51 protein-coding genes (1 of these 51 running past the window's edge) are annotated in these 57,671 nt (G+C 48.3%); 24 read left to right on the plus strand and 27 right to left on the minus strand.

What is annotated here, in order from left to right; genetic code table 11:
* Positions 1-175 precede the first annotated feature (175 nt).
* Positions 176-715 carry an RNA polymerase sigma-70 factor gene (locus tag Q0110_RS06485; RefSeq protein ID WP_366139655.1) on the minus strand — a complete coding sequence of 180 codons (540 nt, stop codon included), beginning with the start codon at positions 713-715 and terminating at the stop codon, positions 176-178.
* 257 nt (positions 716-972) lie between these two features.
* On the opposite strand from Q0110_RS06485, the gene Q0110_RS06490 reads away from it, so the two are divergent.
* Positions 973-3,228, plus strand: a complete 2,256-nt coding sequence (locus tag Q0110_RS06490) for an inorganic phosphate transporter (protein ID WP_297904503.1) — start codon at positions 973-975, stop codon at positions 3,226-3,228.
* A gap of 56 nt (positions 3,229-3,284) precedes the next feature.
* On the opposite strand, the gene Q0110_RS06495 is transcribed toward Q0110_RS06490, so the two are convergent.
* Positions 3,285-4,157, minus strand: a complete 873-nt coding sequence (locus tag Q0110_RS06495) for a hypothetical protein (protein ID WP_297904506.1) — start codon at positions 4,155-4,157, stop codon at positions 3,285-3,287.
* A gap of 197 nt (positions 4,158-4,354) precedes the next feature.
* Between Q0110_RS06495 and Q0110_RS06500 the strand changes: the two genes are divergently transcribed.
* The 3 genes from Q0110_RS06500 to phnW are packed head-to-tail and all read left to right on the plus strand — an operon-like array spanning position 4,355 to position 7,643.
* Positions 4,355-5,698 carry a DUF5690 family protein gene (locus Q0110_RS06500; RefSeq protein ID WP_297904508.1) on the plus strand — a complete coding sequence of 448 codons (1,344 nt, stop codon included), beginning with the start codon at positions 4,355-4,357 and terminating at the stop codon, positions 5,696-5,698.
* A gap of 35 nt (positions 5,699-5,733) precedes the next feature.
* Positions 5,734-6,528 (plus strand): phosphonoacetaldehyde hydrolase, encoded by a 795-nt coding sequence (phnX, locus tag Q0110_RS06505; protein WP_297904510.1) that lies wholly within the window; start codon positions 5,734-5,736, stop codon positions 6,526-6,528.
* A 29-nt stretch (positions 6,529-6,557) separates the two neighbouring features.
* Positions 6,558-7,643: a 2-aminoethylphosphonate--pyruvate transaminase gene (phnW, locus tag Q0110_RS06510; protein ID WP_297904511.1), complete on the plus strand. Its 1,086-nt coding sequence runs from the start codon at positions 6,558-6,560 to the stop codon at positions 7,641-7,643.
* Here the strand turns inward: phnW and Q0110_RS06515 are convergent.
* The 4 genes from Q0110_RS06515 to dapB are packed head-to-tail and all read right to left on the minus strand — an operon-like array spanning position 7,627 to position 11,274.
* Complete coding sequence (locus tag Q0110_RS06515) at positions 7,627-8,256, minus strand: WbqC family protein (RefSeq protein WP_297904512.1); 630 nt, start codon at positions 8,254-8,256, stop codon at positions 7,627-7,629. The two genes, phnW and Q0110_RS06515, sit on opposite strands and share 17 nt — an antisense overlap.
* 2 nt (positions 8,257-8,258) lie before the next feature.
* Complete coding sequence (gene lepB, locus Q0110_RS06520; RefSeq protein ID WP_297904514.1) at positions 8,259-9,119, minus strand: signal peptidase I; 861 nt, start codon at positions 9,117-9,119, stop codon at positions 8,259-8,261.
* 24 nt (positions 9,120-9,143) lie between these two features.
* Positions 9,144-10,541 carry a S26 family signal peptidase gene (locus tag Q0110_RS06525; RefSeq protein ID WP_297904516.1) on the minus strand — a complete coding sequence of 466 codons (1,398 nt, stop codon included), beginning with the start codon at positions 10,539-10,541 and terminating at the stop codon, positions 9,144-9,146.
* Between the two features lie 16 nt (positions 10,542-10,557).
* Complete coding sequence (gene dapB / locus Q0110_RS06530; RefSeq protein WP_297904518.1) at positions 10,558-11,274, minus strand: 4-hydroxy-tetrahydrodipicolinate reductase; 717 nt, start codon at positions 11,272-11,274, stop codon at positions 10,558-10,560.
* Between the two features lie 153 nt (positions 11,275-11,427).
* Between dapB and Q0110_RS06535 the strand changes: the two genes are divergently transcribed.
* Positions 11,428-12,708 (plus strand): DUF2851 family protein, encoded by a 1,281-nt coding sequence (locus tag Q0110_RS06535; RefSeq protein ID WP_297904520.1) that lies wholly within the window; start codon positions 11,428-11,430, stop codon positions 12,706-12,708.
* Here Q0110_RS06535 and Q0110_RS06540 read toward each other — a convergent pair.
* Both Q0110_RS06540 and Q0110_RS06545 read right to left on the minus strand, forming a co-directional pair.
* On the minus strand, positions 12,692-13,066 hold the full coding sequence (locus tag Q0110_RS06540) for a hypothetical protein (RefSeq protein WP_297904522.1): 375 nt from the start codon (positions 13,064-13,066) through the stop codon (positions 12,692-12,694). The genes Q0110_RS06535 and Q0110_RS06540 overlap by 17 nt on opposite strands.
* Entirely contained in the window at positions 13,050-13,301 is a 252-nt protein-coding gene (locus tag Q0110_RS06545) for a hypothetical protein (protein ID WP_297904524.1), read from the minus strand. Before Q0110_RS06545 ends, Q0110_RS06540 begins: the two co-directional genes overlap by 17 nt.
* 126 nt (positions 13,302-13,427) lie before the next feature.
* On the opposite strand from Q0110_RS06545, the gene Q0110_RS06550 reads away from it, so the two are divergent.
* Together Q0110_RS06550 and Q0110_RS06555 are read left to right on the plus strand one after the other, a co-directional pair.
* Positions 13,428-15,341, plus strand: coding sequence for an Ig-like domain-containing protein (locus Q0110_RS06550; RefSeq protein ID WP_297904526.1), 1,914 nt, complete (start codon positions 13,428-13,430; stop codon positions 15,339-15,341).
* On the plus strand, positions 15,283-16,149 hold the full coding sequence (locus Q0110_RS06555; RefSeq protein ID WP_297904528.1) for a DUF3108 domain-containing protein: 867 nt from the start codon (positions 15,283-15,285) through the stop codon (positions 16,147-16,149). The genes Q0110_RS06550 and Q0110_RS06555 overlap by 59 nt, the downstream gene beginning before the upstream one ends.
* A gap of 14 nt (positions 16,150-16,163) precedes the next feature.
* Here the strand turns inward: Q0110_RS06555 and Q0110_RS06560 are convergent, their stop codons facing one another.
* Genes Q0110_RS06560 through Q0110_RS06575 form a run of 4 tightly spaced genes read right to left on the minus strand, consistent with a single transcriptional unit; the run spans position 16,164 to position 21,184 of the window.
* Complete coding sequence (locus Q0110_RS06560) at positions 16,164-16,571, minus strand: PaaI family thioesterase (protein WP_297904843.1); 408 nt, start codon at positions 16,569-16,571, stop codon at positions 16,164-16,166.
* Between the two features lie 5 nt (positions 16,572-16,576).
* Positions 16,577-18,052: a cysteine--tRNA ligase gene (gene cysS / locus Q0110_RS06565; RefSeq protein WP_297904530.1), complete on the minus strand. Its 1,476-nt coding sequence runs from the start codon at positions 18,050-18,052 to the stop codon at positions 16,577-16,579.
* 27 nt (positions 18,053-18,079) lie between these two features.
* The gene (locus Q0110_RS06570) at positions 18,080-18,793 is read right to left on the minus strand and encodes an ABC transporter ATP-binding protein (RefSeq protein WP_297904532.1); all 714 of its coding nucleotides are present in this window, start codon (positions 18,791-18,793) and stop codon (positions 18,080-18,082) included.
* Positions 18,794-18,817: 24 nt separating this feature from the next.
* Entirely contained in the window at positions 18,818-21,184 is a 2,367-nt protein-coding gene (locus Q0110_RS06575; protein ID WP_297904534.1) for an ABC transporter permease, read from the minus strand.
* 207 nt (positions 21,185-21,391) lie between these two features.
* Here Q0110_RS06575 and Q0110_RS06580 point away from each other — a divergent pair, with 207 nt between their 5' ends.
* The 3 genes from Q0110_RS06580 to pdxB all read left to right on the plus strand — a co-directional run bounded on the left by Q0110_RS06580 (position 21,392) and on the right by pdxB (position 25,325).
* Positions 21,392-22,759: a sigma-54 dependent transcriptional regulator gene (locus Q0110_RS06580; RefSeq protein WP_297904536.1), complete on the plus strand. Its 1,368-nt coding sequence runs from the start codon at positions 21,392-21,394 to the stop codon at positions 22,757-22,759.
* Positions 22,756-24,021, plus strand: coding sequence for an ATP-binding protein (locus tag Q0110_RS06585; protein WP_297904538.1), 1,266 nt, complete (start codon positions 22,756-22,758; stop codon positions 24,019-24,021). The genes Q0110_RS06580 and Q0110_RS06585 overlap by 4 nt, the downstream gene beginning before the upstream one ends.
* Positions 24,022-24,200: 179 nt before the next feature.
* Entirely contained in the window at positions 24,201-25,325 is a 1,125-nt protein-coding gene (pdxB, locus tag Q0110_RS06590; RefSeq protein WP_297904540.1) for a 4-phosphoerythronate dehydrogenase PdxB, read from the plus strand.
* Here pdxB and purN read toward each other — a convergent pair.
* The gene (gene purN, locus Q0110_RS06595) at positions 25,297-25,866 is read right to left on the minus strand and encodes a phosphoribosylglycinamide formyltransferase (protein ID WP_297904541.1); all 570 of its coding nucleotides are present in this window, start codon (positions 25,864-25,866) and stop codon (positions 25,297-25,299) included. The genes pdxB and purN overlap by 29 nt on opposite strands.
* 155 nt (positions 25,867-26,021) lie before the next feature.
* Here purN and Q0110_RS06600 point away from each other — a divergent pair, with 155 nt between their 5' ends.
* The 4 genes from Q0110_RS06600 to Q0110_RS06615 all read left to right on the plus strand — a co-directional run bounded on the left by Q0110_RS06600 (position 26,022) and on the right by Q0110_RS06615 (position 30,976).
* The gene (locus Q0110_RS06600; RefSeq protein ID WP_005639879.1) at positions 26,022-26,258 is read left to right on the plus strand and encodes an acyl carrier protein; all 237 of its coding nucleotides are present in this window, start codon (positions 26,022-26,024) and stop codon (positions 26,256-26,258) included.
* Between the two features lie 21 nt (positions 26,259-26,279).
* Positions 26,280-27,545, plus strand: coding sequence for a beta-ketoacyl-ACP synthase II (gene fabF, locus Q0110_RS06605; RefSeq protein WP_297904567.1), 1,266 nt, complete (start codon positions 26,280-26,282; stop codon positions 27,543-27,545).
* A 61-nt stretch (positions 27,546-27,606) separates the two neighbouring features.
* Entirely contained in the window at positions 27,607-28,413 is an 807-nt protein-coding gene (gene rnc, locus Q0110_RS06610; RefSeq protein ID WP_297904571.1) for a ribonuclease III, read from the plus strand.
* Positions 28,397-30,976: a T9SS type A sorting domain-containing protein gene (locus Q0110_RS06615; RefSeq protein ID WP_297904575.1), complete on the plus strand. Its 2,580-nt coding sequence runs from the start codon at positions 28,397-28,399 to the stop codon at positions 30,974-30,976. Before rnc ends, Q0110_RS06615 begins: the two co-directional genes overlap by 17 nt.
* Positions 30,977-31,174: 198 nt before the next feature.
* On the opposite strand, the gene Q0110_RS06620 is transcribed toward Q0110_RS06615, so the two are convergent.
* Positions 31,175-32,188, minus strand: a complete 1,014-nt coding sequence (locus tag Q0110_RS06620) for an ATP-dependent 6-phosphofructokinase (RefSeq protein WP_297904578.1) — start codon at positions 32,186-32,188, stop codon at positions 31,175-31,177.
* Positions 32,189-32,269: 81 nt separating this feature from the next.
* Between Q0110_RS06620 and Q0110_RS06625 the strand changes: the two genes are divergently transcribed.
* Positions 32,270-33,787 carry a GH3 auxin-responsive promoter family protein gene (locus tag Q0110_RS06625; RefSeq protein ID WP_297904580.1) on the plus strand — a complete coding sequence of 506 codons (1,518 nt, stop codon included), beginning with the start codon at positions 32,270-32,272 and terminating at the stop codon, positions 33,785-33,787.
* A gap of 30 nt (positions 33,788-33,817) precedes the next feature.
* Here the strand turns inward: Q0110_RS06625 and Q0110_RS06630 are convergent, their stop codons facing one another.
* The 5 genes from Q0110_RS06630 to Q0110_RS06650 form a co-directional block, all read right to left on the minus strand.
* Positions 33,818-34,603, minus strand: coding sequence for a phosphatase PAP2 family protein (locus tag Q0110_RS06630; RefSeq protein WP_297904583.1), 786 nt, complete (start codon positions 34,601-34,603; stop codon positions 33,818-33,820).
* Between the two features lie 5 nt (positions 34,604-34,608).
* Positions 34,609-36,432, minus strand: coding sequence for a right-handed parallel beta-helix repeat-containing protein (locus tag Q0110_RS06635; RefSeq protein ID WP_297904586.1), 1,824 nt, complete (start codon positions 36,430-36,432; stop codon positions 34,609-34,611).
* A 186-nt stretch (positions 36,433-36,618) separates the two neighbouring features.
* Complete coding sequence (locus Q0110_RS06640) at positions 36,619-37,818, minus strand: MFS transporter (protein WP_297904589.1); 1,200 nt, start codon at positions 37,816-37,818, stop codon at positions 36,619-36,621.
* Positions 37,819-37,949: 131 nt separating this feature from the next.
* Positions 37,950-40,481, minus strand: coding sequence for a carboxypeptidase regulatory-like domain-containing protein (locus Q0110_RS06645; protein ID WP_297904592.1), 2,532 nt, complete (start codon positions 40,479-40,481; stop codon positions 37,950-37,952).
* Between the two features lie 4 nt (positions 40,482-40,485).
* Positions 40,486-41,355, minus strand: a complete 870-nt coding sequence (locus Q0110_RS06650) for a GLPGLI family protein (RefSeq protein WP_297904595.1) — start codon at positions 41,353-41,355, stop codon at positions 40,486-40,488.
* Between the two features lie 159 nt (positions 41,356-41,514).
* On the opposite strand from Q0110_RS06650, the gene Q0110_RS06655 reads away from it, so the two are divergent.
* The 6 genes from Q0110_RS06655 (at position 41,515) to Q0110_RS06680 (ending at position 47,593) form a co-directional block, all read left to right on the plus strand.
* Positions 41,515-42,918 carry a HAMP domain-containing sensor histidine kinase gene (locus Q0110_RS06655; RefSeq protein WP_297904598.1) on the plus strand — a complete coding sequence of 468 codons (1,404 nt, stop codon included), beginning with the start codon at positions 41,515-41,517 and terminating at the stop codon, positions 42,916-42,918.
* On the plus strand, positions 42,915-43,598 hold the full coding sequence (locus Q0110_RS06660) for a response regulator transcription factor (protein WP_297904601.1): 684 nt from the start codon (positions 42,915-42,917) through the stop codon (positions 43,596-43,598). Before Q0110_RS06655 ends, Q0110_RS06660 begins: the two co-directional genes overlap by 4 nt.
* 143 nt (positions 43,599-43,741) lie before the next feature.
* On the plus strand, positions 43,742-44,347 hold the full coding sequence (locus Q0110_RS06665) for a DUF4254 domain-containing protein (RefSeq protein WP_297904604.1): 606 nt from the start codon (positions 43,742-43,744) through the stop codon (positions 44,345-44,347).
* The gene (locus Q0110_RS06670; protein ID WP_297904607.1) at positions 44,347-45,399 is read left to right on the plus strand and encodes a glycosyltransferase family 9 protein; all 1,053 of its coding nucleotides are present in this window, start codon (positions 44,347-44,349) and stop codon (positions 45,397-45,399) included. Before Q0110_RS06665 ends, Q0110_RS06670 begins: the two co-directional genes overlap by 1 nt.
* An 11-nt stretch (positions 45,400-45,410) precedes the next feature.
* Positions 45,411-46,274 (plus strand): hypothetical protein, encoded by an 864-nt coding sequence (locus Q0110_RS06675; protein ID WP_297904611.1) that lies wholly within the window; start codon positions 45,411-45,413, stop codon positions 46,272-46,274.
* Between the two features lie 611 nt (positions 46,275-46,885).
* Positions 46,886-47,593 carry a tyrosine protein kinase gene (locus tag Q0110_RS06680; protein ID WP_297904614.1) on the plus strand — a complete coding sequence of 236 codons (708 nt, stop codon included), beginning with the start codon at positions 46,886-46,888 and terminating at the stop codon, positions 47,591-47,593.
* Between the two features lie 3 nt (positions 47,594-47,596).
* Here Q0110_RS06680 and Q0110_RS06685 read toward each other — a convergent pair whose 3' ends face one another.
* The 8 genes from Q0110_RS06685 to Q0110_RS06720 all read right to left on the minus strand — a co-directional run bounded on the left by Q0110_RS06685 (position 47,597) and on the right by Q0110_RS06720 (position 55,222).
* On the minus strand, positions 47,597-48,370 hold the full coding sequence (locus Q0110_RS06685; protein WP_297904617.1) for a glycosyltransferase family 2 protein: 774 nt from the start codon (positions 48,368-48,370) through the stop codon (positions 47,597-47,599).
* 140 nt (positions 48,371-48,510) lie between these two features.
* Complete coding sequence (locus tag Q0110_RS06690; RefSeq protein ID WP_297904621.1) at positions 48,511-49,644, minus strand: glycosyltransferase family 1 protein; 1,134 nt, start codon at positions 49,642-49,644, stop codon at positions 48,511-48,513.
* A 53-nt stretch (positions 49,645-49,697) separates the two neighbouring features.
* A complete protein-coding gene (locus Q0110_RS06695) occupies positions 49,698-50,585 on the minus strand; it encodes a Bpu10I family restriction endonuclease (protein ID WP_297904624.1) in 888 nt (295 codons plus the stop codon).
* Positions 50,586-50,587: 2 nt separating this feature from the next.
* Positions 50,588-51,808 (minus strand): DNA methyltransferase, encoded by a 1,221-nt coding sequence (locus tag Q0110_RS06700; RefSeq protein WP_297904627.1) that lies wholly within the window; start codon positions 51,806-51,808, stop codon positions 50,588-50,590.
* Positions 51,809-51,871: 63 nt separating this feature from the next.
* On the minus strand, positions 51,872-52,507 hold the full coding sequence (locus Q0110_RS06705; protein ID WP_297904630.1) for a viroplasmin family protein: 636 nt from the start codon (positions 52,505-52,507) through the stop codon (positions 51,872-51,874).
* Positions 52,494-53,291 (minus strand): polysaccharide deacetylase family protein, encoded by a 798-nt coding sequence (locus Q0110_RS06710; RefSeq protein WP_297904633.1) that lies wholly within the window; start codon positions 53,289-53,291, stop codon positions 52,494-52,496. The genes Q0110_RS06705 and Q0110_RS06710 overlap by 14 nt, the downstream gene beginning before the upstream one ends.
* Before the next feature lie 9 nt (positions 53,292-53,300).
* Positions 53,301-54,017 (minus strand): glycosyltransferase family 2 protein, encoded by a 717-nt coding sequence (locus Q0110_RS06715; RefSeq protein ID WP_297904637.1) that lies wholly within the window; start codon positions 54,015-54,017, stop codon positions 53,301-53,303.
* Positions 54,018-54,022: 5 nt separating this feature from the next.
* Positions 54,023-55,222 carry a glycosyltransferase family 87 protein gene (locus Q0110_RS06720; protein ID WP_297904640.1) on the minus strand — a complete coding sequence of 400 codons (1,200 nt, stop codon included), beginning with the start codon at positions 55,220-55,222 and terminating at the stop codon, positions 54,023-54,025.
* Positions 55,223-55,471: 249 nt separating this feature from the next.
* On the opposite strand from Q0110_RS06720, the gene Q0110_RS06725 reads away from it, so the two are divergent.
* The 3 genes from Q0110_RS06725 to Q0110_RS06735 all read left to right on the plus strand — a co-directional run.
* Positions 55,472-55,993, plus strand: coding sequence for a shikimate kinase (locus Q0110_RS06725; protein WP_297904643.1), 522 nt, complete (start codon positions 55,472-55,474; stop codon positions 55,991-55,993).
* Between the two features lie 3 nt (positions 55,994-55,996).
* Positions 55,997-57,208, plus strand: coding sequence for an alanine dehydrogenase (locus Q0110_RS06730; protein ID WP_297904647.1), 1,212 nt, complete (start codon positions 55,997-55,999; stop codon positions 57,206-57,208).
* A gap of 89 nt (positions 57,209-57,297) precedes the next feature.
* Positions 57,298-57,671: the beginning of a 2-oxoacid:acceptor oxidoreductase subunit alpha gene (locus tag Q0110_RS06735; protein WP_297904650.1), read on the plus strand. The gene runs 1,480 nt beyond the window's last position; only the first 374 of its 1,854 coding nucleotides appear in the window; the start codon lies at positions 57,298-57,300; its stop codon lies off the right edge, out of view.

The following is a 57,671-nucleotide window of genomic DNA, read 5'->3' on the forward strand; positions in this document are numbered from 1 at the left end:
GATGAGACGGGGCACGCCCCGTCTCTACAACTAGGTAAATACAATCGTTGATTATTGGATTGGGGTAATATAGTTTGTGTTTGGTTGTTATGTTAGAAATTTATTGGGTGATTTGTTGTTGGTGGCGTTGGGGTGTGTGATGGTTGGGGGATGATGGGTTGGGGCGACAGTTGGTTTAGGTGTTGATTTCTTTTGCTAAGGATTCTCTTAGTTTACGGATGGCGGTGGCGATATGGGCTTCTAGGGTTTTTACTGATATTTCGAGGATGTTGGCTGCGTCCTTGTATTTCATCTTATCCTCACGGATCAGTTTAAAAGCCATCTTGCATTTGTCCGGCAGGGTATCGATCGCCTCGTTTAGATGGTCGATACATTCTTTGGAAATAAGTTCCTCCTCGGGAGTAGTATCGGTATGCGCGAATAAATCAATCGTATTCTCGTCTATCTGCACTTTCTCTATATGTTGCGTGCGGTATAGGCTGATCGCTTTGTGGCGGGCTATGCCATAGATATAAGAATCGATGTTAGAAATCTCGGGCAATGATTTCCGGTTGTTCCAAAGACACAGGAACGTATCGGATACGATCTCCTCGGCTTCTACGGAAGAAGGTACATAGAGAGAGGTAAACCGCATTAACCTCTGAAAGTAGGCTAAGTAAAGCGATTTGAAAGCTGCTTGAGAATCGGATAACGCGATTTCACAGACCCATTGTATTATTTCATTGGAGTGTTTTTCCAAATAACCAGAATGTTGTTAACTTATTTCCCTTCTAAATATATAGTCGCAAATGTATATAAAAACCCTTAGTGGATCTATCCTTTAAAATAGAAATACCGGGAGTTAATTCCAAGTAGGTTTCATATCTGCTTGTTTTTGAATGCGATCTGCGTGTTGTAATAGTATTGTAATATCTATGTAACGGGCACGAAACAATTGTTTCAGAACTTTGCGCAAGAATTATAACAATCAGTATGGAAACATTTTATTTGTTTTTGGTCATATTTCTGTTTGTATTGGCCATCGTAGATTTGTCGGTCGGTGTTAGTAACGATGCCGTGAATTTCTTAAATTCTGCTATTGGTGCGAAAGCCGCATCTTTTAAAGTCATTATCACCATTGCCGCCGTTGGAGTCTTTGTCGGCGCGGCCTTATCCAACGGTATGATGGATATCGCCCGGCACGGTATCTATCAACCCCAGCATTTTTATTTCTCGGAGATCATGTGTATCCTAGCCGCCGTTATGCTTACGGATGTGGTGTTGCTGGATATATTTAACTCGTTGGGTATGCCTACCTCTACGACGGTATCCATGGTGTTCGAGTTGGTGGGTGGAACGGTCGCTATCGCCTTGGTGAAGATCGCCAGTTCTGCCGGGGCCTTGCAATTGGGCGATTTGTTGAACACCGAGAAGGCCTTTACCGTGATTCTAGGTATTTTCCTCTCCGTGGCGATCGCGTTCTTCTTCGGTACGATCGTACAGTATCTCTCCCGAATCCTCTTCTCGTTTAATTATAAGAAAAGCTCTAAGTATTTTATAGGCCTGTTCGGTGGTTTGGCCGCTACGTCCATCATTTATTTTATGTTGATAAAAGGATTGAAAGATAGTTCTTTCATGACAGCCGAGCTGAAGGATATGATTTATTCGAACACAGGAATGATCGTCTTGGGCTGCATGATCTTCTTTACGATCTTGATGCAGGCTTTACATTGGCTGAAAGTGAATGTCTTTAAGATTGTTATCCTGATGGGTACGTTTGCCTTGGCTTTAGCTTTCGCCGGGAATGACTTGGTGAATTTCATTGGTGTGCCTCTGGTAGGCTATTCTTCTTATATGGATCTGATGGCCCAAGGGGGAACTACCACCACGGATACATTCTTGATGACCTCCTTGCTGGGGCCGGCCCAGACCCCTTGGTATTTCCTGGTAGGTTCCGGAGTTGTGATGGTAATCGCTCTGGCTACCTCTAAGAAAGCGCAGAACGTGGTGAAAACCTCATTAGACCTGTCTCGGCAGTCGGATGGAGAGGAGTCTTTCGGCACATCGCCCGTCGCACGCGTATTGGTACGGAATTGCAGCAATATATCTGCTACGATATTAAGTATCGTGCCGGCTCCGGTTAAGAGCTGGGTGGATAGCCGTTTTGACCAAAGCCAGATGATCATGGATGACAAGGCCAGCTTCGACTTGGTACGCGCCTCGGTAAACGTGGTTTTGTCCGGATTGCTGATCGCCTTGGGAACTTCCTTGAAATTGCCTTTATCCACGACCTACGTGGCTTTCATGGTCGCTATGGGTACTTCGTTGGCAGACCGTGCTTGGGGGCGTGAGAGCGCCGTATATCGCATCACAGGCGTATTGTCCGTGATAGGCGGTTGGTTCATTACGGCGGGAGCTGCCTTTACGATCTGTTTCGTTGTCGCCCTTTTGATTTATTGGGGAGGTATCCCGGCCTTGGCCGCTATGATCGGCTTGGCGATCTACTCGTTGGTTCGCAGCCATTTCGCTTATAAGGCGAAATTGCGGAAGGAAGCTTTGAAAGAGGAGGTGAACTCTACGGTGTCTAAGCTTCGCAAGGCTACGGATACCCGTGAGGCGCTAGCCTTGTTCCGCGAGCATAGCCGCGAGGAACTGCAATCCGACTTGGATTTTACGGCAGAGGTATTTGACAAGGCCGTGAATGGGTTCATGAACGAGAACCTTCGCGACTTGCGCAAGGTATTGACTGCCGTGGAGGAGAAGAAGATCCACCTGAAACAGGTGAAGCGTGTCGGTACGCTCGGGGTCACCCAGTTGGATCACGATATCGCCGTGGAGAAAGGGCTTTATTACTATCAGAGCAATGATTTCGCCAGTGAGATCGTGTTTAGCATCCGGCGTCTGGCAGAACCGATGAAGGATCATATCGATAATAATTTCAATCCGCTGAGCCAGGTGCAGAAAGAGGATTTCGGCAAGGTATCGGTACGGATTATTTCTTTCCTGAGAAATTGCGCTGCCATGATCCGTAAGAATGACTATATGGGCTTTGAGGAGCTGATCGCGGAGTCGGTCACCTTGATGAATCAGCTTACCGCCTTGAAGAAGGGGGAACTGAAGCGCATCCAGGGACAGTCTGGCAGTACGAAGGTGAGCATGGTTTACTTGAGTATGGTACAAGAGGCCCAGAACGTGGTTTCTTTTACGGCGAACCTTTTGAAAGTGAGCAGGAAGTTCCAGAAGGAATAATTAATCCTTATTATATGGGGATGGTGGGAGACGGGGCATGCCCCGTCTCTACTTGTTTATAGGGCGAGCATCTTTTTCTCTTTGATCAGGTCGCTCTCGTCCATCCGCAGGGAGGGAACTGTACACATCTTGATGAAGTCTCCGGCTTGGCAGGTATAATCATAGTAGGCCTGTTGTTCCGGGGTGAAATCTTCTTTATCGATCAGTCCGCTTTTCCGGCTCATGAACTCCTCGATCTCCGTGCTCCCGGATTCCTTGATCAGGAGGATACGGCGGGCTACCGGGTTGCGGTTGTAATCTTGCCCGATGTATAAGCCCCGTAATTGGCGGGGATTCTTGAAAAACGGTATTTGCAGGTATATCGTTACCAACGTGAGCTGGAGAGCTTGGTCCTCGTTCAGCATGCAATGGAAGTTTTGCGGGTCGGGCATGATCCCGAAACCCCATTGGGCTTCCCCGTATGCGCTGATCCGTCCTACGCGGACTTGGTTGTCCGAGGGGGCGAACAGGAACGGTTCCATCTTGAGGCAGTCTGAGGAGGAAGAAAGGCTGTAGCTGGTATAGATCCCCTTGAAAGCCTCTACCTTGGGGGCCGCGAGCCGTATTTCCTCCATTAGTTGCTTGGCGAGAGGATTATCCTTTAGGCCATCCGGCTCGGCCAGCTCCATCTCGTCGAGGTGGAGGATCATTTCATCTATGTTGGAGAGCAAACGTTTTTTCGATACGTTGTTCACCAAGGCGAGAGCCGAGTCTAGCGCTTCTTCCGCGGGATAACTCTTGATTCCCTCGAGATAATGGGGCAACACGGTCGTATACAAGGAAGACAATACGCTGGGGGCCATATCGACCCAGTCGGCTATCTCTTTCATCTTAACCCCGTTGCTCCGTAGATATTCGATCTTTCGATAGAGTTCCTGAAGATTGTCCATGCGTTCATATTCTTGATTTATATTGCAAAATAAGAGGAGATATGTTGCGTTTCCGTTTCATGAATGTTACATAAATGTTTCTTTATGATTTGTTGATTTACAATTAGATATTAATAATATACATTCATGTGTTCAGTAATATGTCTGTAACATGGCAACCGTACTTTTGCCTCCGGAAATAAAAACGACAGAAGACTATGGACACTGCGATACAGGCAAATAAGACATCCCGGAGACGGGTTTCCGATTTTCTTTTCATCCTATGGGCCGGAGGAGCCGCCTTACTCTCCTACTCCTTGGTATATATGTTGCGCAAGCCTTATACGGCGGCCGCTTTCGAGGATCTGGAGGTTTTTAATATGGATTACAAGGTGGCGGTTACGATCGTGCAGATCTTGGGATACGTGGCATCGAAGTTCATGGGGATTAAATTGATCTCGGAGTTACGGAGGGAGGAGCGCCTGCGGTTTATCCTGATGTCTGTGGTGATGGCGGAGCTCTCGTTGATATTCTTCGGGTTGCTCTCGGCGCCTTACAACATAGCGGCGATGTTCCTGAACGGGCTTTCGCTGGGATGTATGTGGGGGATTATTTTCAGTTTCATCGAGGGGCGCAGGATGACGGATATCCTCGCCAGCTTGCTGGGGGTAAGCATGGTGGTCAGCTCCGGTACGGCGAAATCTGTAGGCTTGTACGTGATGGATACGTGGCAGGTAAGCGAGTTCTGGATGCCGGCCTTGATCGGGGCGGTAGCGTTGCCCTTGCTGGCCTTGCTGGGATATGCGTTGAACCGGCTTCCGCAACCCACGGAGGAGGACATCGCCCTGAAGTCGGAGCGCGAGACCTTGAACGGGCAGCAGCGTTGGGAGCTTTTCAGGAACTTCATGCCTTTCTTGGTCATGCTTTTCGTGGCGAATATCGCGATCGTGGTCTTGCGGGATATCAAGGAGGATTTCTTGGTGAATATCATCGATATGTCTGATTACTCACCTTGGTTGTTCACGCAAATAGACAGCGTGGTGACCTTGATCATCTTGGCGGTCTTCGGCCTGATGGTCTTCGTGAAAGATAACTTGAAGGCGCTTTCCATCTTATACGGCTTGATTATCGCGGGTATGGTGGTCATGGCCTTCGTGTCGTTCGGGCAGGAGCGGATGCGACTGAGCCCGGTGACGTGGCTTTTCTTGCAGAGCCTTTGCCTGTATATGGCTTATTTGACGTTCCAGACTATTTTCTTCGACCGTTTCATCGCTTGCTTCAAGATACGGGGGAACGTGGGTTTCTTTATCGTCTTGACTGATTTCCTGGGCTACACGGGTACGATACTGGTGTTGGTGCTTAAGGAGTTCGTGGGGACGAAAGTAGACTGGGCGGTATTTTATAACCAGCTTGCCGGGTATGTGGGGATCTTTTGTTGCGCCACTTTTGTCGCTTCCTTCGTATATTTGCGGCAACGCTATCGCAAGGAGGTTACCCAAGGCGGGCGAGAGGAGATGGGTGCGCTTGAGCCTGCCGGAGACAATGTTTTTACGATCGCTTAAACGAAGGAATTTATTAAATACGATACATTCAGAATATGAAGAAGATTTCAGGTGTCATTATGGATTGGGCTGGTACAGCCGTGGATTATGGATGCTTCGCTCCGCTGAACGCTTTCCTCAAGGTATTCTCGGAAGAGAAAGGGATTGATATCACTTATCGGCAGGCCCGCGAGCCGATGGGCCTGTTGAAGATCGATCATATCAAGGCGATCTTGAGCATGCCGGAGGTGAATGAGAAGTTCCGTGCCTTGTATAAGAGGGACTGGAACAAGGAGGACGTAGACCAGATGTACGCTAGTTTCGAGAAACATTTGTTTGCCTCCTTGGAGGATTTCACCACCCCGATACCGGGGGTCTTGGATACGATGGCGCTTCTGCGAGAGCAGGGGATAAAGATCGGGTCTACGACCGGGTATACGGCAAGGATGATGGAGGTGGTCCGTCCCGGGGCCGAGGCCAAAGGATATAAGGTAGATAATCTGGTGACACCAGACGGGCTTCCGGCCGGTCGCCCCGCTCCGTATATGATCTATAAGAATATGATCGACTTGGCGATTCCTTCCGTGGAGCAGGTCGTGAAAGTGGGGGATACGATCGCTGATATCAAGGAAGGCGCGAACGCTAAGGTATGGAGCGTCGGTATCGTGACCGGCAGCAACGAGATGGGCGTGAGCGAGGAGGAATATAACAGCCGCCCGGCGGAAGAATGGGAGCCTTTGAAGAAGGAGGTCCGTGAGCGTATGTTGGCGGCGGGGGCGCATTTCGTCTTGGATACGATCGCGGAGTTACCCGCTTGCATCGAGGAGATTAATAACAGGATTCAAGGATAAAAAACAGGAATAGAACAGAGGATAATCATATGAGAAACTATTTATTATTGACACCGGGCCCGTTGAGTACCTCGCAGACGGTACGCGAGGCCATGCTCCAAGATTGGTGCACGTGGGATAAGGATTATAACGAGGGGGTTGTTACCCCGATCCGTAAAGGCTTGCTGGCGATAGCGGGGTTGGACGAAGATGAGTATACCGATGTCTTGTTGCAAGGTAGCGGGACGTATTGCGTGGAAGCTACGATCGGGGCGGCGGTTCGCCCGGAGGATAAATTATTGATCCTCGCCAATGGCGCTTATGGCAAGCGTATGGCGCAGATCGCCGACTATTACCATCTTGATTACGTGCTGGTCTCTTTGCATGAGACGGAACTGGTGACCGGCGAGGTAGCACGCCGTGCCTTGGAAGAGCATCCCGGTATCACGCATCTCTCGATGGTACATAGCGAGACCACGACCGGCTTGCTGAACCCGATCGAGGAGGTGGCCGAGGTGATCAAAGGCCGGGGGATTACCTTTATCGTGGATGCGATGAGTAGCTTTGGTGGTGTCCCTATCGATGTGAAAGGCTTGGGTATCGACTTCTTGGTCAGCAGCGCAAACAAATGTATCCAGGGAGTTCCCGGTTTCGGCTTTATCCTTGCCAAGAAAGAGAAATTGATGGCGACGAAGGGGAATGCCCGCTCTCTTTCCTTGGATATTTACGCTCAGTGGGAGGCGATGGAGAAAGGGGGAGGCAAATGGCGTTTCACGTCTCCGACGCACGTCGTTCACGCTTTCTACCAAGCAATGAAGGAACTGAACGAGGAAGGCGGCATCGCGGCCCGTTATAAGAGATACCAGGAGAACCACCGGGTATTGGTGGAAGGAATGCGCGGGCTGGGCTTCGAGACCTTGCTGCCCGATAACGCCCAAGGCCCTATTATCACCTCCTTCTTATACCCTTCTGCCGATTTCGATTTCGCCTCATTCTACGCACGTCTGAAAGAGAAAGGCTTCGTGATCTACCCAGGCAAGATCTCGGACGCCGATACATTCCGTATCGGTAATATCGGAGATATCTTCCCCAAAGATATGGAGGCTTTGATACAGGCGATTAAGGAGATTGGGTAATCGATGCTCGTAAGGTAACAAGTCCTTCCGGGCCCATATTGAACAACAAATCAGCTATGCTTAGATTGGGGAGGAAGCCGAATTTCTCCCGGAATACTTGGTAATAAGGTTCCGGGTGGAAGGCGGGGTCTTCCCCTTCGTGCTTCGGACGGATCGCTTCCCTGAAATCGCTGGCTACCTCCGGCTCGTAACGTTCGGTGTAGACGATATGGGGTTGTATGTCCAGCAAGTCGCAGACTAGGCGGCGCAATTCCTCGTTGAAGTCTAGCAGGAACTCATACTTTTTCTCGTAAAAAGGGGCGAAATCATCGGCGTAATACTCAAAGAACGGGCTCATGTTGTAGGCCGATACCAAGGCGTTCCAGTGCAAATGCCGCCAGTTTCCGTGATCCGAGATGCGGATATCCTTGGTCTGGCATTTTAGGGTATCCGGCTTGACGACCGGGATGGAGAGAGAGAGAGGTCCGTTTGCCGCGGCGATGATACAGCGGTTACGGTAGGTTTGCTTCACATAATTCTCGGCAGTCTCGATACGGACTTCCGGGTATTGGAGCATCTTACAATATTGTTGTACGGGGCCTAGATAGGCTGTCGCTATATATACGGGTTGCATGATTAATGAACAGGTTTAAAGATTCGTCGCTTGTCGGGGCTGTACCAGCAGAACCAAGCGTTGCCGACGATATGGTCGGCCGGGATAAAACCGAGATGGCGGGAATCCACCGCCTCGTTAGCATTATCGGACAACACCCAGTAGTAATCTTGCTGGAAATAGAGAAAATTAGTCTCCCTTCCGTCTAGGTATAATTTCCCGTCGCGGAAAGAAGCCTTGCCTCCCGTCTCCTGCATGATGATCTCCTTGCAGGCGGTGAGCGAGGCGGCGTCCAGTGGGTAAGCTTGGCCTTTCTGGGGGACGATCAGCATGTATTCTTGCATTTGCTCCCCGATAAAATGGCGGTTTATCACGTCGGGCAATTCCTCTCTCATTTGATATTCCTCGAAAGCCGTGAGGCTGAGCATACAACCGAAATTCTCCTGCCTGAAATCCCTGAGCGGGATACCCAGTTTCTTTAAGGTCTCCAAGAATATGTCCTTGGCACTCAGTGTTATGAAATAGGAACTGAGGGAACGGGGAGAACGGGGAATTTTTTGCCCGTTTATCGTATATCCGTCCATACTGACCAATATCGTATCGCCCGGCATGCCGATACAACGGCTGATAAACAAAGGCGCCTCTAAGGAATCTCGTGAGAGTGGGCTGGTAAAAAGTACGACCTTACCCCGGACCGGTTTACTCTTCCCCGGGATCTTGTTGACCAAGATATAATCACCTTTATGCAAGGTCTCTTCCATGGAGTCCGTAGAGATATGATAAGATTCTATGCAGAAAATGCGTATGAGCATGACAATCCCCACGGCTAGCGCACAAGCCGCCAGCCATTTCGTGAGCGCTGTTTGGTGTCGTTGGGTTGTCATGGTACAAAGTTTTCGCCTCTTATTTTAATCTGGATGTACCCAGCGGAACAAACGGTTCCAGCGGATACCGCCGTCGAATAAGCTGCGATCCTTGTCTAAGGATAGCCAAACCAAGATCGGCTTACCGACAATGTGATCCTCGGGAACAAAACCCCACGAGCGGCTATCCGCGCTGTTATGGCGGTTATCGCCCATCATCCAATAATAATCGTATTTAAACGTATAGGAAGTCTCGGGTTTGCCGTTGATATAAACCTTGCCATCCTTTACTTCCAGAGAGTTGTTCTCGTAGTTCTTGATGCAACGGCTATACAGCGCCAGGTTACGTTCATCCAATGGAATGGTAGCCCCTTTCTTGGGGATCCAAAGTGGCCCGAAGTTATCGCGGGTCCAGCCGGTATCGTACCCGACCGGATAAGTAGGCCCTCCCAATGTCTCCGGCTCGATGATGATCTTTTTCACGGAAGGAAGTTTTTCCGCTATCGCCAAGGCCTTTTTCGTGAGTGGCAGGCGGTATACCGGGTTGTACTGTCCGCTTGCGGTGGGCGTGAAGCCTAGGTACGACAATAAGTTTTGATAATAACCGCCGCTGGAAGCCAGCATACGGTCGTCCTTGCTTACGTCCATCAGACGGAATTGCTCCTCCGTGATCGGGGAACCGTCTGTCTCGATGAAGTAATTAAACTGCATGTCTTTCGGGTTTTCGGCGGGCTTGCCGTCTATGTAGACTTGGTTGTCTATGAGCTGGAGCGTATCACCCGGCATGCCGATGCAACGTTTCACGTAGTTCTCCCGCTTGTCGACCGGACGGTACATCACCTCGCCGAACGTAGCCTTGTCCAATAAGATACGTTCCCTTCCGTATTCCTCGATCAAGGAGTAGTAATCCGGGTTCTGTACTTTCACGGCGATCGTATCGCCGGCGGGGAAATTGAACACTACGATGTCATTACGTTTCACGTGCCCCAGGCCTTTTACCCGTTTGTAGCCCCATTCCGGCCAATCCAGGTACGATTTGCAGTTTAAGACAGGCAACGTGTTTTGTACCAGCGGGAAGGAGATCGGGGTGTTCGGTACGCGGGGACCGTAGCTCAATTTGCTGACGAACAGGTAATCCCCCACCAGCAACGATTTCTCTAGGGAAGAACTCGGTATCTGATAGTTCTGGAAGACGAACAAGTTGATGAAATAAACGGCTACCAGCGCGAATACAATATCGTCTACCCATTCCAATATGTTGCGTACCGTCGGGTTCTTGGATTGTTTCCAGGCTCCCCAAGGGATGTAGTGCGTCAGGAATATATCGACTACGACGATTAATCCCAGTAGTAACCATAAGTTTTGCATCCAGAGAGTGAACAGCGTGTATAATACAGCCGCTATGCTAAACTTGATCCATTGTTTTTTCGTGAACTTCTTCATCTTTTAGCTGATACGTTTAGAATTTGAATAAGTCATTCATGCCTAGGAAACCTTTCTTTCCGGCGGTAAACTCTGCCGCTATCACGGCGCCCAACGCAAATCCGGCACGGCTCTTGGCATCATGTTTGATACTGATCGTGTCTACGTCCGATTCGTAGGTAATCTCATGAATACCCGGGACCTCCCCCTCGCGTATGGCGTGGATCGGCAGGTCGGTCTTTTTCTCGGCGGTCTCTAAAACCCAACACTCCTTGCGGTCGATATTCTCCAGGATACCCTCGGCCAGCGTGATAGCCGTTCCGCTCGGGGCATCCAGCTTGTGGATATGGTGAACTTCCGTCATCCTGACATCGTAAGAAGGGAAGTTATTCATGATCTTTGCCAGGTATTTGTTCAAGGCGAAGAAAATATTCACGCCGATGCTGAAATTGGAGGCGTAGAAGAAGGTCTTATCCTCTTTCTCGCATTTTTCCTTGATCTCGCCGATACGGTCTAGCCAACCGGTAGTACCCGATACGACCGGAACGCCTACCTCGAAACATTTCATGTAGTTATTGAAAGCGGTGGCCGGGGTGGTGAACTCGATCGCTACGTCGGCGCTTTTGAACGCTTCCGAATATATATCCTCCGCGTTATTAATATCTATGATGGAAACAATTTGATGTCCTCTCTGGATGGCGATCTGCTCGATCGTTTTGCCCATCTTCCCGTAGCCTATAAGTGCAATCTTCATACTTTAAAATAATTGAGAATTGATAATTGAAAATTGAGAATCAAGCAAGTCTGCTCATTTTCAATTCTCAATTTTTAATTATCAATTGGTTTATGTCGCAAATATACAGAAAATGAATTACATTTGAATCCAAAATCTTAACTCTGAAAGAATATGGAACGTTTATTACACTATGTTTGGAAATACAAACTCTATGCGAGCGCTACATTGACTACCTCTGAGGGGTTTCCTGTTGTCGTGATCGACCCCGGGACGCAAAACACGGATGCCGGCCCCGACTTTTTCAACGCCAAGATAAAGATTGATGGCACGGTATGGGCCGGAAGCGTGGAGATCCACGAGAAAGCTTCCGACTGGTCGCTCCACCATCATGATTCGGATAAGGCGTACGATTCTGTTATCTTACATGTTGTGGCTGTAAATGACGTTGCTATACGGCGTATGAATGGAGAGTTGATTACCCAGCTAGTCTTGCCTGTACCGGAATCTGTCCGGAGGAGTATCGAGTGGTTGCAGGCAAGAGAAATACCCATTCCCTGCCTTGGTCAGATCCAAGAAATAAGCCCCGTGCATCTGGCCTCCTGGATGGATGCTTTGCTGAGCGAGCGGCTGGAACGAAAAGCCGGGGATATATACCGCCTGCTCGACCAGTATCAGGAGGATTGGAACGAGGTATTCTATATACTGCTGACCCGGAGTTTTGGTTTTGGCGTGAATAACGACGCTTTCGAGTGGTTGGCGAAAAGTCTTCCCCTGCGATATATCCAAAAACAAAGGGCTAGTGAATCACAAGTAGAGGCGATGCTTTTCGGGCAAGCGGGAATGCTTTCGGAGGAGGGTTCCTGCCATTATTATCGTTTGCTGAGGCGGGAATATGAGTTTCTTCGCTATAAGTTCGGGCTTAAGCCTTTGGATGAGTCTTTGTTCAAGAGCCTTCGTATCCGTCCGACAAATTTTCCTCACGTGAAACTGGCGCAATTGGCTGCGATCTGGCATCGGTACGATACCTTGTTCTCGATAATCCTGTCGGCTTCCTCTCCTAAAGAGATCAAGGATTATCTCCGTATCCGTCCTTCGGATTATTGGAAAAACCACTATCATTTTCAATACGTCTCGGTGGAGAAAGATAAGATGATTGGGGAAAATACCTTGGATATCCTGTTGATCAATACGGTAGTCCCCCTGCTGTTCGCTTATGGCGAGCGGAATAAACTTCCTGAGTATTGCCTGCGGGCGACCCGTCTTTTGGGGAGCATCCCACCGGAACGAAACCATATCGTAACCGCTTTCATCCAATCCGGTATCCAAGTCCGTAACGCCGGCGACACGCAATCGCTCATCCAGTTAAAACGAGAATATTGTGAGAAACGAAAGTGCTTGTATTGCCGGATTGGATTCAGGCTGTTGAGACGAAGCGTTAATCCTCTTCTTTGATAAGGGAGTGTATGTGTTTGCCGTCTTTGTGGTTGTTGGTGATATAACGTATGATATACTTATCCTCTTTCCTGTTGAAGAAAACATACCAAGTCGTATGTTTACTACTTTTTCGTTTGAAAAAAGAATATTGTAAATCTTTTCCATATCGATTAAATCTATTTTTCATCGTGGAAGAAAGATTGTAATGAGGAATATACGGTAAGGTCTGTATAAAGTTTAATATATCGTCAATCATCATATCCGCATATTCGATATATGAATAATAGCTCTTTTCGAATAAGGTATCGGCTAAATCTAATAAATAAGCTGTTATCTCTTCGGGAATAACAACTTTGGCATTAATCTTTTCGTGCATACTTATGATTAAAGTGTTTTCTTAGTTCTTGTTTTGCGTGTATTCTGAATTCTTCGATAGTTAGGCTTCTTTCCCAGTCTTGTTCAAACTTATCTACTTGATTGTCGGATAACTTTACCCCTAGTTGTTTCAATACAGGATTAATCATATCCCCATATTTCTTTAAATCGATGCGGACATAACGGTTGTTTCCTGCCGCGTCTTTCTCCAATTCGATACCTGATACTTCTGACATAGTTGTTCTATTTAGTTGGTGGTTATACGTCTATTAGATGCAAAGATAGATTAATTAGCGTATATATCCTTATCGTTCACGGGATTTTTCCCTATTTTTGCCTTCCAATTGAAATGTGAATATTGGATGGAAGATAAATATGTGAGAAATAGTTGGCGGTTCTTTATGGGGGCTCTCCTGCTGGTCGTACTGTATTCCTGCGCGAATATGGCCTCCCCGAACGGGGGGCCTTATGATGAGACGCCACCTAAGTTTATAAGCAGTACGCCATTGCCCAACCAGGTAAATTATAAGGGAAAGGAGGTGGAGATAATCTTTGATGAATTGATCCAGATCGATAAGCCTACCGAGAACGTGATCATCACCCCGCCCCAGATGGAACTGCCCGTTATCCGGGCGAATGGCCGGAAGGTGATGATCGAGCTGATGGATACACTAAAGGAGAACACGACCTATACGATAGACTTTACCAATTCAATCTCCGACAATAATGAGAAAAACGTACTGGAGAACTACTCATTCGCGTTCGCTACCGGCGAGTCTATCGATAGCTTGGAGGTATCCGGTATCTTGCTGAACGCCGAGAACCTAGAACCTATGCCGGGTATTACGATAGGCGTGCATACGAATCTGGAGGATTCTGCCTTTACTACTTTACGGTTTGTCCGTACTTCCCGCACGAACGATAAGGGAGAGTTTACGATTCGTAACATGGCCCCCGGCACGTACCGGATCTATGCCTTGGAAGATGTGATGCGCTCCTATAAGTATAGCCAGCCCGGGCAGCAGATTGCTTTTTGCGATTCCTTGATCGTCCCCGCCTTTGAGTTGACCAGCCGCCAAGACACGATTTGGAAAGACAGCCTGACGATCGATACGATCATGACGGTAGGTTATACCCGCTTTACGCCAGACAATATCGAGATGCGCCTGTTCAAGGAAAATGTCGAGCGGCAATATATGTTGAAGCCGGAACGTACGGACGAGAAAATCCTCACCTTGCGTTTCAATGCCTCCTTGGATACCGTCCCGGTGCCGGTCCCGTTAAATTTTACTCCGGCAGATAGCGATTGGTATTTCTTGCAGACAGCGGAGGAAGGAAAAGCCGTGCATTATTGGTTGACCGATTCCTTGATCTGGATGCAAGATACGTTGCGTGTGGAGGTAAGTTACCCGAAAAGCGATTCCCTGAATATACTTCGTCCGCAGACGGATACGGTACAGTTTACCATACGTCGCCGTCCGGTAGAGAAGAAGAAAAAGAAAAAAGACGATGAGCCGGAACCTATCGAGTTCCTGGGAATGAACATAAACGCCTCCGGCCCTATCAACCTGTATGATACGGTCTCTATCACGTTTAGCGAACCTGTGCTGGGATTGACGAAAGAGCATTTCTTCTTGGATCAGAAGGTGGATACGCTTTGGGAAGCCGTGGATTTCGATTTCTTCCCGGATACGGTAAATTCCTTGAATTTCTTTATCAAGCGCCCGTGGAATTATGGTGAGGAATATCGTTTGGAGATAGACTCTGCCACGATATTCAGCGCCTATGGTAAATGGAACGATGTGTATAGCGGGGAGTTCAAGATCAAGAAGGAGGATGAGTACGGGCATCTGTATATTAATATAGTAGGTGCGGATACTACCGCTTTCGTGGAATTATTAAATAGTAATGACCAGCCGATCCGTAAGGTTAAGGTGAAAGATGGCGGGGCGCTTTTCATGGACTTGAAACCGGATAAATACTATGCCCGCCTGGTATTAGACGCGAACGATAACGGCGAGTGGGACACCGGCGATTACGCCGAGAAGCGACAGCCGGAAATGGTCTTCTATTGTCCGAAGATGTTCAATATCATGCAGAACTGGCAGGTAGAGGAGACCTGGAATATCAAGGCTACACCGATGAGACGGCAAAAGCCGATCGATATCACGAAGAATAAACCGAAGGAGCTAACGAAAAAGAAAAGAGATTACAAAAATGAGGGAACACAATCTTCGTCCAATAGGAACAGTGGTATGGGCGGCTTGCGCTTCTAAACTGTATATATACGTTTTCTTTTTGTGCGTGGCGGGCCTGATGCCTTTGCGGGCACAAACCTTGCCATTGTCTCATGGGGAACGGGTGGATTACGATCTCTATTTTAAATGGGGCCTGATCATGTCGAAAGCTGGGCTGGCCACCCTTTCCGTGAAAGAATCGGAATACCAAGGAGCACCGTCATGGCATTATAACTTGTTGTTCCGCTCTGCCGGCGTGATCGAGAAAGTTTTCAAGATGCGCGATACGATGGACTGCCATTACTCGAAGGAACCCCGGCTCTTGTTCAGCTCGAAGCGCACGAACGAAGGGGATTATTACTTGGTGGATAACCTCCTCTTTGAGTATCAAGGGAGTGGCCGGGTCGAGATTCATTCGCACCGCCATACATTAAAGGAGACGAAGATAGACACGATGCTGATGGCGAAAGGGCGTGTGTTCGATATGTTGGGGGCTACGATGTATCTTCGTTCGCTGGATTGGCAGACGATGAGATACGGCTCGGAGTTTCCTTTCGTGATCGCTATCGGCCGCGACCTCGTGAACGCCCGTTTCCGCTATACGGGGCAACAGATTGTCGAGCATAAAGAGGTGAAATTCCGTACCCGCCATTTCTATATCGATATATACGATGAGGCATTTACCCAAGCCAAGGAAGCTGCGGAGGTCTGGATCGGAGATGACGGGAATCATATCCCGGTAAAAATCCGGGCAAAGTTAAAGATCGGGGCCGCAGAAGTCTACTATAAAGACTCCTATAACCTACGCGCCCCGCTTACTTGCCGTATCGTGATGCAAAAGAAATAACCGTTCACACAATTCTACTTCAACGGTTCGAAAGGCAATACCGTGTCTTTCCGGTAGCCTGTGCCGTTGAAGGTGGCGATTAATTCTCCGTGCTCGTTCGTGATTCGTACTTCGCAGTTTGCCAATCTTTTGTGGCTGAAAGCTTCCTTGGCCTCCGCATATAAATATCCTTGGCTCTCGGCCTTGAAGAAATTGATGCTGGAGGTGATAGACAAGGTCAGGCGAGCGTGGCTGTTGGTCGCAGCGGCGAACGCCAGATCCGCCAAGGTAAAGATCGCCCCGCCTTGGCATACGCCGCCTCCGTTCAGGTGCTCCGGTTTGATAAGCATACGTGCTTTGGCGTAGCCGTTAGCGGCTTCCAGCAATTCTACGCCTGCCAGCAAAGCGAATTTATCGCCTTGAAGAAACTCTTGGATCGTCATAATCTTTAGTTGTTTAATTTCCATTCAGCGCCGTCCTTGGTATCCTTGATCTCGAATCCCATCGCGGTCAGTTCGTTACGGATTTTATCGGAGGTCGCCCAGTCCTTATTCGCCTTGGCTTGCTGGCGGATGGATAACAATAAGTCCACGGCCTTGCCAAAAGCCTCGTAATGGTTACCGCCGGCAGAAGCCTCGTCTTTCATGCCAAGGATATCAAACAAGAATAAATGGAATACCTCTCGCAATTCTTTCAAGTCTTCCCCGGATATCGTAGCCTTGCCGTCTTTTATGGAGTTGATCGCACGGCTAGCGTCGAATAGATGAGAGATTACGATCGGCGAGTTCAAGTCATCATTCATCGCCTCGTAGCATTTCTCGCGAAGACCCCTCGTATCGACAGTAGAAGCAGCGGAAGGCTGCAATTTCATCAGATGACCGTAAGCCTCCATCAAGCGAGACAAACCCTTCTCGGCCGCCTGCAAAGCCTCGTTGCTGAAATCGACCGTGCTGCGGTAATGCGCCTGCAAGATGAAGAAACGGATCGTCATGGCAGAATAAGCCTGTCGCAACATCGGGTGATCACCCGTGAAGAACTGCTCCAGCGTGATGAAATTACCTAATGACTTACCCATCTTCTGCCCGTTGATAGTAATCATATTGTTGTGCATCCAATAATGAACCATATCATCCCCTTGAGAGGCCACGGCTTGCGCGATCTCGCACTCATGATGCGGGAAGATCAAATCCATGCCACCCCCGTGGATATCGAAATGCTCTCCGAGGTATTTCTTGCCCATGGCGGTACATTCGCAGTGCCAGCCGGGGAAACCGTCGCTCCACGGAGACGGCCAACGCATGATATGCTCCGGCTGGGCGCATTTCCAAAGGGCGAAGTCTATCGCGTTATGCTTCTCGTCTTGCCCGTCCAGCGCACGGGTGGTATTCAACATATCCTCGATATTCCGGCCGGAAAGGATACCGTATTTATGATCCTTGTTATATTTCTCCACGTCGAAATATACGGAACCTTGGCTCTCGTAAGCGTAGCCGTTATCCAGTATCTTCTTGACCAACTCGATTTGCTCGATGATATGCCCGGAAGCATGCGGCTCGATGCTGGGAGGAAGTACGTTCAGCGCGTCCATCGCCTGATGATAGCGGTTGAGGTAATATTGCACCACCTCCATCGGCTCCAACTGTTCAAGCCGTGCTTTCTTGGCGATCTTGTCCTCTCCGTCGTCCGCGTCGTGCTCCAGATGTCCGACATCGGTTATATTGCGTACATAACGTACTTTATATCCTAGATGAGTGAGGTAACGGAATAGCAAGTCGAACGTGATCGCCGGGCGCGCGTGCCCCAGATGAGCGTCACCATAAACCGTAGGGCCACATACATACATACCTACATGCGGCTCATGCAGGGGTTTGAAAGGCTCCTTTTTTCTCGTAAGCGTGTTGTAAATACTCAATGGATGTTCCATATTCTATATATATTAAGAATCGCGAACTTACATAAAATCCTTGGTATTATCAAGCTGATCGTGAATAGTCTGTAGTTTTCCGTCCGCAATTTTCCCGTCGAAAAGATGGATGATGCGGTCGGCATATCCGGCATCGTGTCTGGAATGGGTTACCATTACGATCGTGGTTCCCGCCCTGTTCAACTCGGTAAGCAACTCGATCACCTCTTTGCCGTTCTTCGAGTCGAGGTTACCGGTAGGCTCATCGGCCAGGATCAGCTTGGGATGGTCGATCACGGCCCGGGCGATGGCTACCCGTTGTTGCTGGCCTCCGGAGAGCTGCCTCGGGTAATGTTTCGCGCGATGGCCGATTCCCATCCGGGCCATTGTCTCCTCGATCCTCCGTTTGCGTTCGTTGGCCGGTACCCCCGTGTACAGGAGCGGCAGCTCGATATTCTCATAGACATTCAATTCCTCGATCAAATTAAAACTCTGGAATACGAAGCCGATCACGCCTTTACGGGCGTTGACCCGCTTTGCTTCCGTATATCGAGACACATCCACCCCCTCCAGGTAATAACTCCCGCCTGTCGGGTTATCCAACAAGCCAAGGATATTCAACAGTGTCGATTTACCACAGCCCGAAGGCCCCATAATGGCGACAAACTCACCCTTCTTCACTTCTATGCTTACGTTGTTCAACGCCCATGTCTCCACCTCGTCCGTGCGGAATACCTTTTGTAAATTCTCGGTCTTTATCATATGTTTAAATTTTTCTTTCATTCGTTATTCACTCTTGATCACTTCCGACGGATTCTCGTTGGCCGCCTTAAATACCTGTTTCCAGATCGTAAATAGAACCATGCCGGTAATGGCGATAAATATCCCTGCCAACCACCAAGCCTGGATTTGGATGCGGTAGGCGTAGCCTTGCAGCCAGTAATCCATAACGAAATAGCCGATCGGGAAGGCGATAAGCCCGGCGATCGCGATCAATCGCATGTATTCCCTGAAAAACAGGAGAATGATCTCGGAAGCCTTCGATCCTACCACCTTCCGGATGGCGATCTCTTTACGCCTCCGTTTCGTGGAGGCCGTAGCGACCGCGTAGATGCCGAACAAGGAGATTAGCAAGCAGGCGAAAGCGAGGAACGAGAATATTTTCAGGCCGACCGTCTCGGACTGGTTCAATTGATCGTAGAGCGTACCGATCGGGGTGAGCCGGGTATCCGCCAGGGTTGGGTCGATCTTGGGCAGGAGTTCCGTTATGCGGCGTATGACGTTCCCTTCCTCGCCCGGTACGGCCCGGACGTACAGGTTATTCACCAAGCCTCCCGACGGGATGAATAGCATCGGATGGATGCGTTCCCGGAAGGATAACGTATGGAAATCCTTGACGACACCGACGATCTCGTATTCCTTGATAACACTGAAGTCTGACCACCACGGCATCCGGATGATACTGCCTACCGGGTTTTGCAGGCCCATGACACGAACCGCCGACTCGTTGAGCACGACACCTAGTTCGTTGCCCTCGGTCCACCATCGACCCGCTAGCATTTCTAGACCGAATGTCTCCCCAAACCGGTGGTCGGTTCCGTAGAGGTGGAAATCTACCTCCGTGTCCGGAGCTTTGCCTTCCCATTCTACATTCGTGAAGATCGCCATGGGATCGACATGATGTTGAGGCTTAAAGTTCGTGTCCGTGAAACTTTTGACTTGCGGCAGGGCGCTCAATTCCTGCATTAACGCGGATTCTATTTTCCCGGATACGTCCACGAAACCGGATAGCTGGATAAGCCCTTTCCGGTCGAATCCCAGGTCTTTTTGGCTAGCGAACCGCATTTGCTCCATGACAACCACCGACGCTACGATAAACAGGATGCTGATCACCAATTGCAGGGTCACGGCCATGCGGCGTAGCAAAAGGGGCTTGACCGTCTCTCTGGGGACGAGCGAGGTGGTTGCCGTATGGCTGAATCGTCCGAAGAATAGTAATCCGGCGAGTTGGATGATGAGGAACGTGCCTGCGCCGACCCCCGCGAAAAGGAACATGAGCCGGCCTGTTGCCAGATCGATCTCCAGCCACCGGGCGAAAAGCGGCTTGACTTGGATCACGAAGAGCGCGGTGACCGATAAAGACATGATCGCGGAACAGCCTAACTCCACCGACATTTGCCCGATCAGTTGCTTTCTTGTCGCGCCGTTGACCGTGCGCAAACGCCATTCCCGGACACGTTGCCGGAAAAGATCCATATAGGAATTCAAGAAATTGAAGATGGCGGCAAACAATAATAAGGCGCCGGATACGACGAACAGCCCGATGAAGTTTAAGGTGAAGGGGGTATCCTCGTTCAAGTGATGCCGGATCTCGCGGATGGGGAGTGCCCGTAGCTCGATTCCCTTGTTCACCCCGACGCGCTCGGGCAATTCTTTTAATGGGTTGGCGAGAGTCTTTGAGTCTGCGTTGGGATGGAGTTTCACGTACAGGTCTGTGACGAAGAAGCTCCATTGTGCCTCCGGCGGTAACTGGGAGAAATGCTGTATCATGTTATGGTCGATGATCGCGTCGAACGGTAAATTGGTATGGGCGGGCGGATCTTTTACCACCGCCGTGACGATATAAGGAGGCATGGAAGCTCTCATCAAGGTATGTACCGGTTGCCCGATCGCCTTTCCCGCGTCTCCAAATAGACGGATCGCCATGCTCTCGCTCAATATCATGTTATTGACGACTTGCAGCGGGTGATTGATCTCCCCGCAAACGAAGGCCTGCGGGAATACCTCTAAAAACGTGCTGTCTGTATAAAGCATGTTCATCTGGATATACGGAATCTCTTGGGTACGGCAGTTTTCCGGCGAGAGCATCAACACGGTGGAGGCCTCGATTGCCGGTATTTGCTCGCGCAGGCTGTTTTCGATACCTCTCGAGGCCCCTTTATTCACTTTCCCGGATTGTTTCTCGACGCTATAGACGCGGTAGATAGACTCGGAGTCTTTGTAGAAAGAGTCGTAGGTTGTCTCGTGATCCATCCAATAAAGTATGGGTACGAAACAGACGAGGGCGAAAGCCAGCCCTAAGATACTGATGGAGGAGCTGACTTTATACTTCCAGATGTTTTTGAAAGCGATGACGCAGTAGTGTGTTAGCATGATAATTCCATTTTTGATGTCCGTTTAACGAGTCGATTCCGATGAATCGGTTTTGCCGAACTTAATTCAAATATCATGCCATAAATGTAACGTATTAAAAAATAGAATCCTGGAGAAATCCGAGATTCTTTACGCAGTGCGATAACGCACATTTTTTGTGTGATAATGCACATACAAGCTGTCTTTATTCCCTTTATCTTTGTCTGTATGGAAGAAAAAGGAAAAATATTGATCATCGATGATAATAAGGACGTGCTGTTCGCGTTGAACCTGCTGCTGGAACCGTATATGCGAAAGATCAAGGTAACGACACAACCGGCGCGTATCGAGTATTTCATGCGGACGTTCCAGCCGGACGTGGTCTTGCTGGATATGAATTTCCACCGGGATGCCGTGAGCGGGCAGGAAGGGTTTGAGTATTTGGGGCAAATCTTGGAGATAGACCCGCAAGCGGTCGTGGTCTTCATGACGGCCTATTCCGATATAGAGAAGGCGGTCAAGGCCATTAAGGTGGGCGCTACCGATTTCATCTCCAAGCCGTGGGAAACGGAGAAATTGCTGGCTACCCTCTCGTCGGCCATTCGGCTGAGCCGGTCTCGTAAGGAGGTAGGGCGCTTGCGGGAACAGATGAAGGCTTTGAAGGAAGACGATGAGCTGCCGGAGTTGATCGGGGAATCGCTGGCGATGCGGAAGGTAAAGGACATGATCTATAAGCTCGTGGAGACAGACGCGAATATATTGATTATCGGCGAGAGCGGCACGGGAAAAGATCTGGTAGCCCGTTTGCTGAGGTATTATTCGCCCCGTCGAGACGATGTTTTCGTGACGATCGATCTAGGCAGTATCCCGGAGCAGTTGTTTGAGAGCGAGCTGTTCGGTTACGAGAAAGGCGCTTTCACCGATGCCCGGAGGTCGAAGCCGGGGCGTATGGAGATGGCCTCCGGCGGTACGCTTTTTCTGGATGAGATCGGGAACCTGTCCCTTCCGATGCAGTCTAAATTGCTGACGGCGATCGAGAAGCGCCATATCACCCGTCTGGGAGCGGTTGAGCCGGTCTCGATCGATGTCCGTTTGATTTGCGCGACCAACGCCAATTTGCGCCAACAGGTAGACGAAGGTAGCTTCCGGCAGGATCTGCTCTATCGGATCAACACCATAGAGATCGCTATACCGCCGCTACGCGAGCGAGGAGAGGATATCCTGCTGCTGGCCGATCATTTCCAGAGGCTGTATAGCCGGAAATACAAGAAAACGATCAAGGGGGTTAGCCGGGAGGCCGGGAGCAAGTTGATGAAATACCCTTGGCCGGGCAATGTCCGGGAGTTGCAGCATGTCCTGGAGCGGGCCGTGATCTTGAACGAGGGTACGGTACTGAGGCCGGATGATTTCCCGCTCTACGCATCTTCGTCCGAGCGGAAGAAGGAGCCGGATCCCGGCCTGAACCTAGAGCGAGCCGAGCGGAATATCATCGAGCGGGCCTTGCGGCAAAGCAACGGCAATATGACTTATGCCTCCGAGTTATTGGGTATCACCCGTTTTTCCTTATATCGTAAAATAGAGAAGTTCGGCTTATGAGATCGTATGCGTTCGCGGTAATCTCGCATATCGCGGGCATCGTCTTGTCCGCGGGATTGTTGTTTTATTGCGTGAATGAGGAGATCGTGTTTTGCCCTACTTTTTGCGGGGCCGCGATCCTGTATTTCTCAATTCATCTTTATGTAATACAGATGCGACAGGTGAAATCTTGGCGGCATGTAGTGGATTGCCTGCGGCAACAAGACTTGATCCAGATGGTTCGCTCGCCTTATAAGGATAAGGTGATGCGGGAATTGGCGGACGATTTATCGGAGGCCCTACGGTCGTTGCGCGGGCGGTTGCTGGACGAGGAGGTGCGGCGGCAGTATTTTGAGGGCTTGCTGGATAAGGTAGACACGGCCGTGCTTGTTGTCGATACGGAAGGATACGTAGAGTGGAGGAACCGGGCCGCCGGAGCGTTGCCGGATACGAGATACCGCTTACCCGGGGAATTCTTGGAGGCGATCAAGGCGGGGAAATCGGTGGTACGTTACGGAAAACCGTCTGTTCCGCGGGATTGGGCGATCGATGCCACCCGTATCGACCTGCGAGGTTGTGAGCGTTGGCTGGTCAGCTTGAAGAACATCCACTCTACCTTGGAGCGGAACGAGGTGGAGGCTTGGCAGAAATTGATCCGTGTCTTGACGCACGAGATCATGAATTCCATCACGCCTGTTATCTCCTTGTCCGAGACCTTGAGCAAGCGTTGCAAGGCATGTCCGGATGATGACCGGAATCGTTCGTATATCCAGCATGGGGTGAACGTCATTCATCGCCGGAGCAAGGGGTTGCTGGATTTTGTCGAGAATTACCGGAGGCTGACTCGTATCGCCGCTCCGGTAAAAAGCCGTATCCTGGTGAAAGATTTTTTCTCGGATTTGAGACGTTTGCGCCCGGAACCTTATATCCGTTTCCGCTTGCCGGACGAACCTTTGGTATGGCTCGCGGACCGGGCGCAGATGGAGCAAGTATTCTTGAACCTGCTGAAGAACGCTTGCGAGGCTTGCTCGGAACGGGTAAGCCCGGAGATTATCGTGGCGGCCGGGCAGGAAGACGGCGAGCTGGTGTTTACCGTGAGCGACAATGGCATAGGTATCTTGCCCGAGGTGATCGACCGGGTTTTCGTGCCTTTCTTCACTACCAAATCCTCCGGTTCTGGGATTGGCTTGAGCATTTGCAAACAAATAGTCGCGTCGCACGGCGGGAATATCTCGGTGGAGTCCGAAAATGGAAAAGGTAGTTGTTTTATGTTACGTTTTTGATTAATTACCAGTTTATTACGGTTTTCCCCAGTTTCTTGCCGGGGAAACTCTAGTTTCTTCTAATAGAAACTCTAGTTTCTCCAGCAAGAAACTCCGGTTTCCTTTAGAAGAAACTCCCGTCATTTGTATATCCCCTGTTTTTTACCTAATATCGCGTGACGATAATCAAGCAGATAAAGATGAAGATAATAGCAGATAACACGGTTCCCTACCTGAAAGGGATCTTGGAGCCGGTAGCGGATGTGTCCTACCTTGATTCCGGCGATTTTACAGCCGCTAACGTACGGGAGGCCGATGCCTTGATCGTCCGCAGTATTGATAAATGTACCCGGGAGTTATTGGAAGGTAGCCGGGTACGGTTGATAACCACCGCTACGATCGGATACGACCATATAGACACGCGCTATTGCGATGAGGCGGGGATCGTATGGAAGAACGCTCCCGGATGCAACGCCGCCTCTGTCGGGCAATACGTGTTATCCTCCTTGATCTCGGTCGCTCTCCGGAAAGGAGAGGATTTGCGAGGAAAAACGATCGGTATCGTAGGCGTAGGCCATGTGGGAAGTATCGTGGCGGCGCATTGCGAGACTATGGGGATGCGTGTGCTTCGTAATGACCCGCCCCGTGCGGAGAAGGAAGGGGGCAAGGGATTCGTCTCTTTAGACACGATCGCTAGGGAGGCCGATATCGTCACCCTGCACGTCCCGCTTACCAAGGAAGGACGTTTCGCCACGTACCATCTCGCCGACCGGGAATTCTTCGATAAGTTGGAACGTAAGCCTTGGTTTGTCAATAGTTGCCGGGGGGCTGTGCATGATACGCACGCCTTGCTACAGGCAAGGCGAGACGGGAAAATCAGCGAGTTGATCATTGATTGCTGGGAGAACGAGCCGGACATCCATCCGGATGTGTTGGCCTTGGCATCTGTCGCCACTCCCCATATCGCCGGGTTCTCGGCCGACGGGAAAGCGAACGGGACACGGGCTTGCCTGGAGAATATCGAGCGGTTTTTCGGTATCAAGATCGAAAAGATGAAAGAGGTGATGCCCCCTGCTCCCGCCAATCCCGAGATCGACTTGGACGCGTTCGTAGAGCGGCGTGTGGAAAAGGCCATTTTACACAGCTTTCATCCGGAAGATATCGATAGCCGGCTAAGGGCCACTCCCGATCGTTTCGAATGGTTCCGGGCACATTACGACCACCCGAGGGAATACCCCGCTTACCGGGTCGTTCATGCCACGCCCCAAGAGCGGTCTCTCCTAGAGAAACTGGGGTTCAATCTGTCTGCAGCAAACGCTCGATGACAGGCGGGTAATGCTTATACTCTAAGGCATGCACTTTGCAGGCTACCTCTTCCGGCGTATCCGAAGGAAGCACCGGGCAGGTGGCCTGGAAGATGATGGTTCCCTCGTCGTACCGTTCGTTTACATAATGTATGGTGATACCTGATTCCTTTTCACCAGCCTTCACGACCGCCTCGTGTACATGCATGCCGTACATCCCCTTGCCGCCGTATTTAGGGAGCAGCGCCGGATGGATATTCACGATTTTTCCCGGGAAGGCCTGTAAGATCGTGTCGGAGATCTTATTCATGAAACCGGCCAAGACAATAAAGCAAACCTCGTATTCCGCCAGTTTCTCCAGAACGGGAACGCCCGCCGCGAACTCGTCTCGCGAGAATACGAAAGACGGCACGCCCAGCTTGTTGACCCGTCCATGTACGCCTACATTACGATTATTTGATAAAACAAGCGCAACTTTAACGTTTTCACTGTTAGCGAAATATCGGGTGATATTCTCGGCATTCGTACCCGATCCGGAAGCAAAAATCGCAATGTTTCTCATATTTTTAGATGTTTAGATGCACAAGAAAAGAAAAAATGTGCAGTTTTCCGCATTTTTAGCTTATTAAATTTGCTTTGTAACATAAAAAATTCTTTTCTTTGCACTGCAAATTTAAAAAAGTATATTCGTATTTATTAATCTAAATTGAAAAAGTTATGTCTGAAGTTGCTGAAAGAGTAAAAGCTATCATCGTTGACAAGTTAAGTGTTGAAGAAACAGAAGTTACAAACGAGGCAAGCTTTACTAACGATTTAGGAGCAGACTCTCTTGACACTGTAGAATTGATTATGGAATTCGAAAAAGAATTCGGTATCTCGATTCCAGACGATCAAGCAGAAAAGATTACAACTGTAGGTGACGCTATCGCTTACATCGAGGCTAACGCGAAGTAATCAATCCTTTCGACTAAAGGTATGGAATTAAAAAGAGTCGTAGTAACAGGTCTTGGGGCTATTACTCCTCTTGGTAATACCCTCCCGGAAACATGGGAAGGTATTATCAATGGAAAAAGTGGCGCTGGGCCTATTACTCAGTTTGATGCATCCAAATTCAAGACACAATTTGCATGCGAGGTTAAAGGCTTCGATCCGTTGAAAGTCATGGATCGTAAGGAAGCCCGCAAGTGTGATCGTTATAGCTTATTGGCGATTGACGCCGCGAAACAAGCGATCCAAGACGCGGCAATGGACTTGGATAACGAAGATAAGAACCGTATCGGCGTTATCTTTGCCTCTGGTATTGGTGGTATCAAGACATTTGATGAGGAAGTATTAGGGTATGCCAAGACGAAAGACACGATCGGTCCGAAGTTCAACCCGTTCTTCATCCCTAAAATGATCTCGGATATCGCTGCCGGGCATATTTCCATGCTTTATGGATTCCATGGCCCGAATTTCTCGACCGTATCCGCTTGTGCGTCTTCTACGAACGCTATCAGCGACGCATTCAATTATATCCGTCTGGGCAAGGCTAACGTCATTATCACCGGTGGGGCGGAAGCCGCTATCTCTGAGTCGGGCGTGGGTGGATTCAACTCTATGAACGCGTTGTCTACGCGTAACGATTCTCCCGAGACAGCGTCTCGTCCGTTCAGCGCGAGTCGCGACGGGTTCGTGATGGGTGAAGGTGCCGCTTGCTTGGTACTGGAGGAGATGGAGCATGCGTTGGCTCGTGGCGCTAAAATATATTGCGAGATCGCCGGAACCGGAATGTCTGCCGATGCTTATCACCTGACCGCTTCTCACCCGGATGGTCTGGGCGCAAAGTTGGTTATGAAGAACGCATTAGAAGATGCCGGGATGACTCCGGAAGATATCGATTATATCAATGTTCACGGGACATCGACCCCTGTAGGCGATATCTCGGAGGTGAAGGCGATTAAAGATGTATTCGGAGAACATGCCTATCGCTTGAATATCAGTTCCACGAAGTCTATGACCGGTCATTTGCTGGGTGCTGCCGGAGCTGTGGAGGCGATCCTGTGTATTATGGCTATTAATGACGGTATTATCCCACCGACCATTAATCATGCCGAAGGCGACGATGATCCTGAAATAGATTATAATTTGAATTTTACGTTTAATAAGGCCCAAAAGAAAGAAGTGAAAGCTGCCTTATCGAATACGTTCGGTTTCGGTGGACACAACGCTTGTGCCATTGTTAAAAAATTCGTGAGATAACGTGTCTGGAAAGCTATATAAAGAGCTATACGGAAAGCTATATAGAAGAATAAGGCTCCTAATGAATAAAAATAGGGAGCCTTATTTTTCTTTATTGAAGGTTCTAAATTTTTATCCGGATGATATCCGGATTTACGAGCAGGCTTTATTGCATAGATCATCGTCGATATCGACCCGTGATGGGATATCTGTAAATAATGAGCGTCTCGAGTTCTTGGGGGATGCTATCCTGAGCGCGGTGGTCGCCGCTATTCTCTACAAGCGTTACCCGAATAGGCGGGAAGGTTTCTTGACCGACACACGTTCCAAGATCGTGAAACGCGATACGATGAACGAGGTTGCGATTCGGCTTGGGCTGGATCGAATGATCGTTTGCTCGGCCAAGGTGTGCATTCATAAACATAATTTATATGGTAATGCGCTCGAGGCCTTGATCGGCGCTATCTACGTGGAAAAAGGTTACGATGCCTGTTATAAATTTATCCATGACGAGATAATCGAGAGATGTATTGACGTGGAGCTGCTCATACAGGAAAAGGTAAATTTCAAGTCTAACTTGGTCGAGTGGGGCCAGAAGAATAGAGTTCCTGTCATATTCGACCTGATAGACTCTACTACGGATGAGGACGGGGCTCCTGTATTCCATAGCGCTGTCAGTTTGTTTGACGAGCAAGTGGGTGTAGGTGTCGGTTATTCGAAGAAGGAATCCCAACAGGCCGCCGCGAAGATGGCGCTCATAAAGTTGCGGGAGGATAGAAAGTTCCGGCAGCATATCTTAGAAATGAAGAAGTATAAGGCCAGATGGGAACCCGGGGAGGATTATAAACCTGAAGACTCAAATGAGATGGATTATGAAGAATCAACGTGATAGATTTCTCCGGAAGTTGATAACCGGAATGTTTTGTATCGTTTGTCTCTCGATTTCATGCCTACGGGCACAAATTAGCGAAGGAGGCCTGCCTCCCAGTTTCCGGTTTTCCGGTTCGCTCAGGAGTGAGCGGCAGGCGATACAGGTCCCGGTAGATTTCAGCGTGGAAGATCTTAAGGCGGTCGATGCGTGGAGGGTGAGTCAAGGCGCTCCATTGCGGGTAGCCAAGTCTATCCAGACCAGTTTCGATATCGCCGATAGCGGCGATTGGATTTCACTGCCCGATGGTAGCCAGGTATGGCAACTTCATCTTCAGGCGAAAGGGGCGATCGCCTTGATTCTATATTATTCAGACTTTTACATCCCCGAAGGAGCCCGGCTGTACCTATATAACGCGGCGAAAACCCAGGTATTGGGAGCCTATACACATCGTACACACCCGGAGAACGGACCGTTCGCTACCGAGGCCGTGGCGGGCGATGAGGTGATCCTCGAATATGTACCGGCGCCATCCGGCGAGATACCCCGCTTACGTATCCGGGAAGTAGGCTACGGATATAATCATCTTTATACGACCGCTCCGGGAGCCGACAGCTCGGCTCCTTGCGAGGTGAATATCAATTGCGAGGAAGGAGCCGACTGGCAGGAGCAAAAGAACGGGGTGATACAGATGATCCAATACATCCGCGATAAAAAGGGAGAGGGGAGTTCCTATATTTGCACGGCCTCTTTGGTTAATAATACGGCCCGCGACAAAAAGCCCTATGTATTGTCCGCTTTCCATTGCTCGCAGGATATGCGGGGCGAGCATACGGCTACTCCCGAGGAATTGGCTGTATGGTTGTTTTATTTCCACCAGGAACGTGTGGGCTGCGATAATGAGTCGCCTATTCGTCCGATTAAGACCATGGTGGGATGTACGCGGAAAGCTTCTACCCCTGTCGAAAACGGTTCCGATGGATTGTTGCTATTGCTCAACGACGAGATCCCCGATGATTATAACGTGTTTTTCAACGGCTGGGATCGCTCAAATGCGCTTTCGCTCTCGGGCGTGGGAATCCATCATCCTTCCGGTGATTATATGAAAATCTCCACCTATGGAAATTATCCCACTGAATCGTCTACATGGCAGAATAGCGACACGTGGCAGACAGGTGCGGAGAACGCTCATTGGAACGCTACTTTCGATGCTACGCTCAATGGGCATGGAGTGACCGAGGGAGGTTCTTCCGGCTCGCCGTTGTTCAATAGTAAAGGCTTGATTATAGGTACACTGAGCGGTGGCAGCTCCAGTTGTGAATTACCTGAAGGATTGAATCTATACGGTAAATTGTATTACCACTGGAATAAATACAGTGATAATGATACGGCCCGGATGGATGTCTGGCTGGATCCGCTCGGAACGGGTGTCACCTCCTTGCAGGGAATGACGCAGGATGGAAAAACGGTCGGAAGCGAGTATGAAGGGCCGACCGATTTGAGATACAAACAGATCTCCACGGATGAGATCCGGTTGACATGGAATGCCCCGGTCCTTGAAAAGACAGCAGGCTGGGGATCACAAAGTCGTAATATTGAGTTCGGTCTCGGAGGAGAACCATTCTATTTCGCCCAGAAATGGGATACGGACGATCTGTGGCCGGTACATAAAAAAACGATTCGGAAAGTTAATTTCTATCCGCTGAGAGGAGTTACTTATGGAGTCTATATCAAACAGGGAAACCGGGAGTATGAAGAGATTTTCACTCAACTGGAATCCGATAAATTAAATTCGGTCACACTTAAAACACCATTCGTAATCGACGCGAAACAAGATTTGCTGGTAGCCATTCATGTGATGAACTATGCCAAAAATATGTACCCGGCATACGCTGACGAAGGTCCCGCGGTCGATGGAAAGGGGAATTTATATTCTTTGGATGGAAAGAAATGGGAAACATTCTCGAAAGATGAGATAGATGCCAATGTTTTGTTATCCATCGTAATAAATGCGGAAGAAGGCGAGCTTCCCTCAAGTTCCGTATTCTCCGCGAGCACTTTCTTGGAGAAACCGCAACCCCAGAGAACAGGCCGATTATCGTTCCGGAAACTGGCTATCCCCTCCGATGCGCGAGAAGGTGAGTTGATCACGGCTTTTCCGGAGCTGACCGGTTATAAGGTATATCAAGATATGCGTGAACTGACGACGTTGCCTGCTTCCCAACGGAGTTACACGGTGAAAAATCTGGCGACAAGTACCCCTGTGCTCCAAGTAACGGCACTTTATGGTACCGACGAGAGCGCTCCGGTTACGGCAATTCCGGAAACGAGCGTGGGTAACGAACTGATCCCGACAGGTGAAGAGGTGGATATCCTGCCGCGTGTCTTCTCGAATGAGGTACAGATCCGGAATCATCAACAACTGAAGTCGCTGGAGGTCTATAAGGCCGATGGCAAATTGGTACGTAGTATCCGGCAACCGGGAAGTAGTCTCGACACGAGCGATTTCGCCACCGGGATGTACATCTTCCGCTTGACAACCGAGAAGGGAAGCCGGACTATCCAATGCATTAAGAGATGGTAACTATATATTGTCTTACAGTGTGAATCCTTGTTAAGTATTAGAGTATATTAAAATATAAACCCTCTATAAATCGTATAATCGTTTATAGAGGGTTTTGCTGTAAGATAGTATATAGTCACCGATCAAAAAATGAATCCGCGCCCGTTCGCGTTGTCTGCGTATGTCCGGTATCTCGATTAGACATACCGTTTTTTTATTTTATTTCCCGAATGTTACCCCCATTCGTTTTCCTTGTACGATCAAATCGTGGTCTGGTGTCACCAGCTTTAGTTTTCCCGCTACTTCCGACAAGGGAATGGATGCTACCCCGCCTCCTTTTATACAGACCATACGGCCGAATTCTCCGTTGGCGATCAGTTCCGTGGCATGGCCTCCCAGGCGGGTCGCCAGGTTACGGTCGAACGGAGAGGGATTCCCGCCCCGTTGGGTATATCCCAATACGGTATCGCGGGTCTCGATACCCGTTCCCGCCTCGATAGCCCGGGTGATATAGTCGGAAGGCCGTTTTTTATCCGGAGTCTCGATACCTTCGGCCACTACGACGATAGAGTAAGGTTTCCCCCTGCGGGCCCGGTTCAGGATCGCCTCGTTCACCTTATCGATATCGTATCCCAGTTCGGGAAGCAAGATCACGTCGGCGCCTCCGGCCATCCCCGCGTACAAGGCGATCCATCCGGCATGATGGCCCATCACCTCCACGACCATCACCCGCTTATGGGAACTGGCCGTGGAATGAAGACGGTCTATGGATTCCGTGGCGATATTCACGGCGGTATTGAAACCGAACGTGATATCGGTTCCCCATATGTCGTTATCGATTGTCTTGGGAACACCTATCACGTTCAACCCGATCTGAGATAGTAAATTGGCGGTTTTCTGCGTACCGTTTCCTCCGATACAAACCAGGCAGTCCAAGCCCAGCTCCTCGTAATTCCGCTTGATGATCTCCGGTTTCTCCGAATCGCCAGAGGCCAAGAGCTTGCGGAAAGGCTTCTCCCGGGACGTTCCTAAAATGGTTCCCCCTAAATTTAATATACCGGATAAGTTCCGTTCATCGAAAACTTGGATGTCTTTATTCAGAAGACCTATAAAACCACTATGAATGCCAATGACTTCCATGCCGTAATGCATGATAGCTGTCTTGCCGACACCGCGAATCGTAGCGTTGATACCGGGGCAATCGCCACCCGATGAGAGAATCCCTATTTTCATCGTAATGTTAATTTAAGTACCTAGCAAAGATATAAATAAAAAGAGAATGCCTACATTTGCACCCGAACAAATAAAAAGAGCATGGATATTTTAACACAGACGATTTCGCTCCTTTTCCGCCACCGACAAACGGAGATCGGACGATTTGGGCAGGATATAGACCGTATCCAGCGCAAGCAACTGCATGCTCTGCTCTCTAAGGCGCGGGATACGGAATGGGGGCTCAAATATGATTATAAAAGCATTCGCTCTTATTCCGACTTCTGCCAACGTCTTCCTTTACAGACCTATGACGACATAAAGCCGTATGTTACCCGGATGATAAACGGAGAAAGGAATATCCTTTGGCCCTCGGTGGTGAGGTGGTACGCTAAGAGTAGCGGAACCACGAACGACAAAAGTAAATTCCTGCCCGTCACCCCCGAGATATTGAAGGGGTGCCATTATAAAGGAGGCTTCGATTGCGTGGCCATTTATCTGCGGAACAATCCGGAAAGCCGTTTCTTCTCCAAGAAAGGCTTGATACTGGGCGGTAGCCACAGCCCTTCCCCGCTGAACTCCGAGGCCCATCAAGGAGATCTATCTGCCGTATTGCTTCAAAATCTCAACCCGCTCGTCAATTTAATACGTGTCCCCAAGAAACCCATCATCCTGATGGATGAATGGGAAAGCAAGATCAAGGCGATCGTGGAGAACACGTGGAACAAGGACGTGAACAGCCTGTCTGGTGTTCCTTCTTGGATGTTGGTCTTGATCAAGGCGGTATTGAGAAAAACAGGCAGGGAATACCTTACGGACGTATGGCCCAATCTGGAGGTATTCTTTCATGGAGGCATTAGCTTCGAGCCTTACCGGGAACAATATAAAGCGTTGATTCCATCGGATAAGATGCGTTATATGGAGACCTATAACGCATCTGAGGGGTTCTTCGGGCTACAAGACGATCCGGCAGACCCGAGTTTGCTTATGATGCCGGATTACGGTATTTTCTACGAGTTTATCCCGATGAACGAGGTGGGTAACGACCATCCGACCGTGTTGCCGCTGGAATCGGTGGAAACGGGGAAAAATTACGCCATGGTGATCACCACCTCGGGAGGATTGTGGCGTTATCAAATCGGGGATACGGTACGCTTCACCTCGTTGTTTCCTCACAAATTTGTTATTTCCGGGCGTACCAAGCATTTTATTAACGCGTTTGGCGAGGAGCTGATGGTAGACAATGCGGATAAGGCGATCGCCATGACTTGCCTCCGTACCGGGGCGAAAGTGAAAGAATATACCGCGGCCCCGCTCTTCATGCTGGATAAGGCGAAAGGACGGCATCAATGGTTTATCGAGTTTGACAAAAAACCGGAATCTCTCGATGAATTCGCCGTTTTATTAGACCGGAACTTGCAAAAACTGAACTCGGATTATGAGGCGAAGCGGTATAAGGAGATCTCCCTTCAACCGCTGGAGATCGTGATCGCCCGCGATGGCGCTTTCTATGAATGGCTCAAGCAGAAAGGTAAATTGGGCGGGCAACACAAGATTCCGCGTCTCAGCAACGACCGTACGCATATCGAGGAGCTTTTGCGCATCAACCGGTCGCTGTAAACCGGCAAATGCCTTACCCGAAGTAACGGGTTAAAACTGATAAGTCAGGTAGAATCCCGCCATGTTCGTGTTGAATACCGGAGCGGCTACGAGCGGGCAACTCTTCATGTTTCGATTGATCCGGCGCGCGATGGCGTTGCGAATCGGGAAATAGATCAGATAGGATAATTCTACCGACAAGATCCCGAAGCCTGCGCCGGCCACTACATCCGCTACCCAATGCCGGTTGTTATACAGGCGCGAGCCGGCCACGAACGCGGCGATCGCATACCCGGAATAAGCGAGTACTGGAGAGCTGTCCTTGAATTCCTTGTATGCCATATGTGCCCCTAGGAAGGCGTTTGAGGTATGTCCCGACGGGAAGGAATGAGGCGCCCCATCCGGGCGAGGTTCGTTCACCCAGTTCTTCAGTCCATGTACCATCAAGCCGTTCATCCCTTCTGCCAGGGCTACCAAGCAAAGCTGGTCTACCCAGTTATGTTTCTCTTTTCCCATGAGGTCACAGACAAATACCCAGCCCAGCATTCCCCATTCCAGATAGTTATCGATACGGATTTGCTTCACGGAATCTTTTCGGGAAAATAAATGAAAGTCATTCATCCCGTCGATCGCCGTGCCTACGGCCCCTACCGTTATCAACGAGGCCGGAAGGATCAGGCTCTTGGGGTTGAACTTGTAGGCTACGACAGGCATTCTCTCCTTGACAGGGGTTTGAGAACGCACGTTTAAGGTATCGAGATCCCGAACGCTGGCTAGCGTAATGTTTGCGAAACCTATTAAAAGGCCGGCCAAGATAATTAATTTCCTATATATCATATCTGCTATTTTTCCTCTAAGACATCTGTTTCCCGGGTAAATCCTTGCTCGAAATAGTTTTTCCTTATTTCCGAGCGGATGACCCGTTGGAAATAAAAACGGTGATTGTTCCAATGGAACGCCGGGTATTCCGTATTTTGCTTGACGATATTATTCGTGAATATCAACCCGTCCACGGACTTGGCGTATACCAAGGGCCTGTCGAACGTGAAAAACTCGTTCGCGTCGATTACGATGTTGCTATGGAAGTATTTCCTTTGCGCCGCTAAATCCGGGATTTCCGGATAAATGGAGATGATCGCGTTCGTGAATTGGAACATATTCGTCAAGGAATTGATAAACTTGTTCTTGCGGATCAACACGTTCCGGCAGGCACCGGTCTCGAACCAGCCGTTACAATCGCCGCACAACAAGATCGCCGTCCCCGAGGTATGATCGAACACGTTGTTCTCGATGATTGTTTGCCGAGGCGTGCTGAACAAGGAGCCGCGGGCACGGTTATTCCTGATCAGGTTGTCCGAGAACAAGACGCTCGGTGTCCATTCCAGGTTCTCTATACCGAACCCGTTTTCTGCCAGGATCGAGGGGTTTAGTTTATCTTTAAATCGAATCTCGAACTCTTTCGCTCCTTGGTAATCCGGTTGGTCTACCGCTTTAATGGAGGTTATTTGATTTTTCTCCCCGATCAATTCCATGGTTCTGGATTGGATGAACTGTACGGAATCTCCTGCTCGTCCCCATTCAAAACCATACGTTTGCGGGTGCATATACCGGCCTATCAAAGTCCGGTCGTCCACCCGGCTTACGACTTTCAGGTAAGTGCCGTGCACATTGATGGCATCGTCCATCATCCCTTCGTATAAGCCATTCCTGGAAATGATCTCTCCTTTACAGGCCGAGAAATGGGTAGCGTCTGCCTGGGTCGTGAAATACCGGGGATCTTCCTCTCCCCGCAGGCAAACGGAAAAGCGGTCTAACGTGATGTTCTCGCTCATCTGGGCTAGGAGCCCCATACCTTCGGCGTAATGAACTTGTATGTTCTCCAGTGTCGTGTTTACATCGTGATACATAAAGATGCCGGGAGCTGGGCGTTCCCAGGATCGCAGGGCGACCACCGTTCCCGGAAGCAAGCGTTTGTCGTTCCATCTCGCGGATTTGATTATCCGGGGCGATATCTCCGCTACGCCCCGCATCCCCACGGGGATATCGCTTGTATTATATACCAGGTGGCGACTTTCTTCCTCAAACGCGATGCCCGACTGCGGAACTACGCTCCAGCCTCTTCCCTTGGCGATAAATACGCTGTCCTTGATCTCGTATTGTACCCATGGAGCTACCTCGAAGGTGATACCTCCGTGAATCGTATCGTTCTCTATGATTCTCACTTGCGAGATTTGGGGATCTTGAAAATCTATGCTGAAATTCTTTAAGACACAATTCCTCGAATCCGACAAAGAGACCGGCAGCATCCTGCCATGAAAGATGAACTCCGAGCCCTGCCCGTCGAATATTATATTCTTCATCCCCTCGAAAGGCAACCCTACTTTTTTCGGGTTCATTTGATCGTGATTCGATATGAAATAGACCCGTTCTGCCGCGCTATCCGGATAGAATTCATAGCGGCCTTTAGGCATGGTTACGACAATGACCTCGTTTTCCATACATTTCTCCCGTATCTGTCCCAACGCTCTCGCCATAGCGGGCGCGTTATCCGCGTCCTTGGCCGGAGATAGGCCATATGCCGATAAATCATACGTCTGCACCGAGGAACAAGCGCCTCCAAACAGGGAATAGAACAGGATGACAGTTCCCCATAGATACCACTTCATAGAAAATCAATTAAATAATATCCGCGAATGTATGTATTTTGCAGGGTAAGCACGCTAATTATTTACTAATATATTTAATCGTGATACATCCTCTATGTTGTATAAGCGGTCAAGTACCAACTCCTTATCATATTTCAGGGGGGCTGGTTTCATGTGGCTACGGCCTCATGGTTTCTTGTTGTCGTCTTACCTTAGCTTATGGCGGTTGAAATGAGGGCCGGCCTTTATCAAGAAGAAAAGGGTGGATAATACCGTAAGGCAAGCGCCGAACAAATAGGCGTAATTAAAGCCACCCAGTTCTTGAGCGATACTTCCCCCGGCCATCAGCCCGATACCGATGCCGACATCCCAACTGGTTAGATACGTGGAAGTGGCCGTACCCCGTTGGTTATTGGGGGCCAGGTTCACGAAGAGAGTGTTGAATGCCGGGAACATGGTTCCGAACGCTACACCCTGCGATAGGGCTATGCCTATATAGAGATAAGAGGAAAGCGCCGGGTTCCAATGCGTCAACTCCTTGAGCGCTGCGAGAAGGAAGAACGTGGTAGCCGCCAGATACATCCCGAGGGAGATAACGAGCGTGATCCGTCCTTTGTCTACTTGCCGTCCGGAGAACAGGCGGGAGACGGCGAGCCCGATGGCCATGAAGGTGAAATAGAGCCCGGAATTTACGTTTATCCCGATTTCATCGGCATACATCGCCACATAGGTGGTGGTCATGCCGTATGGGATGGAGAGTAATAATAGGGAGATCCCGGCCCAGGTTCCTTTCACGAGGAAAAAACGGTCTAATGAGATCGGTTCCCGCTTGACAGGCTGTTTATGAGGACTTTTTACCAGATAAGCCATGGCGAACCCGAGACTTCCGGACAACAGCGAGCAGGAGAAGATCACGTCATACGAGAAATGTCCCTGCATGAACAACCCGATCATCGGCCCGAAACTCATGGCTATATTGTTGGCCAGCCCGTAATATCCGATCCCTTCGCCGCGGCGGGAAGAGGGCAGGATGTCGATGAGGATCGTATTCCCGGCTACGGTCACCATGCCGAAAGCGAACCCGTGTACGATCCTCAAGGCGATGAACAAGCTGAGCGCCGTAGCGACCATATAGCCTGCGAAGATCGCAGTGAAAATGAAGTAGGCCAACAAATACAGAGGCCTGCGGGCAAAGGTATCCAACAAATATCCGGCGAACGGACGGATACAGAGTGCCGCCAATGTATAGCACGACAGGATAAAACCGATCATAGACTTACCGATCATGAAATCTTCCTTCAGGTAAAACGGCAAGATTGGCAAGATCAGGTAAAAAGCGAAGAAAAGCAAGAAATTAGCTGCTAGTATGTAACAGAAACTCGGCGTGATCATTTTATCCTTGCTCATGGTACTTATCTTTTTCTCGTCTGCAAAATTAGTCGATTTGTCATAACTTTGATGTGAAATATATTAATTATTACGAATAAAGATCTATAAGACCACTTGGGATTATAGCCGGAACGTGCCGGCCGGATTGCCTATATCTGGAAACGGATCGCGACCATGAATTCCCGGGGCCGTATTCGTACCCATGAGGTATAGCTTTCCAGCGAGGTATACTCGGTATATCCGTAGGTTCGTTTGTCGAATAGGTTCGTGGCGGTAGCCGTGATCTGCCAACGTTTGGTTTTCCACCCGATGGAGAGATCGGCGAAAACGGCATTGACCGTTTTGTCTCCCGATACATCGTTGTGGTAATGCTGTAAGGAGAGGCCGGCCTCGAAAGGCGAGAAGATATAGGAGAGGTGTATTTGCTGGGTGATGTTCCATAAAGGGGTCAACCGGGTATGTTCTCCTATTTTTGTTCCTCCGTATTGAATTTGCGCTTCATAGCTGGTCTCCCAGTGGCGGTCGGGGGTCCAGATAATTTTCGGCTCATAGCGCATGAAACGGTAAAGATAGGGTAAACGCTCGCCTTCGCTCATCTGCTCGGCCTTGTTGATACCGAGCGAGGAGGTGAGGGAAGTCTTTATACCCCAGTCGTAGAATCCTTTGGAGAGTGTGTTTATGGCCGACCAACCGGATGCGTGGTTAGACAAGGGCAAGAATATCTGTTGTATCTGCCCGTCTTGGATACGCCGTTCGAGGATGCGGTTAGACTCGGTCCGGTTGTGTGTCAGGTTAAGTGTGGTGAAAAATTCCCGTGGCGTGCTCTTGTATTCTCCGTAAATGGAATAGATCTGTTGTCGTTGGGTCGGGAGGATCTTGCTGTTCCAGACGCTGTTCCGGTAATCTGTGCGGTAAGGCGTGTCGTATAAATCGGTTATGTTGCCGTATTGTTCCTTGTAAGAGGCGTGGGCCGTGAAGCGCCAAGCGTAATTCAGATTATAGATAATAGATAAAGAGGGATCGAGCGATACACGTGAGAAATCGATGCCTGTATATCCTGTCCATTTGAGAGGAAGACTGAGTGAGACCGTCCATTTGTAGGCGTTCCACTGGTAATCCGGGATGATATAACCTTGCAGGCTTTTCTCTATATTGCTGATCTCGCCGGCGAAGCCCATCGCATACTGCCGTGTGAGCGTACCTTTCTTGCGGAGAAACGAGAAAGAGTTGTCGGTATAGAAATCCCGCAGGTCTATCGGGTAGTGGTTACCGTCGAGGATGAGCTTGGCAGAAGCGCTGTGGTAATGGAGTAAGGAATGGGCCTCCAACGTACAGTTATCCCGGTTCCACAAATGACGGAATTGGTTGCGCAGATTGAGATTCGGTGTCCGGATACGTTGGTCCAAGGTTGTGTTTTCGCTGGAGGAAAGGCCGTTTGTGATCCGTGAGAGGCTAGACTGCCAGTCTCCGGTTGCCGAGAATTGGTTCTTGAGATACCGCTCTTGGGTATTATTCTCCAGTCCGATATGGATTTCTGCCCGGTCTGAGCGTATCCGGCTATTGTTTTGCTCGGCGATACGGATTGTATCGTCAGACTGGTAATAGGTGGTCTCGCTACCTCTTTCTTGCACTTGGAGATCGTGGATGTAACCGGCGTTTATGCGAACTTGCGTTTCTTCGTTGAGTTTATAAAGGCGGTTGGCGGATAAGCTGTGTATGTCATTGAACAACCACCGTCCTTTCTTTAAATGGACATTGAAATCCGGTTGTTCCAGGAAACCGGGGATCGTTGGCCCGGATAGGCGCGAATCAGATGGTTCGGTAAGGGAAGCCTGCTCGTTCGATACGTCTTGCCCGGTGTTATTGCCTTTATATAGATAAGCGGATTGGCTTTTGCGGCTGATCTGTAATGCGTCCGCACCTCCTTTCCATAAGAGCGGCGATGCTCCCAGGCCCCCTTCTATGTTGATGAGCCAGCGATCCCGGAATTCCGGTTTGAGCTTGAGGTTCAACGCCACGTTCTCCGTTTTGATTTTTTTCTGTAAGATGCGGATAGGCTGGTGGTTCTCCATCACTTGGACATTTTGTACGGCATCAGCCCGTAGGTTCTCGCTGATTTGCTTGTATTTCCCGTTCGTGAGATCCAAGCCTTCCACATAGAAATTGGTAATTTGCCTTCCGTTGTAAGAGATCTTGCCGAGATCGTCGATATCGATACCCGGCAACTTCCGTAATACGTCTTGGATGGATCGATCCTTGGGAGAGAGGAACCGGGTCACGTCGTAGTTGATCGTATCCTGCCTTCCCCAGACACGTCCGGGCCGGATTTCTACTTCCTTCAAGCTGAATACTTGCGGTTCCAGCTCAAAGTGAAGCGGTAGCCCCGCTTGTACGGCCTGCCGCTGGGTTTGGTAACCTAGCAGCGAGACTGATACGAAAAGTGAATCCGTTCGCCGGGGATATGGAAGCGTAAACGTCCCTTCCCGGTTGCTTAGCGTATAATCGATGGGCAGGGAGGTCTCTGTGTCGCCCCGGGTCAATTGTACGGTCGCTGCGTCTACCGGCAGTCGGCTTTCCTTGTCGATCACGATCCCGCGGATGACAGACTGGGCGGTCGCTCCTGCCGGACAGAGCAGCGTAAGTAAACAAAAAGTGTGTATATGTAAAATGATTCGTCTCATTTCCCTATCGTTCTATCGGGTTGTACGGCATATTCTTCGGTTGGAAGGGTTTCCCGTTATCGTCTTTCACGGTCACCTTTATTTGCGGGGAGGTAAGGGCGATGTATCCGATCGGATCGGCCGCATATCGTTCGTAAGCCTTTTGCAGGTCTTTCCGGCTGATCGGCTCGAAATCTTTCCCTCCGAAAAGGATCGGGCTTTTCGCCCGGTTCAGTTCGATACCTGTCCCGGTAAAGGTATAATGCCTTTGGCTATCTTGCGCTTTTAGTATTAATCCCGGTAGCCCGCATAGCTTCCAGGGACCGTCGCTTCTGGGTATCTCCGGGGTATACCAAGCCTCGTAATCCCGGCCTTTGAAATGACAAATCGCTTTCCTGCAAGGATAGGAGAGGATCGTCATCGTATCGGGAAGCAAGGTCCATTCCGGGCGTTCCTCCTTTTCTTCGCAACGGAAACGGCTGGCGGCAAGGGCGTCTAAGGTAGTGGTCTTTCCCGCCGGATAATTCTTATAGACTTGCGCGTTGACTTTCGAGGTGTATTGTCGCAAATGTTCCTTGATAATTTCATGTGAGGCCCCGGCCGCCTTGTCTGCTTCCAGTACGGAGTCTGTGAGAAACTTGGCGTAACTGTAATAAACGGAACATTTATCGCCTACTTTCAGCATCATCGTCTCCTCTACCTTTTTCTCCGGATGGAGCGTGTCTGGAATGAACGCGGTCTGGTACTGTACCGTGAAACGTACCTCGTCGATGGGCTTCGCCCTTAAGATATCATTTAGGTTGAAGATGTTGATGGATACTTGCGCATCCATCTTGTTCCCTATTCCCTGGAGGCCTAGACAAAGAAGGCCGATTGTCGCTATAAATCGTTTCATGACGTGTTGATTTTAGAATTTCTTTATCGCGAATGTAGGGGGGCAACGAGAGATGGGAAGGCGATTTTTATTACTGAAATATTACTCCCCCGATAAAAGTGATCTCATGTACCTTGTAATCTTGGAGCCGGTATTTATCTTTGCCGGAAAGGATAGGATATGGGAAAGAAGATTCGATGGATATGGCTTATCTCGTTGGTCGCGGCTTTGGCTGCGATCGGGGCGCAAGGGTATTGGTTATATAACCAGCTTGGCTACGAGAACTCTGTTTGGGCGGAGGAAATCGCCGCGGAGGTACGGAAGGCGGGAGAGGAGGAGTTCCGCATCCGGAAAGAGGAGGCGCAGATGAAGAAAGCGACCTACGTGATAGAGCGGAACTCTAAATATGATTCGGAGGAACTGGCAGATAAGATAAAAAACTCGTTCGGGCTGAAGATCGAGCCGAAGGATACGAGTAGCCTGATCTCTTTCCGGTTGAACCTGAATGCCAACTTGCCGGAGGATAGCCTGTTTGTGGGGGTAGACCGGGCTGTTGTCGAATATTTCAATCCTTTCGTTACGTCTCGTCTGGATTCTGTCTTATCGCTTCCTTTAGCGGGACTGGCGTATAAGATTCGTCCGTTGGCAGAGGAAGATACCTTGGGCGGGCGTAACCTGCCGGCTTGGCGGTATGTATCGCGGGATTTATCGCATTCTACCATCGCCGTGAGTTATATGTTCGCCCCGATCGACCGGAAAGGCGTATGGGTAGATGTCGTTTTGCCGTTGCATCCGGTGTTGAGCCGGATGGGAGGGCAGTTATTGTTGAGTTTATTCCTTATTTTGTTGGTGTTGACTTGCTTGGGCCTGCAGATCCGTACGATCTGGGAGCAAATACGGCTGAATGACTTGCGTGAAGGATTCGTGCATACGATGATCCATGAGCTGAAACGCCCGGTCCAGACCTTGAAGATGTTTGTCTCTTTCTTGAATGATAAGGAGATGCGTACGGATGAGGCCGCGACGGAGCGAGTTCTCCAAGATTCTATGTTTGAGCTAGACAATCTCTCCGCTTATCTCGGGAAATTGAAGGATATGATATGCGCGGACGGACAGGCGACTTTGTTGAAGCCTTCCTCTTTCAATCTGCCGGCTTTGGTGGAGAGAGTAGTGCGCCTTACGAATGTGCCGGCGGGAAAAGAGGTCGTGTTCTCTACGGCTTTCCCTCCGGATATGCCGGACGTGACTGCCGATCCGGTGCATCTGGCGAATGTATTGTCGAATTTGATCGAGAACGCCATCAAGTATTCCGGCCCGGAAGTAACGATCCGTATCGTGGTGCTTTGTAACGGGCGCCAACTTGAATGTTCCGTCTCGGACAACGGCTTTGGTATCGCTCCGGAGGAACAGGCGAAAGTATTCGAGAAATTCTATCGTTCTCCCCATTTGCGGGATAGGCAAATACCCGGTATCGGTTTAGGGCTGAGCTATGTTCGTCAGATCATCGAGGCGCATCGTGGCTCTGTATCCTTGGCAAGCGATTTAGGTAAAGGTACTCGTATAACTATAAACTTACCCCTATGAAGCCCCCTTTGAAAATCCTTTTCGCGGATGATGACTTGAAATACTCCCTTGTCTTGAAACGTTTCCTGGAACGGGAAGGGTATGACGTTACCTATACCGGAAATGGCGCGATGGCCTTGGAGCAATACCCTGTCGTAAAGCCGGACTTGGTCTTGCTAGACATCAATATGCCCGGCTTGAATGGTTTCGAGGTAGCCGGGAAAATCCGGGCCCGGGATAAGCATGTATTGATCTTTTTTCTCTCCGACCGTTCGGATAAGAGCGATCGCCTGAAAGGGTTTAGCTTGCGGGGAAACGATTACCTGGCAAAACCTTTCTACCCGGAAGAATTGATCGCCCGTATCAAGGATCGTTTCGGGATCGGCGTCCCGGAATGTGTGCAAGAGGAAAGCTATCGTTTCGGCAACACGGTCTTCAACTATACCACGAACGAGATCCGTACCGGCAATAATAAAGTGCTGATCACCTCCCGCCAAGCGGAATTGCTCCGTGTCTTGGCGATGAACCTGAATCTGGCCGTAGAGCGAGACCTCTTGTTGAACACCGTTTGGGGAAACAACTCGTACACCAACTCCTTGGCCTTGAACGTCCAGATAACCTATCTCCGCAAGGCTCTCCGCAACGATCCCTCCACCGGTATCATTTCCTTGCCGAAAAAAGGCTATTTGCTCAAAGGCTGATCCCTTAAAACCTACTTTATCATGTTGTAGCGCGTAATGAGTTCTTGTAAGAATGCCGTTTTGCAAATCAATTGTTTTTTCTGTTAATAAAGAATCTTTATCTTTGTCCCCAAAGTATTTACAGAAAGAAAACAATTGAACTTATGAATTTCAGCGAACAATGTTTCCGGATTTTCGAGCAAGCTACGGAGGCTTATCACGTGACTGATAACGTAGATGCCACGGTGCATAACCCGTATGCGGTAAAAAGCATCGAGTTTTACCTTTATCTAAAAAATTGGATCGATGCCGTGCAATGGCATTTGGAGGATATCATCCGCGACCCGCATATCGATCCGGTGGAAGCGCTGGCTATCAAACGCCATATCGACAAATCGAATCAAGATCGTACGGATTTGGTGGAGTTGATCGATAGTTTCTTTCTGGATAAGTATAAGGGCGTGAATGTCTTGCCAAACGCCACGATCAATACGGAAAGCCCGGCTTGGGCGATCGACCGCCTGTCTATCCTTACGCTAAAGATCCATCATATGCGTGAGGAGGCGAGCCGTCCGGACGCTTCGCCGGAGCATAAGGCTCGTTGCGAGCAAAAATTGGCCGTGTTGCTGGAGCAGAAGAAGGACTTATCGATGGCTTTGGATCAACTGTTGTCTGACATCCGCGACGGTAAGAAATACATGAAGGTATATAAGCAAATGAAAATGTACAACGATCCGGCCCTGAACCCGGTACTGTACGGCAAGAAATAATGGCAAATATACTAATAATACGACTTTCGGCGATCGGGGATGTGGCGATGACCGTCCCTGTTATCTACTCCGCTGCCAAGGCGAATCCGGCAGATTCGTTTACCGTGCTGACTCAGGCGTTCTTGATCCCGGTTTTCATCAACCGCCCGAAGAATGTGAAGGTTATCGGTATCAACACGAAAAGCTCGGAGAAGACTTTGAGGGGGCTGCTCCGTTTCGCCTCTGCCTTGGTGAAATATGATTTCGACATAGTCTTGGATTTGCACGACGTGTTGCGTACGATGATTATCCGTACCTTGTTCCGTTTGCACGGCAAACGGGTATTTGTCGTAGATAAGGCCCGGAAAGACCGGGCCCGGTTGACCGATACGAAGAATAAGCGATTTAAGCAACTCCGTCCGGTGATCGAACGTTATGCGGATGTTTTCCGTCATGCCGGGCTTGCGTATACGGAATCGTTTGTCTCGCTTTTCCAGGACTCGGCTCCGGATTTCTCCGCTTTGGAAATACTCGCCGGAGCGAAGACCGGCAAATGGATCGGTATCGCCCCATTCGCCAAGCACCGGGGAAAGATTTATCCGGTCGAGGAGATGGAGCTGGTGATGGCCGAGCTTTCCGATAGAGAGGATTTTACCATCTTCCTGTTCGGCGGGCGCGGTTATGAGGAAGCGGTTTTGGAACAATGGGCATTTGAGTATCCCCGCGTAATAAGCGTGGTCGGTAAATACTCCTTAGACCAGGAGCTGGCCTTGATCAGCCGCTTGGATATACTGCTTTGTATGGATTCCGCCAATATGCACTTTGCCTCTTTAGTCGGTACGCGGGTACTTTCCGTTTGGGGCGCTACCCATCCTTATGCCGGATTTTACGGATACCATCAAGACCCGAAAGATTGTATCCAGTTGGATTTGCCTTGCCGCCCTTGTTCCGTATTCGGCCAGAAACCCTGTAGCCGGGGAGATTGGGCATGTCTGCGGATCACGCCGGATCAGATCATAAACAAGGTATTAACCTCTTTAGATGAAACGGTTTCAGATGAAGGAGGTCATTAATCTAATTTATTATGAGAATACAAATATTACGATTTTGTCTATTTTTCGGTAGTCTTTTTTTGTGTGTATCTTCTACAAAAGCATTAGAATGGAATGAAAAGGTGAATTATTTGATATATTCACCTCGTTACTTTGGACCAAATGCTTTCCCTATCCCAGAGTTGGTTGGAGGAAGTTTATCTAATCGTTGGGAAGTTGAACTTCGTGGAGAATATTATAAGATGCAAGGTGATAAAACGAAAGATATATTTACTCGTTTATACATACCTGTTGTAAAAGAACGTGTAGGGGTGAATGTTAGTTGGATTTTCCAAGAATGGTATGAGATGTCGCCGGAGGTACGGGATGAGCGTTATGCGGTGGAATTGAAATCTCCGATTGTCTGTCGAGGCGACGTAATCTTAAATTTTTATTTCCAAGCCTTACGGAATGAGAAATGGATGGATATTGTGGTTAGTGCTAACCTGAAAACCGCCAGTGGTGGACGTTTGTGTGACGCACGTTATACCGATGCAGCCTCCTATTGGTTTGATGTCAATTTGGGACGAACCTTGTGGAAGCGAAAGGATGTAAATGCTTCGATCCGTGTGCAAGCTTTAGCAGGTTTTTATTGTTGGATGACTAACAATGTCGTTAATCGTCAAAATGATGCTTTCTCTTATGGGGTTGGATTGATAGGAACTTATCGGGGAATTTCTCTTGACTATAATTGTGCTGGATTCCAAGGTTATAGGGATAATGGGGATAAACCGATAATTTTACGTACAAAAGTAAATTATGAAATTAAAAAAAATATCATTTCATTTCAGTATAAACATGGAATAAGGGATTTTTGTTATAATGGTTATTCTTTGGCTTATATAAGATGTTTTTAATATATAAATTTTGAGATGAAGTTGTTTTTTTCTTGGATTTTTCTGATTTAAAATGGACTAATAAAGATTTAGTTTGAGAAAATATTATACATGGATTGGTGTGTGGCTTTGTGTCATTATTTAAATTATCATGATAAATTTTATTAGTCGTTATTTGTCTTTAGCATATGTTATTTGTTTCATGTTCTAATGAATTAATGAATTCTAATAAACTTAGTGGATTAAGTTCTATAATCACTAAGGTGTTGGTAGTGAATGACACTATTGCTCAAAATGGATCCCCTGTTTATAAAGGGAACACATATGAGGTTACGTATTCTATTTTGGATAGAATTATGGTTTGGAATAATAAAGTAGATACTAATCTAATTGATCAAATCTCTCTTTGAGATTTTGTGTCAAGTAATTCAGCCTGTGCTCTAGATTGGAATGGAAATATTGGTAGTTTGTATTGTTAAATAGATTTAGACCTATTGTAGTGATATTATTGTTTACAATTATTGATATGTCATTTGATATAAATTTTATCTGTATATAGATAAAATTAGCAATATGTTTGGGCGAAACTGGAATATTTTATAATTTTGTAGTTTTATATAAATGCTTATTTGATGAAGTACGTTATCAATCCTAAATATCGTTTTCTAGAAGAGTTTATTTTTTCTGTTCCAAGAAACTTCACCTCTACAGGAGAACTCATTTATTCTGGAAGAAATATCTTGAAACGTTATAAAGTTCAGGGATGTAGTTTGGTAGTGAAAAGTTTTAAGATACCTAATCTGATTAATAGATTTGTATATATGGGTATACGTAAATCTAAGGCAAGGCGTTCTTTTGAATATGCGAATTATCTTTTAGAACAAAACATATATACTCCTGAGCCGGTAGCTTTTATTGAGGATTATTTTTTAGGTCTAAATCATTCTTTCTATATATCTTTAGAGTGTCCATTTAAACGAAATTTGCGTGAATTTTGGTATGTTCCAGAAATAGGGGAGCGAATGCCTATTCTTGAAGCTTTTGCTCGTTATACTGCAAATATACATGATAAAGGAATTTTGCACAAAGATTATTCTGCGGGGAATATCCTATTTGGGTTTGATCATGGTTATCCCTCTTTTGCTTTAGTTGATATAAATCGTATGAAATTTGGAATAATAGGAGAAGAAGAAGGATATAAAAATTTAGATCATCTTTGGCTACCAGATGATACTTATAAAGTGATTGCATATAATTATGCTTTAGCTCGTGGTTTTGATCCTCAATATGCGATTAAGCGGGTTTGCTATTTTAAAGATAAGCAAATGGGTAATTTGTGATTGTTATAGTCCTACTTGTGAATTATTTTGTTTATTATATTGATATTCATACACTTTAGCCATTGTGGCGAATTTATAATAGGCTGAAAGAACTGCATTGCAAAATCCTGGTATACCATCTAATATGCCTTTCTTAAGGAAATATTGTCTGAAGAAACGAAAGTTTACTTGTATAACAATATCAAGTAATGTATATCTCTTGCTTTTCCGTCTTTCAACCTCTTTATCTGAGTAGGCATTTATTTTTCTTATATAATCTGCAACACTCTCATTAGCTAAATGAATGAATGCAAGTTCTTTTTTATGAGCGGGAATTGTGATAGTCTTTCCTTTTATATGTGGAATCGCATGAACAAAAGGAGGCCAATATATAACTTCTTTTCTGGAAAATCGCAATAAATAATCGGGATAGGTTGCACGCATAAATTTCCCCATGAAATAGTTTTTTCTAGGAATTCGAATTGCATCTGGAGGATTAGGGAGACTGATTTGTTGATAGAGGTATTCTTTTAATTCAGGAGTTACTATCTCATCTGCATCTATAATTAATACCCACTCCTGTGATGCGGCTTGAATTGTTGTGTTTCGTGCAGGTTCAACTATTCCTGTATGTTCATGATAAATAATTTTACAGTTGTGTTTTTTGGCGATTTGAATTGTTTTGTCTGTACTGTTCATGTCACAAAGTAGAATCTCATCGAAATCTTTTACTGCTTCTAGTACCTTATCTAGATGCAGATCAGCATTATAGGTGTTAATGACAACAGAAATTCCCATATAAATAAATTATTAAACTGTATATTTTTCAAAATTATGTAGTATTTATGAGAAATGCAAGTTTAACTTTTTATTATCTTTTGGAATCCATCAGTATATTCATTGCGTATATAGATAAAAGGATTTATTTTATTAATATATTAAGATCGTGAGATATTTTCGTATACCCGCATGAAATGGGCGGCCAGCGTGTCGGGCATGAATCGCCACATATTCTCTCGCCCGCCGGAGCGCATGGATTCGGCCAGTTTCGGTTCGTTCAATACGGACTCTATCAAGCCGCGCAACTCTTGCTCGTTTCTCGGATCGGTATATAGGGCGGACGGGCCTCCCGCCTCTTCCAGGCAAGAACCGGTGGCCGCTATCACCGGAACGCCGGCAAGCTGGGCCTCCAGGATCGGGATGCCGAACCCTTCGAAGAACGAAGGATAGACGAATAAGGTCGCCATCTGGTAGAAAGCGGCTAATTCGCTAAAAGGTACATGGCTCAAGATACGGACACGACCGGACAGGTTGTTTTCCCGGATATAGGTCTCTACCGTGTCCGTATAAGGCGTATGCTTACCGATAGCGATCACGGAGATATCTTCTTTCAGCTCTTTCAGGGCTTTTACCAGAAGCAGTAAGTTCTTCCGTTCCTCGATGCTCCCTACATATAATATATAAGGCCCGTTTATCTGATATTTCTCGCGTACGGACGATTTCACGTCTTCCGGCACCGCTTGCCCGAATACCGGGTCGCAGCCTTGGTAAACAACCTCGATCTTGCTTTCCGGGATGTGGAAGAAGTCGCGGATGTCTCGCATGGTCTGTCGGCTGATCGCTATGATCTTGTCCGACCGCAGGCAAGCCTGCCTGAATTTATAGGTATAGATAGAACGATCGATCGGTTTATAAAGCTGCGGGTAACGCAAGAAGATCAAGTCGTGTATCGTTACGACAGCCGGGATTCCGTTCTGCCGCAGGTTCATCGGGATCTCGTTGCTCAAGCCATGAAACAGATCGACGTGCTCTTTTCGAAGCGTAGCCGTCAGGCCGGAAGTTCGCCATAAGGCCGGAAACAGCTTGTCGAACCTGCCCTCCGGGTAATGGAATGATACGTTCGGACGCTCCTCGATCCGTTTCCGTAGCGCCTCTTTACCCTTGCCCGGCGTATAGAGCCGGTACGTATGCTCCGGGAAAGAAGCGGACAGGCTGTTCACCACGAACCGGCTGTAATTACCCAGCCCGGTCGCATTATGCGTAATCCGTTTTGCGTCGAAAGCGATCTTCATAGGCTTGAATTTCGATATATTGGGGCAAATATACGATATAATCTTCACGACAGTTATACAAAAGAACCTCTTTGTAATGCCATATTTGGATCATACCAAGTTGCGTCAATGAAGTGTTGTACTTCTTTAACAAAAGCTTCCATGACATCAAGATTTATTGGATTGTCACGATGTTGAGCTTTTATCTCTTCGTAAACATTTCGTTTCTCGTACGGTAGCCGTTTTGTTTTACGTAATAAAAAGACATTGTCAATACTTGTTAAACGCGTATCCTCTGGCTGCATATCCAAATATTCGACCAGCGCATAGTATTTTGATATTGGACAGCCTTGTTTTAGACGAAATGCTGTTCCTGCACATTCTTGGAACATGGTCTTGTCATAATTGACTTTACATTCGACCGCAAGAACGGCTAAAAACAATCTCCCATCAATAGTGTGTGAAGCACTGAAATTTTGATCGGAAGAAAATTTGTAATAGATAGACTTTCCTATAGTGAAGTCTTGGTCTTTCTCTTTTATGATAACAGCCGGTCTGTCAAGGGTCCGTATACTTGACGGACAAAAAGACAATGACATGAAACTTGTCTGAGATCCGGTTTCCAACTCATAATCAGAAGGAAGATTATTGAGTAATTTAGGCGTTACTAAGTATGGAAGAAACTCCTCAATGACACTATTATCTAGTTTCATTTGTCCTTTTTGCCTTTTTAGGAAATCGCTACCTTTGCGGGTAATCAATTCTACCTCAAGATAATCTTTGTATTCATTCAGTAATCTCAACGCTTCTCTGAGATAATCTTTTCCGGTTTCGTTAATAGATTTCAGGTTTCCTATCCATGTAGTATATGCGCTCATTGCTTCCTTCAATATATCCAAATCTTGCACAGCTTTTGGATTGTGGATGGCAGCCTCCAACTTTTCTTTATGTGATAGTAGCATGGTTAAATATAAATAGGTGATTCGACAATTGTTTCTTGCTCGGATAAGACAGCCTGTAAATCAGCTTGTAAGTCATCTGATGCGTATTCCTTGGCTTGTGAGATATGACGCAATCCTATATCCTTGAATTTCTGTTTAGGGCATATTTTAAGAGAGTCAGAGCATTTTCGTATGACAAGAATATCCTCTTTTATGTCTTCTCCATATCGATTACAAAAGCTGCGTGTATCACATGATTCTACAACTAAGGACGGTATACAAGCTATTAGATCAGTTATTATCTTAGAATTGTAGAATCTCGTTTTCCTTACCATTGATTCTCTGCCTACGACGAAAATCATGAGGCCATTGACCTTTAATGAGCGCATAGCTTCAAATAACACTTGTCCCATATCCTCAGCATACTGTACTACCGTCTTAAATCGGTTTGATCGATTCTTTCGATTAGAACCAATTTCACTTACAGCGACTTTTAAAACATCATAGTTGAAACATTCTATTATGCCTCTATAATTTTGATGGTAGTTAAAAACATTGATATATGGAGGGCTTGTGATAATTAAATCAATAGTATTTCTGTAAAAACTACTAATATTCCTTGCGTCAGATAAATGTATATTGATAGAACCTTCAGTTAATGGAAGGAACAGAAATTCATTCCGGATGAATGAGAAATTTTTCCTGAAAGAATCTATCATCCTCATTTTCTTATCTTTCTCGCATAAGAATAATACGTTGATCAAAAAAGGCAAAAACTCCGTTTCCGCATTACGAGCAATTTTGAGGGATAGATTCAATAGGCTTTTATAACTTTCTCTGTAATTAGAGCTCTCGGTGTATACCATGTCTGAGTTCTTGATTTCTTTGGCAATCGGAGTTATGAAAGTACTGATCCGATTGTAGAATCTATTTCGTTCTTCATATGAAAGCATAGAATATTTAAAGAAACAAGACATAAAATAAGCACTGGGATTTATCTCGAATCCGATACAAGAATGTCCTTTCCGTGAAGATTCGATCAATACTGTTCCACTTCCTGAAAATGGATCTGCGATTGTATACCCGTCTTTTGCGTATATTTTTATCAAATATGAAACGAAATCCGGAGTGAATTGCCCTTTCCAGTTGAATATATTAGGGCGCCGTTTATTGGTTACATCCAGCATAGACTGTTCTAGTATAGGCTTTGACTTCGTTGGCATATTTATATTGGGTATAATCATCTTCTAGTTCTTATTATCTTAATTTTCTTGCAAATATACGATATAATTTTAATTACCTTCACCTTATTTCCTGCCGAAATCCGCAGGGATCTCTCCCCATACGGAGGTTTCCCATTTGAGTATCCGGGTGGTGTAGGTGTGGGTGTTCAACCATTTCTCGGCCCGTTCGATGAGGTCGAAGATAGGCTCGTTGACCGGTTTGCGTTCTAGTAGGGTTTTGCATTTCTTTTTCTTGACCCAGCTAATGGCGTTGCGGCTATCCGAGTAGATCGGCAGGTCGCTTCCCTTTTGCTGTAACAGGGCGAGGCCGTGTACTAGGGCGAGGAATTCCCCGACATTATTCGTGCCCTCCTTCAGCGGGCCGATATGGAAGATCTCTTGCCCGGTAGCGGTGTAGACACCCCTGTATTCCATATCCCCGGGATTACCGCTACAGGCGGCGTCTACGGCGATACTCTCGCTGATCGGGTCTCCGATCGGGGCTTCCGGCGCTAGCTTGGCCGCGGCTTTCGGGGAAGAGGCGGTCTTTAGGTAATGGGCATAGCCGGTCTCGAAGGCTTTGGCGGCTTCTTCCCGGTTCTCGAAAGCTTTATATTTGGCTCCCTCTTGCCCGTCTACCTGCGCCTTGCATTCTGCCCAGTTGTCGTAGATTCCCGGGTTCAAGCCTTTCCATACGACGTAAAACTTATTCCTGGCCATGGCTCTTCCTCCGGATTTCTTGTGCGAACTGCGTATAGGTTCCGAACGGCGCTCTTTTGTCCTTGAAGAAACGGATCAGGGCATCCAGCCTTCTTTCCATGCCGCTACCGGAATGGTTGGTCATGATAAACGGCAGCTTTAGCTCTTTCCGGTCGCTCAGGGAGGAGAACTCCCACGGATGGAAATAGGTCAGGAAATAACCGTCTTCTTTCCAGGTCCAAAGCGCCAGTCTACGGTATAGGGAGGCCGGAAGGTTGTGATAGGCCAGCCAGAACAGGGGGAAGCGTACGATCGGGGTTACCGAGGCGGGCAGTTGCAACACGCCGTTTCTCATGAAATAAGTACGGGGTTGCCCCAGATGGTTGTAACGGCCCGGGATACACGTAGGATTCAAGGACGAGTTGTATAGATACCCGGCCTCGCGTATCTCCTCTTCCTCGACAGGCATCATGCGGGCCATACGGAAACCGTTCACCGGTTGCCCGGTCAGTTCCTCCAATGCTTCCTTGGACTTGCGAAGGTCCGCGGTCTCGAACGATGAGTGATAAAAGCCGTGTGAGGCGATCTCGTGTCCTCCTTTTTGGATGTCTAAGATCAATTCCTTCGCATGAAGGGCGAAGTTCGCCGTGCAAAAGAAAGTCGCTTTTACCCGGTGGCGGGCCAGGCATGCCAATATCTTCCGGGTTCCCTCCGCGGAAATCCGCATTTGTTCCTCGAACGGCAATTCCACGCCGTGTTCCAATGGAGCGTCGAACTCCTCAATATCAAAACTAAGTAATATCATGTATGTCTATTAATCTCTATGAAATAAAATGGATAAAAAGTTCAACGCTTCCCGTCGCAAGACCTTGAGCCCCATATCGGATACCGCCAGGCCTTCTTTGATGTTCGCGTTGATCGTCCGTAAGTTTATATCTTTCCGGCGGCTTGCCTTATAGATAAATTCCGTATCGAACAGGAAGCTGTTGATGCGGGTGGTCAGGAATATCGCCTGCCCCGCCCGGCTGAATCCCTTCATGCCCCCTTGCGTATCCTTGATTTTGATCCGCAAGACCCACGTGTTGCATATATGAGACAGCTTGGATAGTATTTGCCGGAAAGGAGGCAGGTTGTCCTGATAACTTTTGTCGCGGGTAGCCACGACCACGTCCGCTCCTCCCAGCAGTGCCTCCACCACCCTGCCGAAAGAGTCGTTTGTATATGGGAAATCGTAGTCCGTATAAATAATGTAAGGAGAGGTACATCGCTTCACCGCCTCTCGCAAGGCGTATCCTTTTCCCCGGTTGGGCTTATAATCCACTACGCGAACATCCGGTATCGATTGCCGGAGCCGGGCGATGGTCTCCGGCTCGTATCCCCGTCTTGACCCGTCGCTGACGATGAGGAGATGGAAACGTACCGGGCTGAATAATCGTTCCACCTCGCGAAAATGGGCGGCTACCCGTTCCTCCCAGCCCGAAGGCGGGTTATAGCAGGGTAATACCAAGTCTATGTCTGCTTGTGCGTTCATCTCATTTATACCTTTGCCGGATTTGCCGGATTTGCCGGATTATAATTCCTCGTACACATCTCGAACGTCAGTTTTAGCCAGATCAGCATGCAAGGCAACGCTTTCAACGCGTAGGGATATACATAATGTACCCGTATGTATTTCGGGAAAAGATCGGACGGCGACATGCTGGTCAAGATAAAGGCGAAGACCATCAAGGCGATATCTAGCGCCGATCGTTTCCACGGCACCGCCGTATACCAAATGGCGACCCCGGTAAACGCGATGATATAGGTGCTGGACTCGCTACCCGTGCTGAACAATACGACAAACATCAGCACCGAGGCTAACAACGTTTTCCGGAAAGCCTCATATTTATATTGGCCGATGCGTAGATAAGGTAGCCCGAATAATATCAACCCGCCTATTATCAGATAAATATCCGGATAACCGGCCGATCCCGATATCTTACGGACCATTCCCAAGAAAGAGATGTTTTGTTTGTCCGCAAATAAATTAGCCAAATTCTTCTCACTCAGATCCGCGGCCCAAGCGGTATATTGCGAGAGGATGTAGTCCGGTCCCGACAAGATCATCGGGGCCGCTATCATGACAAGCGCCCATCCGACACACGATAAACTGAATTTTACCTTATGGTGGGAGAAAAAGAAAAAAGCCAAACCGGTGATACCATACAATTTAGTAAAAGTACCGAGCATGATCATGAACGCGGCCCATATATCCTTCTCCTTCTCGATCAACGCGTAAGAGAGAACGATTATCGCCGTGATACTGATATTGAATTGCGACATGAAAAGCGAGGTGAGCAGCTCGTGGGCGCAGAACCAATAAATGAAGATATGCTCCCGCTTGGTCGCCGGCAACGCCTTGACCGCCCAGAATAAGAAAAGGCTTTGCGCCACCGACCAGGTGAGCAAACCCAGCCATACCGGGGTAATGGCGAACGGGGCCACTACCAAGCTAAATACCGGCCCGTAATGGAAAATGTCGGCATATTCTTCCGGATAGGCGGCATAGAGCGGCAACTCGTTCAACGTGTGCCAGAAAGATTGCCTGAAAATCGAGAAGTTGTTGTATTTCCCCGGGAAGTACTTGGTGACCCACGCGATAACCCCCAGCAAGGCCCATAACCCCATCAAGGTACTATATTTACTGAAGAATGGTTTATGGATGATCGTATTGAACTTATCTAAAAATTTCATCATCGAATCTCTACTGTCTACGGGGCAAAGATAGAGATATTCTCCGGCATATGGCCTATTTTATCGGCTGTTTATTTAATATGTTGATTATCAGTGGTTGATCTGATCGATTTTGTCGTTGAAAAAAGATGTACGTGTTTTCCGGAAAACATATACGTGTTTTTCCAAAAACATGTACGTCTTTTCTTTTCCGGTTAAGTGTAGTTTCTTGGCGGAAAAAGTTTACATTTGCGAAAACTATTCGAGTAACGTATGAAACGTATTTTTTTGGTTGGATATATGGGAGCGGGCAAGACTACAGTGGGAAAAAAACTTGCCAAGCTCGCCGGTCTTTCGTTCATAGATCTTGATTGCTATATCGAAGGACGTTATCGTAAGGCAGTTTCCCAGATATTCGCCGAGAAAGGGGAGGAGGCTTTCCGGGAGATGGAACGGAATATGCTTCACGAGGTAGCCGAGTTTGAGGACGTGTTGATCTCCACGGGAGGGGGGACCCCCTGCTTCTTCGATAACATGGAATTCATGAACGCTTGCGGCACGACGGTCTACCTGAAGGTATCGGTAGAGGAGCTGGCGAAGCGCCTGGAGTTGTGCAAACACACCCGTCCGGTGCTGAAAGGACGTTCCGGGGAGGAACTGAGGGCGTTTATCGCCGAGAGCCTAGAGAAAAGGAACCCGTTTTATACGAAGGCATCCATACTGTTCGATGCCGAGAAAATGTTAACCGAGTCGGATGTACACGACATATCGAACGCATTAATGAAAATCCTATAGCATATGGAAGCGAATGATGGCCGGCAAGCGCAGGGAGCCTATATCCCACAGGAATTATTGAAAGAGATCAGCAAGGTGAACAACCGGTTGCTTATCGGTATTCCTCGTGAGCGGTACGAGGCGGAGAAACGCCTGCCGTTGACTCCGGAGGCGGTGGATATGCTGACCGATTGCGGCCACCGGGTACTGGTAGAGAGTGGCGCGGGATTAGGCATCAATTATTCCGATAACCATTTTTCCGAGGCGGGGGCGGAGATCGTCGGATCGCCGGCGGAAGTTTTCCAGGCAGACCTGATCCTGAAGATGTTGCCACCGTTGCCTGCGGAGGTCGCTTTTATGAGACCTCGCACGACCGTTTTCTCGTTGGTACAGTTTAATTTGTTCGCCCGGGAAGCTTTCGAGTTGATGATGGCGAAACGGATCACCGCTATCTCTTATGAGCTGATGGCGGACGAACATGGCCGTTCCCCGGTGCTGAACGTCACTTCCGAGATCGAGGGGGCGGCTTCCATAACGATCGCCTCCGAGTTGCTGAGCAACACCCAGGGAGGCAAAGGCATCCTGTTGGGCGGTATCCCCGGCGTATCCCCTACGGAGGTGGTAATCATCGGGGCCGGCAACGCCGGGACCGTGGCCGCTCGCGCGGCGTTGGCCTTGGGAGCGTCCGTGAAGGTGTTCGATGATGATATCAATAATCTGCGTGTTATCCAGCAAGCGCTGGGGCAGGCGGTCTTCACCTCCACGTTCCACCCGAACGTGTTGCATAACGCCTTCCGTAGCGCCGACGTGGTGATCGGGGCGATGCGCTACATCAATACGAGGCATCGTTATATCATCGCTACGGACTTGGTGCGCACGATGAAAAAAGGGGCCTTGGTAATCGATCTGAGAGTAAGCCAAGGCGGTTGCTTCGAGACAACCTGCTGCTTGTCGAGGGAAGACCCTGCGGTATTCGAGCAATACGGGGTGCTGCATTATTGCAAGCCGAATATCAGCAACCGGGTAGCCCGCACGACCTCGATGGCCTACAGCAACCTGTTCGTCCCTTTGTTGCTCTCTTTGGGCGACGCCGGTTCGGTGCAAGGGATGATCAAGTCGGACAAAGGTTTTAAGGCAGGAATCTATATGTATTATGGAAAAGCGGTGAATAGTTATGTGGCCAACCATTTTAGCCTGTCTTCTAATAATCTGGATTTATACCTCTCTGCTTTTTGACGCGTAAAAGTTTTGAACTCGCAAAGTTTATGCTTTACTTTGCGGACAAATCTAAATACCAATAAGCGATAAAGCTAATAAAGTATATTATGGCAGAACAGACAAAAGTTAAGACGCTGGAGAAGGTTGTAATTCGTTTCTCGGGAGACTCGGGAGACGGTATGCAGTTAACCGGTACAATCTTTTCAAACCTGTCCGCGGTTTTCGGGAACGAGATTTCTACATTCCCAGACTATCCGGCAGAAGTACGTGCTCCACAAGGAACACTAAGTGGTGTATCTGGATTCCAAGTGCACTTGGGGTCACGCAAGATCTTCACGCCTGGCGACAAGGCCGACGTGTTGGTGGCCATGAATCCCGCCGCCTTAAAAGTGAACGTGAAACACCTGAAACCCAACGCGATTGTTTTGATCGACACGGATTCCTTCAAGAAAAGCGATTTGGATAAGGCCTTGTTTACGAC

Origin of the sequence: uncultured Parabacteroides sp. (assembly GCF_947855115.1) — a bacterium.
In the GTDB taxonomy this organism is placed as follows: Bacteria; Bacteroidota; Bacteroidia; order Bacteroidales; family Tannerellaceae; genus Parabacteroides.

What these genes read in the sequence shown, in the direction of transcription:
- Q0110_RS06490 (WP_297904503.1), top strand. Translation starts at nt 973, where the DNA reads ATGGAAACATTTTATTTGTTTTTGGTCATATTTCTGTTTGTATTGGCC.
- Q0110_RS06495 (WP_297904506.1), bottom strand. Translation starts at nt 4,157, where the DNA reads ATGGACAATCTTCAGGAACTCTATCGAAAGATCGAATATCTACGGAGC.
- Q0110_RS06500 (WP_297904508.1), top strand. Translation starts at nt 4,355, where the DNA reads ATGGACACTGCGATACAGGCAAATAAGACATCCCGGAGACGGGTTTCC.
- phnX (WP_297904510.1), top strand. Translation starts at nt 5,734, where the DNA reads ATGAAGAAGATTTCAGGTGTCATTATGGATTGGGCTGGTACAGCCGTG.
- phnW (WP_297904511.1), top strand. Translation starts at nt 6,558, where the DNA reads ATGAGAAACTATTTATTATTGACACCGGGCCCGTTGAGTACCTCGCAG.
- Q0110_RS06515 (WP_297904512.1), bottom strand. Translation starts at nt 8,256, where the DNA reads ATGCAACCCGTATATATAGCGACAGCCTATCTAGGCCCCGTACAACAA.
- lepB (WP_297904514.1), bottom strand. Translation starts at nt 9,119, where the DNA reads ATGACAACCCAACGACACCAAACAGCGCTCACGAAATGGCTGGCGGCT.
- Q0110_RS06525 (WP_297904516.1), bottom strand. Translation starts at nt 10,541, where the DNA reads ATGAAGAAGTTCACGAAAAAACAATGGATCAAGTTTAGCATAGCGGCT.
- dapB (WP_297904518.1), bottom strand. Translation starts at nt 11,274, where the DNA reads ATGAAGATTGCACTTATAGGCTACGGGAAGATGGGCAAAACGATCGAG.
- Q0110_RS06535 (WP_297904520.1), top strand. Translation starts at nt 11,428, where the DNA reads ATGGAACGTTTATTACACTATGTTTGGAAATACAAACTCTATGCGAGC.
- Q0110_RS06540 (WP_297904522.1), bottom strand. Translation starts at nt 13,066, where the DNA reads ATGCACGAAAAGATTAATGCCAAAGTTGTTATTCCCGAAGAGATAACA.
- Q0110_RS06545 (WP_297904524.1), bottom strand. Translation starts at nt 13,301, where the DNA reads ATGTCAGAAGTATCAGGTATCGAATTGGAGAAAGACGCGGCAGGAAAC.
- Q0110_RS06550 (WP_297904526.1), top strand. Translation starts at nt 13,428, where the DNA reads ATGGAAGATAAATATGTGAGAAATAGTTGGCGGTTCTTTATGGGGGCT.
- Q0110_RS06555 (WP_297904528.1), top strand. Translation starts at nt 15,283, where the DNA reads ATGAGGGAACACAATCTTCGTCCAATAGGAACAGTGGTATGGGCGGCT.
- Q0110_RS06560 (WP_297904843.1), bottom strand. Translation starts at nt 16,571, where the DNA reads ATGACGATCCAAGAGTTTCTTCAAGGCGATAAATTCGCTTTGCTGGCA.
- cysS (WP_297904530.1), bottom strand. Translation starts at nt 18,052, where the DNA reads ATGGAACATCCATTGAGTATTTACAACACGCTTACGAGAAAAAAGGAG.
- Q0110_RS06570 (WP_297904532.1), bottom strand. Translation starts at nt 18,793, where the DNA reads ATGATAAAGACCGAGAATTTACAAAAGGTATTCCGCACGGACGAGGTG.
- Q0110_RS06575 (WP_297904534.1), bottom strand. Translation starts at nt 21,184, where the DNA reads ATGCTAACACACTACTGCGTCATCGCTTTCAAAAACATCTGGAAGTAT.
- Q0110_RS06580 (WP_297904536.1), top strand. Translation starts at nt 21,392, where the DNA reads ATGGAAGAAAAAGGAAAAATATTGATCATCGATGATAATAAGGACGTG.
- Q0110_RS06585 (WP_297904538.1), top strand. Translation starts at nt 22,756, where the DNA reads ATGAGATCGTATGCGTTCGCGGTAATCTCGCATATCGCGGGCATCGTC.
- pdxB (WP_297904540.1), top strand. Translation starts at nt 24,201, where the DNA reads ATGAAGATAATAGCAGATAACACGGTTCCCTACCTGAAAGGGATCTTG.
- purN (WP_297904541.1), bottom strand. Translation starts at nt 25,866, where the DNA reads ATGAGAAACATTGCGATTTTTGCTTCCGGATCGGGTACGAATGCCGAG.
- Q0110_RS06600 (WP_005639879.1), top strand. Translation starts at nt 26,022, where the DNA reads ATGTCTGAAGTTGCTGAAAGAGTAAAAGCTATCATCGTTGACAAGTTA.
- fabF (WP_297904567.1), top strand. Translation starts at nt 26,280, where the DNA reads ATGGAATTAAAAAGAGTCGTAGTAACAGGTCTTGGGGCTATTACTCCT.
- rnc (WP_297904571.1), top strand. Translation starts at nt 27,607, where the DNA reads ATGAATAAAAATAGGGAGCCTTATTTTTCTTTATTGAAGGTTCTAAAT.
- Q0110_RS06615 (WP_297904575.1), top strand. Translation starts at nt 28,397, where the DNA reads ATGAAGAATCAACGTGATAGATTTCTCCGGAAGTTGATAACCGGAATG.
- Q0110_RS06620 (WP_297904578.1), bottom strand. Translation starts at nt 32,188, where the DNA reads ATGAAAATAGGGATTCTCTCATCGGGTGGCGATTGCCCCGGTATCAAC.
- Q0110_RS06625 (WP_297904580.1), top strand. Translation starts at nt 32,270, where the DNA reads ATGGATATTTTAACACAGACGATTTCGCTCCTTTTCCGCCACCGACAA.
- Q0110_RS06630 (WP_297904583.1), bottom strand. Translation starts at nt 34,603, where the DNA reads ATGATATATAGGAAATTAATTATCTTGGCCGGCCTTTTAATAGGTTTC.
- Q0110_RS06635 (WP_297904586.1), bottom strand. Translation starts at nt 36,432, where the DNA reads ATGAAGTGGTATCTATGGGGAACTGTCATCCTGTTCTATTCCCTGTTT.
- Q0110_RS06640 (WP_297904589.1), bottom strand. Translation starts at nt 37,818, where the DNA reads ATGAGCAAGGATAAAATGATCACGCCGAGTTTCTGTTACATACTAGCA.
- Q0110_RS06645 (WP_297904592.1), bottom strand. Translation starts at nt 40,481, where the DNA reads ATGAGACGAATCATTTTACATATACACACTTTTTGTTTACTTACGCTG.
- Q0110_RS06650 (WP_297904595.1), bottom strand. Translation starts at nt 41,355, where the DNA reads ATGAAACGATTTATAGCGACAATCGGCCTTCTTTGTCTAGGCCTCCAG.
- Q0110_RS06655 (WP_297904598.1), top strand. Translation starts at nt 41,515, where the DNA reads ATGGGAAAGAAGATTCGATGGATATGGCTTATCTCGTTGGTCGCGGCT.
- Q0110_RS06660 (WP_297904601.1), top strand. Translation starts at nt 42,915, where the DNA reads ATGAAGCCCCCTTTGAAAATCCTTTTCGCGGATGATGACTTGAAATAC.
- Q0110_RS06665 (WP_297904604.1), top strand. Translation starts at nt 43,742, where the DNA reads ATGAATTTCAGCGAACAATGTTTCCGGATTTTCGAGCAAGCTACGGAG.
- Q0110_RS06670 (WP_297904607.1), top strand. Translation starts at nt 44,347, where the DNA reads ATGGCAAATATACTAATAATACGACTTTCGGCGATCGGGGATGTGGCG.
- Q0110_RS06675 (WP_297904611.1), top strand. Translation starts at nt 45,411, where the DNA reads ATGAGAATACAAATATTACGATTTTGTCTATTTTTCGGTAGTCTTTTT.
- Q0110_RS06680 (WP_297904614.1), top strand. Translation starts at nt 46,886, where the DNA reads ATGAAGTACGTTATCAATCCTAAATATCGTTTTCTAGAAGAGTTTATT.
- Q0110_RS06685 (WP_297904617.1), bottom strand. Translation starts at nt 48,370, where the DNA reads ATGGGAATTTCTGTTGTCATTAACACCTATAATGCTGATCTGCATCTA.
- Q0110_RS06690 (WP_297904621.1), bottom strand. Translation starts at nt 49,644, where the DNA reads ATGAAGATCGCTTTCGACGCAAAACGGATTACGCATAATGCGACCGGG.
- Q0110_RS06695 (WP_297904624.1), bottom strand. Translation starts at nt 50,585, where the DNA reads ATGCTACTATCACATAAAGAAAAGTTGGAGGCTGCCATCCACAATCCA.
- Q0110_RS06700 (WP_297904627.1), bottom strand. Translation starts at nt 51,808, where the DNA reads ATGATTATACCCAATATAAATATGCCAACGAAGTCAAAGCCTATACTA.
- Q0110_RS06705 (WP_297904630.1), bottom strand. Translation starts at nt 52,507, where the DNA reads ATGGCCAGGAATAAGTTTTACGTCGTATGGAAAGGCTTGAACCCGGGA.
- Q0110_RS06710 (WP_297904633.1), bottom strand. Translation starts at nt 53,291, where the DNA reads ATGATATTACTTAGTTTTGATATTGAGGAGTTCGACGCTCCATTGGAA.
- Q0110_RS06715 (WP_297904637.1), bottom strand. Translation starts at nt 54,017, where the DNA reads ATGAACGCACAAGCAGACATAGACTTGGTATTACCCTGCTATAACCCG.
- Q0110_RS06720 (WP_297904640.1), bottom strand. Translation starts at nt 55,222, where the DNA reads ATGATGAAATTTTTAGATAAGTTCAATACGATCATCCATAAACCATTC.
- Q0110_RS06725 (WP_297904643.1), top strand. Translation starts at nt 55,472, where the DNA reads ATGAAACGTATTTTTTTGGTTGGATATATGGGAGCGGGCAAGACTACA.
- Q0110_RS06730 (WP_297904647.1), top strand. Translation starts at nt 55,997, where the DNA reads ATGGAAGCGAATGATGGCCGGCAAGCGCAGGGAGCCTATATCCCACAG.